Raw genomic sequence first — 57,671 nt, forward strand, 5'->3', positions numbered from 1 at the left:
CGTTGCAAGCGAGTCAGTGCTACGCCACGACCGGAGCACGCATCCACCTCGACGTCGATGTCGATGGGGCGTCTCTCGGTGAACACGTCACCGTCGACGGGACTTCCGAAATCGATGTCTCCGTCGCGGGAACTGGCCCCCTTACGGATGTCGACCTCTTTCGCGACGGCGAGTGCATCGACTCCGTCGACTGTACGACGGGTGCCAGTCGATACGAAATCCGGTGGTTCGGCACGCGACCACGAGTTCGAGATAAAGTCGTCGACTGGAGCGGCGGGCTCACACTCGACGCCGGTTCGTTCACCGATGTCGAACCCTTTGGCTTCCAGCATCCCGAACACGGGCTGACGTCGACAACTACGTCGAGTCTGGAGTGGATCAGCAAAACCGCGGGCAACCATCAGGGAGTTCGTTTCGATGTCGACGCCCCGGCGGACGCAACGGTCTCACTCCACACGCCGATGTACAACGGTTCGTTCCACATCGACACGATTAGCGACGACCGCATCAGCGACTTCGATTCGGTCGACGGAGAAATCGTCTGCCGTGAGATCGGAGCTACGACCACGACTGATACGACTTTGACGTTCACCGACGACCCAGACCCAGGCACTCACATCTACCACGTCAGGGTTCGACAAGCTGACGGTGAGATGGCTTGGGGTTCACCCATCTCCGTTATGACCGAGCACTGACCCACTCAATCGAGTTCCATCCGATAGTTCGCATCAGTCTCGACGTCGTCGTACATCCGGTCGAGCACGTCGAGTGTAGATTCGAAGGTTACGTAGTGTTCGCTGGCGTATTCGACTGTCTCTTCGAGCGGGATGACGGGCCGGCCATCGACCATGTCGGTCGTGATGTCTGGCTGTAGCTCGAGGACGATCTGTATCGCCCCGTCAACCTCCTTTGCCGGAAGGCGTTCCTGTGTTGCTGGGAGTCCGAACTGGGAGAAGAAAGTCGTCCACGCATCGAATTCAGACTCGGTAACCGCGATGAACAGCGGATAATCGTCTGGGGTACGCGCGACCTGGTAGCCGCCGCGAGTCCAGACGTAGCCGCGGGCAGGAGGTATGATGTAGTGGACTGGGACACCCCTCGTCCCGAGTGAAAGCATGCTATGGAAGGGTCCTGTGGTGAGGGGGTGCTTTCGGACAGGGGGGTGACGCCTAAACCAGTTGGATATTCATGGTGAAGAATATTGTCTGGCTTCCGTGTGGGATGATACTGCATGCCAACTGACAGACTACAGGATGTTCCGGGATTCGATATCGACGAGGTCGCCGATGCCGCAGGCGACGATCCCGAGGTGTTGCGACTCGAAAACCTCGACGTGAACCTCATGTCCGAGTTGCTGCCTGAAGAGGTGAAGTCGGCAACTCGTGACGCTGTAGGTACGTTCGACGCGAACAGTTACCTCCCATTCATCGGGAAGAAAGACCTTCGTGAAGCGGTGGCACGCCAGACGAATGACCGCTCGGGTCACGACTACGGTGCTGAAAACGTCGTTATCACCTGTAGCACGGGGGAGAGTGTTCTCGATGCTCTCCTTGCGATGATCGACCCTGGAGACGAGGTCGTCCTGACGGATCCGATTTACGCTGGTATGATAAATCGGACGCGCCTCGCTGGCGGTGAACCATCGTTCGTACCGTACGTGAATGCTGGTGACGAGTGGCGGTTGGACGTCGAGGTACTTCGGGAAACTGTGAGCGACGACACCGAAGTACTCCTGCTGGTCAATCCGTCCATGCCGTCCGGGGCAGTCCTGAGTCGTGAGGAGTGGGAGACGATTCGCGACCTCTGCCAGGAACACGACATCTGGTTGCTCTACAACGCGATTTGGGAGTCAGTGCTATTCGACGATCTGCCACTGATTCATCCTGTCTCCCTGCCTGGAATGGCTGAGCGGACCGTTATCGCTGGCTCAGTGACGAAATCATACGGGATGATTGGCTGGCGCGTGGGCTGGATCGTCGGCCCCGAAGAGTTCATGAACGACGCTGCTCGGACCCACATCTACAACACGACAACGCCTGGTGGCATCGGACAGGCAGGCGCGCTCGCTGCCCTCGAGTCCGACTTCGAACCAAGCGAGTACGTACCCGAACTGCAGCGTCGGCGGGATACAGTCACCGAGCAATTACGCGATATTGGCGTCACCACGATTCCCTCGAAAGGTGGATGGATGCAACTGATGAACGTTGAGGAGCTGGGTTACGATTCTTCGACGGCGTCGGATCTCCTTCTGGAGGAAAGTAAGGTCGCTGCGACACCGATGCGCCACTGGGGTGACGAGAACAGCGATCAGTACGTCCGGATCGTCTTCAGCAACGAGCCTGTCGAGCGACTCGAAGAACTCGGGGATCGAGTCGAATCCGCGCTTCTGTAGTAGCTTCAACCTTTGGACAGTTTGGTGTTATAACCTCTCCACAAACCCTAAAATTATTTTTCAATAGAGGGTCTGATATTCTCGAAGTGCTAATTTAGCTCTCCACTATATTTAATACACCCTCCAATTGCTGGCATTCACCTTAACCAATGATACTGAGTACCTAATGACATGGGAATAGAGAGGAATACAACTAACTCGATGCCTGCGGCGGCGGATGTCATCGAACAAGTTGGGTCGATTAAAGAAACGGGGACTATCCCCTCCCAGATCCACAACGACGACGAGATTCACCAGCTGGAACTTGAGCGAGTTTTCAGTGATACTTGGGTACTCGTTGGTCACGAATCGGAGATTCCGGAGCCGGGTGACTACGCGAAACGCTACATCGGGGACAGTCCTTTCATATTCGTCCGCGACGACACCGGTGAAGTACAGGTCCTCTTCGACTCGTGCCAACACCGGGGCACGACGGTCGTCCGTGCTGAACAGGGCAACACGTCGTACTTCCGGTGTCCGTACCACAACTGGACGTACGATACCACGGGAGAACTTGTCGGTGTCCCACACAAAGAAGAGTTCTTCAAGGAGCTCGATACCTGTGAGTACGCCCTTGACTCTGCGCCACAGGTCGATAGTTACCGCGGTCTCGTGTTCGCGTGTCTCTCTGCCGATGCTCCGTCACTGGAGGAGTATCTCGGCGATTTCACGTGGTATCTCGACCTCCATCTGCAGTTTGCTGATGGCGGGATGGAAGTGGTTGGGGAGCCCATTCGGTGGGAGATCGATACGAACTGGAAGATTGGGGCTGACAATTTCACCGGCGATTCCTATCACACGCTTGCGACACACAAGTCTGCCATGGACTTGGATATCTTCCCGCCGGAACTCTCAGCGGCCGGGGCGGAGCGAACTCCCGCAGACATCACTGAGTGTAGCGGGCACTCCTGCATGCTTGCGTATCTGGAGAACCAGGAGTACGCAGGTGGCTACCCGGAGGACATCTTCACGGATACTCACCTCTCCGATGACCAGCTTCGGCTCGCGAAACGACTGGTCTCGAGTGTCGGTACCGTCTTCCCGAACATGTCGTTCCTCCAGATGAACCTCAACCCTGATCCGGAGAACCGCGAGGTTACGGCGTTTCTGAACGTCCGAAAGTGGCAGCCTGTCGGGCCAAAGAAAACGCAGGTATGGAACTGGATTCTCGTTCCCCGGGGTGCCTCTGAGGAGTTCAAACAGCGCGCATACGATACCGGCATCGGAACGTTCAGCGTGGCTGGAAACTTCGAGGTCGACGACTTCGCAGTCTGGGACGGCATCGCAGAAGCAGCCGGGAGTACGTTCGGGAAGAAGATCGGACGTGAATCGAACTTCCAGATGGGAGTCGGTGATATGAGTGATTCGGACGAGATTTCGGACGAGTTCCCGGGACCTGGGGAAGTGTACGGCACGAACTTTGAGGATGGAACGATGCAGACGTTCTATCAGAGCTGGTACCGTGCGATGACTGGCCAGCACATTGACCCGGAGGATAGCCAATGAGCGACCGATTCGAACTCCGACTGCAGTGTGAGGAATTCCTCTACAGGGAGGCCGAGTTCCTCGACGACGGCAGGCTCCACGATTGGCTCGAACTGCTGACTGACGATGTCGAGTATCGCGTTCCCAGACGAGTCACCCGTGAACGGGGGAGTGAAGAGTCTGAGTTCAGTGACGACGGGTTCCACTACCGAGAGGACCTCGGGACACTTAGGACCCGTGTGAAACGGTTCGACCGCGAGTACGCCTGGGCAGAGAACCCTCCATCACGAACCCGGCGGTTCGTGAGCAACGTTCGGGTGGAGGAGACGTCGGACGATGAGGTTCGGGTGAAGAGCAACCTGTTGCTCTATCGGAATCAGGGCGACACGACGGACTCAGACTTGCTCGTCGGAGAGAGACACGATACACTCCGTCGTGTAGATGGGTCATTCAAGCTCGCTCAGCGGGAGGTACAACTCGACCAGACGATACTCGATACGCGAAACCTCTCGTTCTTCCTGTAGCTATGAGTGATAACTCTCTGACGACGACGGTGACTGTAACGCCGCTCACCCGTGTGGCTACTCAGGGAACAGCAGTCGTTGTACGCCGAGTAACCACTCCGAAAGGAGCCCGGTTAGAACTCGATGCATCGAGGGTCGACGAACGCATCCGTCTCGATGCAGTCACGTTAGAGTGTCTTGCCTGGCAGGATCGCTCGACATTTCTCTCGTTCCTCGACCAACAGGAACAGTCTCGGCCAGCCGACGAGCTTCTCGTCCAGCGAGAGCCTGGTGATAACCTGACTGAAGAACTCACACGAATAACGAACGAGTTCGGGCATGTCGAGATACAGGTGCCTGACACGGACACACCGACGTGGGTTGAACTGGTGGCACCAAAGCTCGGCTACACGACCCGATTGAATGCCGTGGCTCTCGAGAGTATCGCGTCTCAAGACCAGAGTACGTTCACAGAACTGCTCCGGCAACGATTGGAGGACCCAAAGACATGAAACTGGTGTCATATTTAGTTGCAGTAGTGGTAGAAAAGCGGTTGAACGCACCGAATACGGAGGGAAAAGAATGACAATTGAACTGACCGGTGAGGATTTGACGATTGAAAGCGCGGTTGCCTGTGCCCGTGACGGGGAGGACGTTGCGGTGAGCGACGAGGCACTAGAGCGAGTCCGGAAGGCCCGGTCCAATCTGGAATCGAGAATCGGGACGGGAGAGATAATATATGGCGTCAACACTGGTTTCGGTGCAAGCCAGAACGAAGTCATCGATTCCGAGGATGTGACGACGCTGCAAACGAACCTGATTCGAAGTAATGCGGTCTGTGTTGGCGACCCCGTTGAGGAGGACGAAGCTAGGATGATGATGCTGCTTCGTCTCAACTCCCTTCTCTCGGGGAGTTCCGGCGTTCGGGATCATGTCATTCTGAAGCTCCGGGACCTGCTGAATCGTGGATTCTATCCCCACGTCCCACGGAAAGGTTCGGTCAGTGCAAGCGGCGACCTCGCGCCGCTCGCCCACATCGCGCTTGCGATGCTCGGTGAAGGCAAAGCGTGGAACGGAGAGGAATGGGTGCTGTCGAGTGAAGTCCTGGACTCGATTGGAGTGGAACCACTCTCCACTGACGACGGTGAGACCGGTCTCGAGGCCAAGGAGGGGCTCGCACTCATCAACGGGACGAACTACATCACTGCTGTTGCTACGCTGGCTGTTCACGACGCAGAGCGGTTGCTCGATACTGCCGATACTGTTGGAACGATGACTTTAGAGGCGTTCCGTGGGATCAGTGACCCGTTCCGTGCGGAGATCCACGAATTACGGAACCATCCTGGCCAAAAAGAGGTGGCGAGACGTGTCAGGGAGGGTATCGAAGGTAGTGAGTTGGTCACGGCCGCTGCAGAGGCGGATCGGGCACAGGACTCCTACTCGCTGCGGTGCATCCCACAGGTACACGGTGCGAGTCGGGACACGGTCGGCCACGTTCGAGCGGTTGTCGAACGGGAATTGAACGCTGTCACTGACAACCCGCTCGTGTTGAACCAGGGTGAGGGAGACGTGGTTTCCGGAGGGAATTTCCACGGGCAACCAATCGCATTCGCCATTGACCAGCTTTCGATGGCGATTGCAGAGATAGCGAACATCTCCGAGCGTCGGATCTTCAAGTTAACCGGTGGTGAGCCCGAGGGTCGCACTGATGGGACGACGGCGAGTGAGGACTCGGATGAGCTCCCACCGTTCCTCGTCGAAGATCCGGGATTGAACTGTGGGTTCATGATGCCACACGTGACTGCAGCGGCTCTCGTCTCTGAGAACAAGACGCTCGTGCATCCGTCGTCGACGGACTCGATTCCAACATCGGACAATCAGGAAGACCATGTGAGTATGGGCGCAAACGGCGCGAACCATCTCGTTGAGGTTCTCGATAACGTCGAGACAGTGCTAGCTATCGAGCTGTTCGCCTCGTACACTGCACTGGACTATCGGACTGACAGTCCCGGGAAGAAAGCGAGCGAGATCGTCGACACGCTTGAAGAGACTGTTGAGCCACTCACGGAGGACCGACTGATGCAGGAAGACTTTGTGAGCTTAAGATCGCTGGTTCGTACTGGGGAAATCGAGTAGTATTTCCACGAAGTAACAGCCTGTTTTTTGACACCTCTGGCAGAGTAGTGCTCCTCATACATGAATGGGAATTCTAGTATCCTAAGAGAAGGTTGTGTTCCGGAAGTCCAGTTCAGGATGGGGAGCTACTGTGTCATTTTGACCGCGTCGATGATTTCCTGTGCGGTATCCACAATGCGCTGCAATCGCTCCTGGATCGTCTCGGCGGGGTCCCCGTTCCAGGCGGCGACGTAGAACGCGCGGTTCGAGGCGTCGAGGCCGAAGTACTGCGAGACCACGTAAGCAGTGCTCTCGGCTTCGACCTCGCGCTTCTTGCGTTCGTTTGGATCGTCGATGTCGAAGTGCAGCAGGGCGTGAGCGTACTCGTGGGCGAGCACACTGGCCACCTGGGCGTCGTTGTCGACGTCCTTGATTTCGACGAGCAACGAGCAGTCGTACATGCTGGGCTCGGTGCAGACGCCTGCCGCGTCGCCGTGGGTCCATTCCTCGGGGAGATCACACGGACTCCCAGCTCCGGTGCAGCCCCGAGGAGCGCGTCGAGGATGTCGTCTTCACTCCCGTCGCCGTGGGCGGTGGTATCGAGTTCGGGAAGCGGCTCATCCTCGGTCTGGGAGACGTTACCGATAGCTGAAGGACGAACTATGATGTCAATAAATTATAATAGGAGGAAAGACATATGATATTATAAAACTTATGTATCACAGATAACAGTGAAGCCTCAAATTTATAGGTTAGTCGTTGTAGTCACCATTCTGTTATTTTTGACAGGATGTTCAGGGATCAATGGTCAATCAACGCAACGGGACGTTTTTACTCAAACTACAACCCAGGAGGCAGTAACCAAAACCCAGTCCGCCACAGATTCAGAGAAAATCAGCCCAGACTTGATCTTTAGCCGAATGAGTAGCTTGCTATCACTCACCTCACCACCAACGGTAACTACGATTCCTGTCCAAAACGCAAGTCCACCGCAGGGAAGACTACCGGTGTTCGTAAATTTCACCGGCATGGAATCACGGCAACAGGTAGAATCACCGGCATATGTTACTGGAATTGGTAATGTCGTTTACGAGGAGAGTCTCCGGAACTCAGGCGATGAATTTCAATTGATTCTAGCACACGAGTATGTCCATATTGTACAGCGTGGAAATAATCAACTGGAAACGGTTACTCAAATAAACAGACAGGACCCGCTCCTATTTGATTCTCGGATCACTACCACTGCGGTTAGTGAAGGTAGTGCCGTCTTTGTGACAGAGGCCTATCGAGTACAATATGTCAGAGATGCCCAGTCACGACCCGAGATTAGAAGAGGTGATTACCAGAATCGAACAGGGATTGCAAAGCTTAGCGCAGGGGCTTATTATTTCGGTTATGAGTACATAAATAATTCCATCGGCACTCCATCTCAATTGACCTCCATCTATTCCTCACCTCCAGAAACTACCGAAGAGATCATACACCAGCTTCCTCCGGGTTCAGAGCCAGTCCCATCTCTCAACACGACAATTGAGCCTGGATTATGGGACCAAAATCCAACGAATATCCAAGCCGGTGAGATGTACATCCGGTCTATGTTGGGGTCATATCTCAGTGAAGAAGCCGCGGCGCAAGGATCGTCTGGCTGGGGTAATGACAGTGCTTACACATTCACAAACGGTGATCAAACGAGTATCGTGTGGGTCACAAAGTGGGATACAGAATCGGATGCCCGAGAGTTTGAGACCACAGCAAGTGAGTATCTAACAATGCGGGGCGAGCAAATCGATATTGGTTGGAATATTGATTTAGATACTGACAGAACGACGGCCAGTATCTATACTCCAACAAACGACACTGTAATTCTCATATTTGGACCGGAAAATACGAACCGTCAAACTAGAATTTTCACCAACGGATCTGGTATTACAATTGAATATCCAGAATAGTCCGAATGAGACCCTCAAAAATCTCCGTCTTCCAACCGATAGACTTCGAACTGGTTGAAGTTGCTAAGCACACGATGCATCCGGTCCCTCTGTTCGGCTTGCTGATTCATGGTGGCATCTCCCATTCTTCGGTGCGGATAGACATTCCACTGTGACTGTCGTCGGACTTTAGGGACCTACTCTGTTAACCAACAGATTCAATCTATGCCCTGTGCTGTTGGTTAATCCACGACCTTCCTCCTGCACTCTCCTCGTGGACCGCTTTCCGAAATTCCGGGTGGTTTTGGACGACCTCGTAGACATTGTCGTACCGTTCGAATTCTGCTCCTTCCGTTTCTGCTGAGTGATCAGTCCACTGTTGGTTTTGGGATTTCTGATTGAGGTTGTGGCTGCGCGCGCAGCGGAGCGAGCACGGAGCGGAGGGCGGGGCGGTGGGGTTGCGGTGCCAGGCAAGATGTGACCAGACAGAGAGGGCACAGGGACGACTCTCACAGCTCCTCCGTCGAGTCGGCAAAAAAGAGAGCACAGTGGGGCCAAGAGAAGATGCTGCGAGCTCAGTCCCGGAGTACGTCCAAGCGCTGCTCAGTCGACCCCGTGCTGAAGTCCGCATGGGTCACTGTCCCGTTTCGCGGACTCAGCCCATCACCGCGTTTGAGCACGGTTACCTCTGACTCCGACGTCACCGCCAACGTCGGCTGGCCGCCGTACCAGCCCACCTCGCAGTTCAGCAGTCGGACCCGGTCACCCTCGCGGAGCACCGTCCCGACCTGGGAACGCTTCCAGATCGTCAGCTTCGCCGTCCCCGACCCGTCATCGAGCACGCCGACCTGTTGCTGGTTGACCGCCGCCGGCTGGTAGAGCGTCGTCACTTCGGCTTCGACATTCGCCTGGATGGCGTACTTGGGGTGGCCCATCCACTCCTCGATGGTCGCGATGGGCTGGATCGCATCCGTCCCTTTCGCCACGTCTTCGTTCGTCTTCAGAACGGCCGCCGTCAACCCCATGTCCTGGCACGCGACCTTCTCCGCGAGTTGCTTCGCGTAGGCTCCCCGAGACGGCCCACGAAAGCGCTCAGCCAGCTGCATCCCGTATCGGTTCACCCCGCCCAGGGTGTCCGCGTCGAGTTGTTCACGCGGGTCGACGTCGGGGTCGCCACCGCTCCCGAGTACGCCTCGCTCTCTGAAGTCACGAATGCGCTCGCTGGACTCCTGCTCCGTCTGCAGCCTGCACGACGACTCTCGGTCGACGCCTGCCCTGTCCGCCGCCAGCGCTCGCTCTCGATACCGACCCAGTTCCTGTTCTTCGGCCAGCCGCCGTTCCTCCGCCTCGAGCGTCGTCCCGTACGGGTGGTCCAGACCGGATTTCCGGCTCCAGTCGTAGTCGATTCGACCCTGGCGTTCGAGTTTGACGGTGGGTCGCAGCTCAGGTGCGTGTTCCCCACATGCCGCCCCCGCCAGAAGTTCGTCTTCGTCCTCGATCGCGTCCTCGAGGGTCAGTTGTTCAGTCGCCTGTACGTCCGAACCTTCATCACGGATCGTGTTTCTACTAGACATTGGGATCTCATTCCCGAAGGCGCTCACAGAGCGTCCACAACCGCGACCTCACTCGCGGTTTTCTGCATCACCGACTGACCAGACACGTCTGCGCGCTCTCGCTCGCGCCTTCGCGAGCGCCCTTGGGCGCGAGCGAGAGCGCGCCTGCATGAGGTGGCCCCAACCAGCACCGCGCGCCGACCCGCCCGGAGCGAGCGGCCAGCGCATTCCCCGTTCGCCGCGACGCAACCACGTCCGTCGCGGGCGGCGTAGCCGCGGTCCGCAGGACCCGAACGGGTGAAGCGCTGGCGTCGAGGGCACATTCACTTTAGCCCGGCAGCCCGCCCGCTACTGCAGGCAGGCAGCCCGGAATGGTCGGTCGCGAGCGACGCGGAGGGCGGCAGCGGCGAGCGGTGCGAGCCGTATCGTACACATCGGCCAGCCGAGAGAAACTAATGCCGGCTCAAAAAACCACAGCTGAGTCGTTCGTTGAACCACCGAATCCCGGCCAAATAACGCCCAAGAAGAGCGGTACTGAAAGCGCTAGCAGCTGGAAAACGGAGCGACCAGCGGATCGACATTCACTCTGGAGAACCAGAGCGTCCGACCGCTGGTGTCACGGCGACACTGACACGGGGTGTCGCTGCCGCTTACTCAGTCGTCCCCAAGAACAATCCATCGTACCAATTTGCCGTGTCGGTGTAGTTACTCTGCGAGTGGGAGCTGGACAACGAAGACAGCGCCTGACGGCTCATTATCCTCCACCCAGATTTCGCCACCGTATTCGGTGACAAGCGTGTCAACAAGATAGAGACCGATTCCCGTGCCGGGACTTCCGAGGCCCCGTTCCCCTTTGCCGAACACGGTGTCTTTGTGATCGTCGGGGATTCCGGGCCCATTGTCGGCGATTCGAACTTCAACCTCGTCGTCTCGTACCGCAAACGAAACCTCGATATGAGGCGTCTCCGCGTCGTTGTGTTGGACAGCGTTGTTGAGGAGATTCCGGAAGACCGAACTGAGCATACTGTTAGCAGCTACCTCCACATCAGGCGGAGAGTTCTCCAGTACGAACTCTGCCTCTGGGAAGGATTCCTCGCGAAGCGACAGCTCGGTTTCGAGGACCGAACACAGTGGCACAGGTTCCACGGTGAGCGCTTCATCCGAAACGACTGTTTCCACGTACTCACGTGCAACCTCAGTCAGTTCAACGACGTGTTCACCGCTGGCAAGGATCTTCTGCAGGTATTCGCGCCCCTCGTCGTAAACGTGATCGTCGAGCATTTCCGCCCAGCCGAGGACGACCGCCATATCGTTACGGATATCGTGTCGAACAATCCGATTCAACAGTTCAAGCTCTTGCTCGCGTCGTTTTTGATCCGTGATGTCGGTGGAAATGCCGATGATCTCCGAGACATTTCCCGCCTCATCGTGTAGTATAACTTGCCGATTGAGCGTCCACCGGACCGAACCATCCGGGCGAACCACGCGCCCTTCATACTCGGTGTCACGGAGTTCGTGGGTTGACTCCTCGATGTTTGCGCGAACACGCTCTCGGTCGTCGGGATGAATCGTCTCAATCAGTTTCCCGATGTCGTCGTCGATTTCGCCAGGTGGGATACCCCAGATGTCTTCGAAGCCAGCACTGATGTACTCGAATTCCCCCGGTTCGGATGCTGTCCAGAGAGCGACGCCGTCCAGTTCATCAAATAGCGATCGAAAATCACGACGCTTCCCCAGCGGTTCATTGCTCATACGGCTTCCTGAAGACCAAATCGTATAAACTCTGGTTCGTAACTCTCGACTTCCCGAGTTCTCGTCAGCTAGTCGCGGCGAGCGGTGCGTGCCGTCACGGGCACACCTGTTCAGTCGGCTACGTCGCTCGGTGATCCATCCACTATCCTGGCGGACTCAGAAAGGGCGAGGCCGTCTCGGTCGTCCCCCGACCCCGCAAGCACCGCAGGGACGAGGCGCGCAGCGGCGGTCGCGGGACGTCGAGTGGCCGAGGGCTTTCGTATGTCGTGTTGCTTTTGAATGTCGGTGGGTATGCGATGTCGACTCCGTCGCTGGCGGAGAGCCTTAACCAACAGAACTACCGCTAATAATTGTGACCCAGCCTTCGTCGAGCGCGGTTCGAACGCGATCCGTCTTTGGGCCACCAAGTTCACCGATTACGCGTCGGGGGAGTTTGCAGACGACGCCCGCGTTCTGAACTGCAGTTCGGAATCGCCGATACTGCGAGTTCGAGGGGGCGCCGATCGCGTAGAAGATATTCGCGTCGACGAGAACGTCCTGACCGGCAGAGAATGGTGTGTCAGCACTCATCGAAGGAATTCACCATCCCGGACTTGAGGGCGAGATGACCGTCGCCCAACCCAGAGGGGCGTTCGCCCTCCGGTAAAGTTAGCAACTTCAATCCGATGTTCTTCGCCGCATTGTAGTCGCCGTCGATCGAATACCCACACTCGGTACACTGGAACCATCCGTCTGAGTTGCGGTTCGTGCTAGACTGATGTCCACACCGAGAACAGGTCTGCGAGGTAAATGCAGGCGGAATCTGCTCAACACGGATACCGTACTCGCTGGCCTTGTACGCCAGCATCTCTTGGAGTTCGCGGAACGCCCAGTTGTGCAGCTGTCGCTTCACGTGGTCGTTCTGATTGTCCATTTGCTCACGGATGTGAGTCAAGCGTTCGACAGCGATGAACGAACAGTCGTGGGCGTCGGCTTCTTCTACGATACGTCGGGAAATCGTGTGCAGGCGATTCAGCACGAAGCGGGTTTCTCGCCCCGACAATCGCCGGAGAACCTGCTTGGCGGAGCGAGTGCCTTTGTGCTGAAGGCTCCGACGCACGCGGAAGAAGTGATTCTGTCCCCACAGTAGTTCGCCACCGTCGTAGAACGACCCCGTACTGGTCACGGCGACGTTCTTCAGGTTCAAATCCACACCCAGTACCGTGTTACCATCGCGTTCTTCGACCGCTTTTTTGATGACGATGTGGAGGTAGAAGGCGTCCTCGTCTTCGCGGTAGTGGAGCGTCCCCATCCGCTTTTCGTACTCGCCATCATCGAGGTACGATTTCTGGTAGTCACCGAGAACATACTCCACACTGACTCTGCCGTTGATCGTCGAGAGTGTGGCAGACCTGTCTTTGAGTGTCAACGTTCGTTTGTCGTAGACGGCAGACGGTTCTGTGAACCCTGGGAGTGGTCGACTGGTACCCTTCTTCCAGTCTGCGACGGTTGACTTCATCGCCTCAACGGCTTTTGAGTACGCTCGGACACAGAGGTTCGCGGGCAAGTCTGTCTCGTCTCGCAAGTCGTGGTACACTCGGTCGTGTATTTTCGACTTGGTGAGGATGAGGGAGCCGTCGTCGTTTCGCCCATGCTGGACGGTGTAGTTGCAGGCGTGGTTAAACTGGTCGATGGTCTGATGAAGGTCTTCCTGTCGGTCGTCGGGAACCGAGAGTTTGACCGGAACAGTTCGCTTGACCTCCATCTGGTACTTTACTTGTCCCGTAATATTTCATAAACCTGCGGCCGACGTGGGGGAGTCTGAGTGCTATCGCTCGTTGGTTCATTCGAGCCGTGTCGGATTCCTCCCACGGCTAAAGCCGTGAGCTTCCTCCTTGCATCTCTGTGATTGGAGTGTCTGCGAGACGTGCTCGAACTCGTCGACGACCCCAATTCCTAGGTCGATATCTTCGGTCTGGTCTTTCAGCCCATGCACGGTCATCGCAGAGCCGCCGAGGAGGTACGCCTCGATGGGCTCAGAGAGCCAGGTGTCGAGCTCTTCGAAGAACGTTCGAATCGCGTCGCCACCTCTGAAGACAGTCATGGTACCTCGTACTGATCTTTGAGTGCACGATATTCTGCCTCTCTTGGGAGGACGATCGGCGACTCGTCCGGAATATCGAACTCGCCGTGAAGGGCTTGATACATTGCTGTCACAGTCGACTCAAGGCCGTACCAACTGGCGGTGTCAGTGAGGGTTTTTTGCTCGATATCGAGTGCCTCGATCAACAGCATCGAATAGCTGACGCGTCGGGTCCCATTGTCGAGAACCAGCGTGTGGCGGACAACCTCGGCAGGAGTGAGTTCCTGGTCGGGAGCGTACCAGAACGCCGGCTCGCCCGCGAGGAAGAACTGGAGGCCGTATTCTTGGAACTTCCCAAGCCCGGTCAGTTCCCAGTCAGGCGCTGATTGCAGTTCGCTCGTATCTTCGGCGGTCTGCACGCGCACGAGTGCTCGCTTCGGGTCGTACCACTCGAGAGTTGCACTCGGTGCGAGGTCACGAACCCGCGTCCGGTGCTCGTGGCGAACCACGGCTCGAGCGAACGTGAGCAGTGGCGCGAGGTCGTCATTCAACGCGTATTCTGGCCCGGAGGGTGACAGGAATGCCCGATGCTTGAGCGGAGACAACGCCTTGGTGACGCTCTGGCGGGTGATACCGAGTCTGTCCGCAATCTCGCTGGTACGACGGGGTTCGTCGAGATACCAGCACACCCGGAGGGTCGCCGGCGAGAGCAGCTCTGGCCAGTCGACGTGACCGAGTTTCGAACGGAGTGTGCGGTATGCTTCCCCGACAGGGTGGTCTGTTACCCGGACCTGACGCTGGTTGTTGTTTCCCCGAACTTCTGCGAGGATTCCGTCGCTGGTCAATGTATCAAGCACGTCGTAGAGGTGTGACTGGGAGTATCCGGTTGCCGTCGCTAGCTCGTCCGGGGTCGCCTCACGGCCAGTACTGAGCGCGTCCAGCACCGCGATACCAGCCCTCGTAATCATCTGTGTAAACCTATGCGCGGATTCGTATAAATAGGTTTCTGGATTTTAGTTTACGGTATAGGGTTCAGGACGTATTCTAAGATAGGTGAACAGAAGCATATCAGGGGAAACGGTCGAGAGGAGACGAAACGCAGCTTCGTGTTGCGGCGGGATGCCGAGCGGCCGAGGGGTTTCATGAGTCGTCGCGCTGCTTGGTGTTCGGCGTAGTGACTCATGGACGAGGCTACTCAGACGTACTGAAAGCCATCTGCAGGACAGCTACTCTTCGAGCCGCTGGAGCAATTGCGTAACGTAGGGGCTATTCTCCCAACTCCGATGTGGGCTGATCGCTGAGATCAGCGTTCTGGCCTCCTCGGTGGTCATGTGTCCGTTCCGGGCGTAGTCACAGATGAGCCGCGGTGTCGGGACGATCCGCGGCCCCTGCAGGACCGCGTGGATGAGTGGGAAGTTCGTCCCGCCGAACTCGTCGGTGAGAAAGCCGTCGACGTCGAGCGCGTTCGCGAGGACGATGCCATCAGTCTCGCCATCGTCGAGACCAAAGGTTGGGCGCGAGTCCGGGATATCATCCCGTTCGTAGGGATCCTCAACGGTGTAGTACTCGCGGGCCGCGAGGACGTTGTTCGCAGCAGCAGCGTGGATATCCTGATACTGTGTTATGTCGCGGAGCTCCGAGAGTACTTCTGGCGGAACGAACACGTCGCAGGATGTTAGCAGGTACTGGAATGGGTCCGGAACGGTATCGATTGCTGTGTCAGCACGAGGCACGGCCAGACTCACCAGCGCGCTCGTGTCGGCGACGACTGTCCGCAGTCGATTGCCGCTCATCTGTCGTCTTCGGCTGCGGTATCGACTGTCGTCGCGTCGCCGTCGTAGATGTCGACGTCGCCGGGGGCAGCAAGATCGAGTGGTTCGTCCTCGAGGTCCGCTTTGAGGAGACGGAGTCGCTGGGCCGTTTCAGCACCGACCAACTGCTTCACCGTCTCGAACTCGAGCTGGTCGTCGTAGTATTTCGTCGCGACTAGCTCCTGGAATGTCTCACTGTCGGCTGTGTCTTCGATGTACTCCCGGATGGCCTTGACGAGCAGATCCGTCCGATCCTTGTCGAAGAGGTCCGCAATCGCATCGAGCCGGTCGACGAGGTACTCCGGGGACTGGAAGTGTACCCGACGTGGATCGTCGTTCGCGCTCATTCTATGTGCAAGTTTTGCACAAAGGTAGATAGGTGTTTCGCTGAATGTGCAGAGCTTGCACATCAGGGCGCTAGAATAGGAATTTCCTACACCAGTCTCAGTCGTTGTCCTGTGCGTTCAGTTCGTCGAGGAACTGGCCAGCGGTCGTCCCAATCCGAACACCGTCGACGTTGTGTATCTCGAGGTCGTGGGTGGCGCTCCGGAAAGGCATGCCGTCGACGAGCACGCGGTGAATGACGGTGCGGACGGATTCCATTCCGTACCGGTCGACGATAGTCGTCATCAACTCGTCGAGATGCCCATCTTGGTGTTCCAACCGGGGCTGCTCTGCGCGCTCGAGAACGAGTTCGACTACATCCTCGACCGATGCGTGATCGGGATTTCCGGTTCGTTCACGGACATCGTAGACTGCCTCGGAATCGGACATCGTCACCCTCCTGAGGTGGTCTCGTCCCGTTCAGTCGTCGATGACTCCAACCGTCGGTGGCGACGAATCTCGGAAAGCGCCTCTTCGAGCGTCGCCAGATCATCGATTGCGGCGAGTTCGTCGGTGATTTCACCGACGAGCGCGGCACGTTCGACAGCGGTCTCGTCACCCGCAGTCCTCTCGATGGACGCAACGCGAAGCTGGCGCTCTTCGTGCCACCCACAGTTCCAACAATCCTGAATCATCTCGATGCACTCGTTCACATCCGCAGCAAGGATCGCTTCTGTGGGTGACGTCGAAAGAGGACGATCTGTCCCGACTTCGAGTGTGAGCGAAGACCCGCACGCGGAGCAATCCATATCAGTCTGGATGGTGTTGACGGTGGTCAACGTACTGGAGGTGTGTCACTTAGTGGCCTCCGAAAGAGCCGGACTCAGACAACTAGCGGTGTCACGATAGACCACCCCCCAGCAGTCGACGACGAGGTGATCCTCGGGACTGTCGATCAAAGAGTAGTGGGGCAGGCCGGACAACATCAATCGATGAGAAATCGTCGCCAAGGCGATGTCAGAGACGAGTTGGCTGGTATCAAGACCTGACAGTTGTAACTAAGCTACTCTACACCGGACTTTGATGTATGGCTGGTGAGACACCCGACTTTGTCCAAGATGCACTTGACGAGGCCAAGGCGGCGTTTGAGCCGTCCGTGAATCCTGAAGAGCTGGAACCAGACTACCCCGCGGACATGACTCCGAAAGAGCGGGTCGATCACGTCCTCACGAACGAGTATCCACGGTGGCAGGGGGTAGAGTGGATAGCCGCTGCTGCCGACACAGATATCAAGCAGGTCCAAAGTGTTCTCCGAGAGCGTCTCTCTGAGGGAGAAGTTGAGATCTCCAGCCAAGGGGTAAGGCGGAACAGCTACCACGTCTATTTCGAGGAGGTGAGAAAGACGACCGAGCAGCTGGATGAACAGGGACAACTCTGGTAGTAGGGTCGGGAGTCTCCAGTAGCCGTCAGGTAAGGCCAGATTCAGCTCCGGGTCTGACAACGGACGATTATCAGTCTCGACCCATCGTACTATGATGCGAGGTCTCGATATCAACGTCGTATTCGCTGGCGATGATTTCCAGCGCGGGCTCGTACGCTGGCCGGTTCTGCAGCATCTGATCGATTGCGCTCTCTAAGGGGACGACCGGACTTCCGTCCACCCATTCGACGTCGAACCCGTCAGGTTGCGGGAACAACACGTAGTGTACGTTCCCGTCGACGTCGCTGGCATCCGGGCGCTCGTTGATCGTTGCCTCGATTCCATACTGTTCGAAGAACGCGATCCACCGTTCGATGTCTTGGTCGTGGACCTGGATGAACACAGGATAGTCGTCGTGACTGCGGGCGATCTGGTACCCGCCGTGTGTCCAGACGTACGCGGCATCGATCTCTGTGTACGCGAACTCCATGCCGGCGAAGTGCGGAATGATGTAGGCGTCTTCCTGTGAGACTGCGTGCCGACTGTACACCGCAGCCATCATTTCGGCGTACTGCTGTCGCATCGCGTGGTCGATGACCTGGATTCCAGTATCGGTATTGGAGATAATATCTTCGGCTTCTAACCGTTCGACCCAGTCGTACGTCCACGAGTACGATTTCCCGATCTTGTTCGCGATACGGTTGATTGAATCGCCACGCTTCGCTGCTATAACGATTTTCGCAGCTGTCGCATCGATCAAGTCTTCCATCTGTAGTTGCAACCCTTTCCCAGAGCGCTGAACTCGGTCTTGATTATCGCCAACGCGATGATGACTAATAGAAGTTCCGTCGTGGTAAGGTAGCAATTGCGACGCTGGGCTGGTCACACAATCGTACCAACTGACTTGGTTAGTCTCGCTGCGAGGTCCCATCTCGTCAGTCCCCAATTTTCGGGGCCAAACAAACGCTCAGTCGAACCGAACGTACCTGTCGTTCACTCTTTTTCCGGCCGCTCGTCCGGTAGCTCGCTCGATAGGCGGTCGAATCGTGACTGGGCATCGGCACGGCGCTGCTCTGTGTCCTGTTCTCGATACCGAATCGAGACCGTCTCGTCCGAGATCTCGAGCTCGAAGATTGCGTCCTGGTGGCGGCCAGCTTTCGGGAGCATGCCACGCGCCACGCTGATCTCGTCCACCTGCTCACCATCTTGCTCGAGCAGCAGGACGGCGGTCGATTCCTCGAACCGGTCGAGGACGGCGGTGTAGGTTTCAGGCATCAGTAGCTCTCCTCGATGACGACTGTCCCATCATCAGTACGCACAAACACGGTATCGCCGGCGTTGTTCCAGACGGCAGTTTCCTGGCCCCAGTACAGGTCGGTCGCTGAATCGGTCCCACTCCCGCTGTGGATAGTCACGCGCTCGCCGGGCGCCAGCGTGAAGCCGTCAGGGAACTCGAACGTCTTCCCGGCCTCGTCGAGGAGTTCCCAGCCACTCAGGTCCAGTGCCGCATCGCCGCTGTTCTCGAGGACGACGTACTCGTCGTTGAGGTTTTCGTTGTCGTTGCCCTCGGCATCGGCGTTGATGTCCACGAGCGAGATCTCCCCGCCACCGTCGGTGGCCACATCGGTCGCGGGCGCAACAGAGTCAGTCCCCACGATCGTCTCTCGGACGACCGCCTCGCTGTAGGTCCCTGGTTCGACGGGGTCGCCAGACCGGAGCGACGTCGGGTCAGTCGGTGCCTCGTCCTGGGTGGCGATACTGACCGCGCTCCCGTTGCTGTAGACCACGACGTTCCCGTGGGTCGCAGTCCAGTAGGTCGGGATCGAGCGGCTGGCTAATCGCTGCAGGGCTTCCTCGTGGGGGTGGCCGTACTGGGAGTCGTACGCGCTGGTGACCACGACGACCTGTGGCTGGACGGCGTCGAGGAGGCCCGACCGGGAGCTGGAGCGACTGCCGTGGTGGCCGGCTTTGAACACGGTCGAATCGAGCTCGGCACCGTACTCGTCGACGAGTGCTGACTCACCCTCGACTTCGGCATCGCCGGTGAACAGGAAGCTCGTCTCGCCATGGGTCACACGGAGCACGAGGCTGTTCTCGTTGCGCTGTCCGTTCGCGAGGAGGTCCTCTGGTGGACCGAGCACGGAGACGTCGACCCCATCCACAGGCATCTGTGCGCCTTCGCGAGTCTGGTAGAGGGGCACCTCGTACTCCTCAACCGCGTCGAGATACCGGCTGTAGGTGTTCGAACTCGACGCGAGGCCGGGGTCGTAGACGGCGCCGACGCCCTCACCCTCCGTCTCGAAGTACTCGATGACCGCTGCGTGGCCGCCGATATGGTCCGCGTCGGCGTGCGAAGTCACGAGATGGTCGATGCGGTCGACGCCGATCTCCTGCAGGTAGTTGATTACGTACTCTCCTTCTTCCGGCCAGTCCCCGCTATCGATGAGCATCGTCTCGCCAGCCGGTGTTCGTAGCAGGATGCTATCCGACTGCCCGACGTTGATGAAATGGACCTCCAGGGTCCCGTTCGCCGTCACAGCGGTATCCTCATCGACGGGCGTCGCTCCCTCAGTCGGATTGTCGGTCGGTGTCGCCCCCGAGTCGGTGGGGGCGGCACACCCGGCCAGGGCAATCATACAGACGATGACGAGGACGATCACCCGGCGTGAAGCGCGCATGATGACACGCTTCTGCCCGAGTCGCAAAAGCATACCCCTGGCTGCAGACGAGAAGGTGCCTGCGCTGGGTGAGTACTGGGGGTTCGAGGCTGTTAACCAACTCACAACGGCTGTTGGTTAACCAGGTGCGACTGGAAACCGGAACTGCTTCCAGTAAGTAGGACGTTCGAAAAAACACGCAGGGGACAGACCGTGACCGAGAGAGAAACGTTGCTCGCGGAGCTCCACGCGCTCGAAGAAGAGCTCGGTCGAGCGCCCGACATCGCTGACCTGCTTGAGGCGAATGACGTTTCCCCGCTCACAGCGTTTCAGGACGAGTTCGGGTCGTGGTACCGGGCACTATGGGCCGCCGACATCACCCCGACGGAGCCGCCGAGCTACTGGACCAAAGCGGACATCGAAGCCGGACTGTGGGCTCTCGGAGACGGGCCGGATGCGCCGCCGGTGACCGGCGACCTCACACGGGGTCCCATCTATCCATCGCTGACCGTCATCCACAACCGGTTCGAGAGCTGGGAGGCCGCACTCGAAGCTGCGGGCTACGACACGCCCGTGGACCCGAACAAGAAGTGGACCGAGGAGGAGTTGCTGGAGGACCTGCTCACACTGGGCGAGGCACTGGACCGAAAACCGAAGGCGGTCGATGTCGCACACGAGGCGGACATGGCCGCGCCGAGAACGTACGACCACGTCTTCGGGTCCTGGAACGCCGCCCTCGAGGAAGCTGGATTCTCCGCGACGCCAGTCGGTAACCCACGAGAGTATTCGGACGAGGAACTCATCAGCGAACTCCGGTCGATAGCTGCGGAGCTCGATCGACAACCACGGATGGTTGATGTCGGAGAAGATGATGAGTCTCCATCTCCGAGCGTGTTCAGGGATCGGTTCGGGACCTGGCCTGCTGCGCTGGCGGCTGCAGGTATCGAGACAGAATTCGAGCGAGCTCCACAGTATACCGACTCGGATCTTCTCGACGCACTCCGAACGCTCACAGAGAGAGTTGAGCGCACACCGAATATCGACGACCTGAATGAATTCGACGATCTGCCGGCACCAGCGACCTACTATCGCCGATTCGAGTCGTTCACCGAGGCGCTGGAGCGCTCCGGAGTCAGCTCGAAGACGTGACTACCCACGAACGAAATGTTGACTTTCCAATATTATAGTTCGATACGTCTCCCAGAAAGCACTGGAAATGGTGGGGTAGGGTGGCTGGTGGAAAGCATTGGAACCAGTGGGGTGGGTACTCGTAAGTGAGGTATAGCACTGGAACCAGTGGGGTGGAAGCGTGGTCCTCCATCCCACGTCGTATAGGCCACACCCCTCATACCGAGTGAAAGCATGGCATCGAACGGCCTCGGGACGGCACACCACTATGTCCAGTGTCTTTTCCGGTGTTGTCTTGTGGTTTAGACACCACTGTGTCCGGTGTCTTTTATATATCCAAGGTGGACACAGACACACCACCATGTCCAGTGTCTCGGCGTTCTAGCATGGGGACGAGCCCTTGAAGAACTATACACGTAAGAAAAGTTTAAATCATAGTGCTGTGAGCTAGTCCGTAGGATACCAATTTACCGGCTTAGACAGGGTCACGCGACAACCAACAGCAGCGGCCGCTTACACTAACATCCTAAGACACTGGACATGGTGGTGTGTATCTCCCCCAGTCTCGGGACACACAAGACACACCAGACACGGTGGTCCCTAGATTTATATTCTCACCGAAACACCACGAGCAGTATGGGGTTGTTCGAGCCAGACACCGACATCTATCGCGACCGTGACGCCCTCCGCGAAGACTACCAGCCAACAGAAATCATCGGTCGCGACGACGAACTCAACCGGTATATCAGCGCTCTCCAACCCGTAATCAACGGTGACCAACCCAACAACATCTTCCTCTACGGCAAAGCCGGCGTCGGCAAAAGCGCCTGCACGCGCTACCTGCTCGACGAACTCAAACAGGACGCCACCCGGCACGACGTCACCCTGTCGACGATCTTCACGAACTGCGAAGACCTCAACACGAGCTATCAGGTCAGCGTCGAACTCGTGAACGAACTCCGACCGCCGGATGACCAGATCAATACCACCGGCTACCCACAGCACCGCGTCAACGAGATGCTATGGGAGGAACTCGACAGCCTGGGCGGAACGGTCATCATCGTGCTCGACGAAGTCGATCACCTCAGAAACGACAGTATCCTCTACCAGATCCCGCGGGCTCGCGCGAACGGCAATCTCGACGACGCGAAAGTCGGCATTATCGGCATTTCGAACGATTTCAAATTCCGTGACACGCTGTCGTCGAAAGTCCAATCGAGCCTGTGCGAGAAAGAACTGCAGTTCCCAGCGTACGACGCGGAGGAACTTCGCGCGATTCTCCGTCAGCGCGCCGACACGGCGTTCTATGACGACGTGGTTTCGAAGGACGTGCTGGCGCTGTGTGCGGCGTTCGGCGCACAGGACGCCGGGGACGCTAGGCAGAGCCTTGACTTGTTGATGGAGGCGGGCGACCTGGCGGCCGAGGAGAATGTGGAGGAACTCACCGAGTATCACGTCAGGGAGGCACGGTCGCGAATGGAGGAAAGCCGTGTCAAGGACGGCATTATCGGGCTAACTGATCAGGGAAAGCTTGTGCTGTATGCGTTGTTGATGACTGAGCAGGCTGGGAAGACGCCGACAAGGGCGCGTGACCTGCAGGCGCGGTACGAACTCGTCTGTGATCGGTATGGTGTGAGCCCGTTGGTGCCGCGTCGGATGCGTGACCATCTGAACGAACTGGCGATGCTCGGGATTGCGAACTCGACCGAGCGCAACGAGGGCGAGGCGGGCGGCCGGTACTATGAGTACGAGCTCGCGACCGATCGCGAACTGTTGTTGGATGCGCTGTCGGATACGGTAGATAACGTCGGCGACCCAGAACGCTTGAAACAGCAGTTTCAGCGCTCGTAGCCCGAGAAGACACTGGACATGGTGGTGTGTATTACTGGTGTATGATTACCATTGGAAAGACACTGGACACAGTGGTGTGGGGTGCTTCTGGACACGTCGGATTACCCGAGGACGTCCCCTCTCGCACGGTGATTAACCAACACGAACTCGTCTGTTGGTTAACTAATCTCCACGGTGTCGTGGTTACATTGCGTCACGATGGCTCTATTGAACGCCATTAGTTCAACACAACTCTCTGGAACAGGTGTTAGGTAGGTGTGCAGATTGACCGAAGGTTATTCAGGAGACAGCCATTATCAAGGCGTACCCATGGCCCTCCCTTTGCCGGCAGTCATTACTTACAGTTTCGTTGCTGCTGCTGTCGTCGGCCTCACTGCTAGCTTCTTCACCGACCGTATTTCCGTGAAACAGGCACTTCTCTTGGCGATTTGTACTACAATCGGTATGGCAATCGGGACGATGATGTGAGCAGCGTACTCACGTTACAGAGACCACCTATACTTATCGACTGATCCACTTCCCGGAATATCGAACGATGAGAGACTCTCTGACATCACGGGGGATTTGGCCGCTAGCAGATAGCATCACGATTGGAGTCGTGAGAGCTCCGTCTCTAACTCCTGAATCCGTTCCTGTTTCTGTTCAAGTGTCGTCTCAAGTTCTTCCACTCGCTCTCGTAGGAGACGATTTTTCTCCGCGAGGTGGCTCTCGGTCCGAGAAGCAGCGCCCCGTCTTTCAGGCGATCCAGCAGAGTCGGGTGTCACGTCATCCTGTTCGGAGTCGGCAGCATCGGGGTCGTAGAACTCGGAGGTCTGTGCAATCGCCCGTTCGACGGTCTTCTCGCCATACGTCGACCCGTCGGCGTAGTGTACTTCGTCCCATTTCTCACGGAGGAGCCCGGACTGACGGAACAACTCGTCTATTCGATACCGGTCACCGCCTGTCCAGAACGCCAGCAGACAACACAGCGCCATGTCGGCCTCTGACTGGCTCTCGTAGCCTGCCGTGGACCCCCGCCAGAGTCGCTCGAACTTCTCGCCGTTGCTGGCGTTCTGTGCCCGCTCAAGCAATTCTTCATCGGGGAGGTCCATTTCCCCTCCTGTCCTAGTCCGGCTCGTCGGCGACCCACGTGCGCCGCCTCGTACGGTTTCGTGGGTGGACTGCGGGGCCTGAGTGGTGTCCGAATCCGGAGCCAGGTACTCCTCGTATACCTCTGCGAGTGCGGTCTGTCGCTCCTGGACCGTCCCCGGCGTCGCCTCGACACGGTCCCCAGTCATCGTGAAGAACCGCGCCGTCTCGTACATCTCTACCGACCCCTTACGGCTTCTGTCACCGGGGATCTCACCCTCGATGATCACGTGGAAGCCCGTCCCCGACGGCGACACCTCGGTGAAGGATTCCAGTGTTACCACGATCTCTTGCGCGTCCTCGGATGGAACACCCGTCTCCGGGTCGCGACAGTCGTCCAGGTCCACGCCAACGAACGGATCCTCGTCGGTGAACACGAAGCCGATACCGTCGGCCCCAGTGGAACTGTACTCGACAGCTGTCTCGAACGACCGCCAGGTCTCCTCGTCGGTCGCCGACGCAAACCCACCGTCACCTGGAATGACTGGTACCTTCGTATCCTTCCCATCCCGCTCCTTCACCCGCCAGCACACCCACTGGTCTCGCGACCGCAATGCCTCCGGAATCGCTCCCGCATCGACCAGTGTTTCGCAGCCCTCGTTCATGCTCGACCACCCTGTTCGCGAGCCGCCCGAAACGGAGCCTGAATACTACTCATATTTCGAATATTTTGGCCAGTCACCTGATTTCTCGATTTTCTCGGGAAAACGAGTTCTCCCCCCTCTATACTAGTCGTTAATTGAGACCGTTTTACCCTGGACAGTCTCGCAGTCTTGCGGTTATTACCCTGGACACCAATTCCAGAGAAATCCCACTGCTGAAGTTTACCCTGGACAGCAATCTTCGCCTGTCGAAACCCGCACTTTGAGTGAGTCAAAACTGCACTTTTCTCTGTCCAGGGTAACGCGATCAGTCGAGTTCTCATTTTGGCAGTGTCCATAGTATTCATTTTGATATGTTATCGGAAGAACTGGGCGATTTCATCTCCTCGGAGAGGTCGATTCCCTCGTACACGGTGACCCGTTCGCCGTCGACGCGCTGGCGTCCAGGCTCGACCGGAACGTGGTCAGATAACTTCCGGGCGAACCAGACCTTGTTCGTCCCGCTAATCTCGTACTCGTCGATCCACGACGAGTACGCCTCAAAGAGGTTACTCTTTGGAACGCTGGCGTCAGGATCAACAGTGATGTGGCGATTGACGAACACCGCGACACCGTCGTCGTCCGGGTCCAGTTCGAGAGTCGTCTCCGATTCCTCCGTTTTATCCGAACCCCCGGCAGGGGTGGTAGTAGTCATGTCTCCGTCTGGCTCTGCGTGGGAGTCTTGACCCTGCCCACCTGTGCTCCTCTCGTCTAATGCTGAGAGGTCGGCAGCGACCGGGATTGTGTCCCCGTCCTCGTACCACAGTGGCGGTTCATCGCTGGGGAGGACGAGGATGTGATAGTCGTCAGGTTCGAACGCTGGATTCGGAAAGTCGCGAGATGGGAGGAACGGCCGTTTCACAACCACCCAGTCTTCCTCGAATGCCGTTTTCGATTCGTAGGTGTGATTCTGCCCCTGAGAGTATACCGTGTACTGGGCCGTCTCAGGGTCGTAGCTGAAGTGCGCTGGCAGGTCATCTTTCGAAATCGGACCCTCAGCATCAAAACGAGCGAAGACGCGGTCTCCGTTCGTGAGCTCATACTTCGAGTCCGTCCGATTCCAGAAAGTCCGGTCAGAACCGTCGGTTCTGGGCCGGACAGCCGTAACACCTCCTCTGGTATTCGCACCGCCGCCGAAGGTGAGCCGTTCATCCGTCGCGTAGAACCGCTCGGTCCCATCGGCCAATTCGCGCACCGGCGTTTCGAGAATGTCCTCGATTCTAGCAGCCTCTGCCGTCCGCTCGTCCTCGTCAGGTCGCACCACGAACAGCGGGACCTGGTCCATCAACTGCGCACGTCTGAGATTCTGCAGGACCTTCGCAGGCTTCGTCGGTGTCGTCGTCTCGGCTTCGATGGCGAACTCGCTGTCCAGGTCAGGATGCGTCGCGATTCCGTCGGGGCGCTCACTCCCGTCCTGTTCGACTAGCTCGACGGCGAACCCGAGACCTGTCAGGGACTCCTCGATGTCGAACAGCAGCTCGTCGTGCTCGCTCCCGCCAGCGGCAGACACGTTGCCCGTTTCTGGTGCCGAGATATCCTGCCCGTCATCACTCAATCGGACGACTACAGCATCGTTCTCTACGGAAAGGTCGACCTCGACGAGAGGAGACTCCCGTCGGACCTCGGTGAGTTCGTCGATACTCGTCTCCAGGTCGGAGTCGGACGCACTCTCCAGCCGAGAGAGGGCTTCGTCGTCGACGACCTCGACGGGCACCCAGCCGTTTTCTTCGTGTTCACCACGCCGGAGCTGGACCGCACGAATCGACTCGGCCATCACCCGGTCGAGCGCCAGCGATTCCGGGGCGGTATCGCCATCGTAGTCACGATAAATGAGGTTCCGAAGAATCTCCGTATCCGTCGGCGGGTCAGTCCCGTATCGCTGCAGACTTGCCTCGATGATGTCGTCGATCTCGTCACTCGACCGCAGCGGCGGATACGCCGGGAACGTCCGCAGCAGTACGGGCTCGGAGTACCGGCCACCCGCGAGCGGGATCTTCGTCCAGATTTTGAACTGGTCGGTCGTGATGAGGTCCTCGGCGGTGTAGTCACGGAACCGCTTCATCAACAGGTCGGCGTCGTCGCTGTCATTCACCGAGAACGTTAGCAGGTTGTCGCAGTTGTTCTGCATCGCTTTCAGCGTATCCTCGTCGAGCTGCGAGGGATACTGCGACGCCAGGGTCACCGAGAGTCGCATTGAGCGAGCACGGGCGAGCATCGACTCGATATCCAGATTCTCGCTGGCGATCTCGTCGAACTCGTCACAGACCACGAAGTACGGGTCTGGCGTGGTATCCTGCTGGTAGGAGCGACGCTGCACCGCAGACCAGAGATTTCGCATCACACCCAGCGTGACCATCTTCTTGATGTCCGTGTTCTCGACGGGCGTGCGGACGATGACGATGCGGTCGTTCTCGATGATGTCGTCGAAGTCGATGGTGCTTGTCCGGTGGGCGATAATCCGCCGAATCACGCCGTTTTCGACCCAGGATTTGATCCGCTTGAGCAGCGGGCGGACGTCTTCGTCCTCCATCTTCGCGATCTCCTTGCAGAACTCGCTGATGTACGGGTCCTCGACATCTTCTGCGAAATCCTTGCGGCGTTCGGCATTCAGGAGGATGAAGTACATATCGATGATCGAGAACTGCTTTTCGGACTTCATCATCGCGCGAGCCATCGACTCGGTGATGGCCTCCATGTTGATGCCCCAATAGTCGCTCGTGTCGAACACCGCTTTCAGGTTCTCGACCCGGCTTTCGATCTCGTTCTCGCGCTCCTCGAGTGTCTCGCACTCGGGCAGTTCGAGGAAGTTCATCCCGACTGTCTTCTCGTGGGATGTCGACCCAGACTCGATCCAGACCACATCGTCAAGGCGATGCTCGGGGAGCATTCGGAGCAGTTCCCGCGAGTCAACGCCCTTCGGTTCGCAGAACATGAAGCCGTAGCCGGCGTATGCCCACTGCACCATCTGGTTGCGCTCTAATGTCGACTTCCCGTACCCGGTCGTCCCGGCGATCCAGATGTGCCGGAACAGCGAGCTGAACTTGAGTGGTGCTTCACGGAACCCCGTCTGTGGGTCTTCGGTGTAGCCAATCCAGAGCGGGGGTTGGTCCTCGTGAGCGGCCGACTCGAACATTTCTCTGACGAACGGGCCCGCAACTACCTCTCCATCCACTGTCTCCGTCAGGACTTCCTTGCCGCCGACACGGATGGATTGCTGTTCGACGATGTCGTACAACGGACGAGTCTTGGACTCCTCGACGTACTCGGTCTGTTCGCTGTCACGGTCCGCACCGTCGTGCGGCACGGGCAGTGACGAATCCTCTTCGTCGTCATCGTCCCCACCGAAGAAACGGTTAAACACGGTCCTCACCCCCATCTACCCAGCTCCCGGCATCTGGACCGGTAGCCTGGTCATCTCTCGTCGGTGATTGTACTGGGTTGCCTCTCTCGTCGTACTTGACACTGTCAGCGGGAATGCGGTCACCGCGCTGAGTGTAGCGCCAGTCGATCTTCGGGGTCGTGATCTCGTTGTTCGGGATGTGTGCGACGCCGGCGAGCTCGTCGACGGTCATGATCATCTCGCGGTCGACCCACTCACGGGCGGCCATTCGCTCGACGAACTCGGAGAGCTTGCGCTGGCGCTTTGATTTGCGACGATGCGAGACGGGCGTGTCGTCGAGTCCTTGCTCGGTGATGGCGTTGTAGTACTTCCTGAACATCCCCGCGACGCCTCGAGCGCGGGCTTCAGCTTCGGTTTGATCACGAGAGACGGCGAGGACACGGATATTGACGTGGAAGGCCTGCTGGCCGCGCTGTCGTTCGATGGTATCTGCTGCTTGCTTGTCTTTCGCGGTTGCCGGGCGAACTCTCGGGTTCAGCCAGCCGACCGAGGTTCCCTGTCGGAGTCCGTGGGCGAGGTCGTCGACGCTGTTGTGTTTGAACCGGTCGCCGTCGGTCCAGGACTGCTTCGCGGGCCTGAAGACGACCTGTGTGACGACCTTGCTGTCGTCGAGAGACAGCATCTCGCTCGTGATCTCGCCATACGGGTCGACCTCGAACCCCTCGGCGTTGTGGTGTCGGATCGGATAGTATGGCATCTTCTCCATCGACAGCCACGCGCCAGCGACATACTCGTCGGGCTCGATCTGGGGGAACGCATGGCCGCTGTCGACTGGGAATACCTCCGAGTTGGCGTAGTTGTTCCCCACACGACGCCGGAACTTGTCCGCGGCCGCCTCCGTCGCGGCGTGCATGTAAAACGTGATCACTCCCTGGTCGAACCACACCTCGAAGGAGTGGTGGTCACTCGTGTTCTTCCCCCGCCAGTTCGTCGTCACGTCGTGGACCGACTGGAGGACGCCAGCGCCGTCGACGATGCCATCGTTCTCCTTGTACGGGCGGATTCGGAGTAGTGTGCCGCCGGTGTTCTGCTGTGTCCACGTCAGTGGCTCGTCGATATCGAGCTGTGTCGCCTCGTACTTGGGGTCGCCACCGAAGAGTCCGAGCTTACCCATCGGACTCACCTCCACTAGTCCCGCCATCTGTTCGTGGAGCGACCTCGCGCGCCTGCTTCTCTTGGGCGGTTGCAGCGACAGCGTGCAGCAGGTCGTCGGCGGAGAGTCCTTCCTCGAGGAGTTGCTCAGCAGCTTCCGGTGACAGTCCGTAGCGGCTCGTCAGCGCGTTCTGCTTTGCTTGCTCCTCGACGAACGACTCGAAGTCCGCGTACTCGTCGGGAACGTCCGTGATCGCATCCTCGATGAACGCTTTGTCCTCGGGTTCGTAGTCGATGACGCGGCGTTCGAACGCGTCAGCGACGACGTGAACCGGGTAGGTGCCGTGCTCTTCGATCCGGACGAGCGATTCGGAGTAACCGAGTTCGTCTCTTCCGGCGTCGGCACTCCGGATGTACTGACGTTGTTCGCGGGTTAGTCCGATTTTGTCGGCGGTCTCGTCGTCGAGGTCGGGGAGCTTGTGGAAGACCTTGATTGGGCACATCCCGAGAATCTTCTCGGCCTGCTCGCTCTCGTAGAACTCCTGGGCGGTCTGGGAGAGCAGCACCATCCGCAGTCCGGCGTGGCGCTGGTGTCGGAATGCGGTTTCGAGGAAGTCCAGGTTCGCCCTGTCCTCGAAGAGGTAGTGAGCTTCGTCGATTGCGAGCTCGACGTTCCGGTCGGTGCGTTTGGCCTGCTGGTACACTGTCGAGAGCAGCAGCTGCATCAGGAACGTCTGCCGGTCGATCCCCGAGGCACTGCCCTCGATTTGCCCGAGGTCGATGTACACCACCTTGTTGTCACCTTCCAGAATGTCCACCTCGGATTTCTTCGAGAGGTTCTCGTACGCCCCGCCCTCGCTGAACGGCTGGAGTGCAATCGCGAGGTCGTCGGCGTACTGGGTGGCACGTTCACGAGCGGAGTCCGACGCAGCGATGTTGTGGTCCTCAGGATGGTCGGAAATATCGGCGAGGGCGTCGAGGACGTCCTGCATCGTCGGGGAGTTCGCTGGCGTGTGGGTGCTCACGTCGCCGGCGACGACACCGGCCTGCCGGTATGCCTCGTCGATCGCGTATGAGAGCACGCCGGTCTGGGCACCGAGCGTGATGTCCCTGCCTTCGAGGAAGTTCTCCAGTACGGCGAACACCTCGTCTTTCTTCGCCGAGAGGGGAGAGATCCCATCGTCAGCGTCGACGACGTGCTGCGGCGTCTGGCGGATCTCTAGTGGGTTCAGTTTCGTATCCCCACCCACGGTGATAGTCTTCGCATCGAGTGCGTCCGCGATGCCCTGGAACCCACCGACGGGGTCGATGAGGACGAGCATTGTGTCGTTCCGACGTTTCATCATCCGCAGATGCCGCATGATTCCGCCGAACGTCTTCCCCGCGCCGGGCATCCCGACCACGAGTTCGCTGTGACCAGTCTCGAGTGCCCACGGGTTAATTCGGACCGGGGAGCCGTTGTGGCCGTGGTAGCCGTACTCGATGCCGTCCCCCATCATCAGGTAGTCAGAACTGAACGGGAACATCGCGCCGACGGCCTGGTTGGTCATGGTCGACATCCGGTCGCGACCAAGCTCGTTTCGCCCGAGTGGTGAGACCGTCGCGAGACCTTTCTCCTGCCAGCGGCTCGCGACCTTGAGCGTACAGTTCGAGGGAGCGTCCTTCACCAGCGAGCGCAGACGGTTGGTCTGGGAGTCGAGGTCGTCCTTGCTCTCCGCGGTGAGCCGGATGAAGACCCCACCACGGTAGAACGAGGCTTCGTTTGCTCGGACCAGCGCACGCATGTACTTCGCCCGCTGGATATCATCCTCCAGGTCCTCTTCGTGGATTCCAGCGGCATCGTGCTGGTTGACCTTGAGGTCCGAAATCCAGTCGGCCATCATGTCCTGGGCGGACTGGTTGTCGAACGGATCGAGGTGGACGCTGATGTCCGTGTTCAGGTCTGTCTCGAGCAGCACCCGTTCGAACATCCCCTCGACTGGCTCTTCCGGGAACTGGTCGATCCAGAACGTCCGCACGAACGTCTCGTCGTCGATGACGGCGTACGTCGGATTCCAGTCGACCGTTGAGGGAGCAATGATCGACTGGTGGCGGTGGGAGACACTATCGTACAGTTTCGTGGTCGACAGCCCCTCAGACTCACTCTCATCTTTGGTATCGTCTTCAGCCGTCTCTTCGTCGTCAAGCGGGAACTCCCACTCGGCCTCACCATCTGCAGCTGTTGCCTCGACAGATAGCACAGAGTCGTCACTATCTGTGCTCACGACGTCCTCCGGACTGGGCGTCGACGGAACGCCGTCGCTGATGCCGTGAGAAACGATCGGGAACGTACCGATCGCGTTCGAGAGATTGCCGTACCTCTCCCGCTGACAGCTCCAGTACTCCTTGGTGACGCGAGCGAGCTCGTACGAGTCGACCGGCGAAATAGTACACCGGTACAGTGACGTCCCGCCACGCCGAATCTGCGATAGTCTGGATTCCAGCTTCGACTGTTTCAGCTGGTCGCGATCCTCGGGCGAGAGGTCGCTCGTCTGGAACCGACTGAACACAGACCCGACGACCGGCAGCGAGGCGAGGTACGTGACGACGCTGTCATCTGCTCCGCTGTCTGCTTCGATATCGGCGTCGGTGACTGCGGTGATGATGTAGAACTCACGAACCGTCGTGGTTTCTGAGTCGGGTTCGCCATTGTCGTCCGTGCTCTCTTCGATCCTCGTTCGCAGCAATCGCTTGAGGACTGGACGGGACTGGACGTCGCCATCGCGGAGTCGCTCGCGGTACGTGTGGACGAGGTCGTCCCGGTCGACGGTTCGGCTGGTCGTGTAGATCTTCACCGGGAAGTCGATGTTCGCGTTCACGAACTCCGAGAACGACTGCACAGCTTTCGACCAAGCATCGTCATCCTCGAGGGAGAGGTTCGCCGGTGTGACCCGCATTGCGCCGACGAGCGCACCGTCCGTCCGCTCGATGCCGTAGGGATACACGCGCTCCAGCCGCGTCATGTACCGGACCTCGCTGTTATCCTCCCCACCGTGAGTGTAGGACTTGTTCTTCACCGCCCACGAGAGCCGTGCGCCCAGCCACTCGGTGAGCCAGAGGTGTCTCGGTTTTACCTTGTGCAGGAGCAGCAATAGAATCGCCAGCATCAGTCCGAAGCCGAACGTTGGGATCGTGAGCGTCGCTGGAACGAGTGCAGCGGCGACGAAGGTGACGAATCCCACGCCGAGGAATAACACGAGTTCAGCGATGCTGTAGCCTCGCAAGAAGGCGGTCGTCCCCCCGAGGGACTGATGGATTCTTCTGGCACTGTACTCGCCTGTATTGGATTTCGTACTCATGAGTATCTTCGAAAGAACCGCTCGTTCACCTGTCTCTCCACCGCGAGACCTTCCGCTTCGTTCGCTTGAACGCCTCCTTGTTGAGTTTCGACGAGTCCTTCGAGTCTTCGGAAACCCGGCCGGGGAGTGCCGGTATCTCTACGTCCTGTTGCATCGTCCGGCCTGAGCGTGGCGTCGCGTTCGAACTTCCGGGGGTGCTGCCAGATCGTCGTCCAGAGTCTCCGGAACCAGAGTTCGAACGTGAGAACGAAAGCAGGGGTTTCTGTGCAAGGTCACGGTGTACCTGCACCGCACCCTGTGCTCCCCGTTTCGCAGTTTGATGAGCTGTCGATGTCGCCGATGAGGCTGCCCGCGTTGCAGGCCCAGTCCCTTTCCGAGCGACCCGCTGAATCATCGGACTACTCCAGTAGATTGTGAGAACGCTTGCGATACAAGCCCCTGGAATCAGCATCAGTGCCATGAGGGCGTTGAATGCGATTGTCGAGGCGTCGAGACTGAACAGGTTCATTTCCCAGCCCATTCGGAACAAGACTGCTGCTGGAAGTCCTGCCAGTAACAAGCCTGGATAAACCGCTGCTGCTCGCTTCGCGATACGTGAAACCGGACTGAGCGGCCAGATGTCGAACGCCCAGAACGCTCCGAGCAACGGCATCGTTAACGTCAATACGATAATACCGAGCCACCTGAGCGCGTAGACGAGTGCTGCGATGACGACGATTGAATTCTCAACAAAGTAGATGATCAGCATGATGAAAACGCCACCAGTAACCGCTTTTGCACCACCTTCGAACGAGCTGGTCATCTCCTCAACCGGCGCCAACACCATTCCGATATCGTTGATGAAGTGAAGCGGCAGCGAGACGGCCGGAAACCAGACGAATGAGCCCATGAAGACCATGGCGGCACGCCGAAGCAGTTTCTTTCGCCGGTATGGGCTAATCGAGCCACTTCGCACGCCAATGTAGGCAAACCCGATGAACAAAAATGCGAACGTGAGTGGCAGGATGTACGTCAGATATACATCTGAGTAGAGTTCTGACCATGGGCCATTACTGGGCCGGCCTATTACGATATATCGGTCGCCCAGCGGGTGTGGAACACCAACAATCCTCTGAATGAGTGCCTGAATCAGGTTCGTCAGAAAGTTCCCAATCTGTTCAGTTACCGTCCCAATAATCGACTCTATGGCTTGCTTGATTTGTTCTGCGAACCAGCCCATATCTATGCTTCCTCACCCTCGCTTGTTCCGTCGCCACTCCCGGTCGATTCGACTAAAGAAAGTACACAGGAGCCGTTCTCGTCCGTCTCGTACCGAACTCTCTGTGAGTACGAAGGATTCTCTTGACTTACACGGAGGCTAGCAGATATTGTGAACGTGATTTCATCGTGGTCATCACAATCCAGATACTGAGATCCGGAATACGTTTTATAAATCCGGCTAGTCATTTGCCCCACAGTCGCGGCAGGAGGAACCAGTCTCAGTATTTGCTGTGAAACGTCCCGAATGGTAGTCACATCCAATGGCGTATCCTCGAATTGGAGTTCTTCCACGAACGCTGGCCCGGTTCCAGTATTCTCCATGAGTACCTGTGCGAAGTAGGAGGGTGGATCCTCACCTTGGTAGGTCATCTCGGGATGGTTCTTCGCCCACCGAATCTCCGTGATCGACACGTCCGGACGAATCTCGAGTTCGACTTCTTCCACGGAGTTTTCACCATCGACGGCTATCAGGCGATACGTCCCAGGTGTGTAGCCGCCACTCGAGAACCCCCAGTCGTCTGAGAGCCGGAGCGACACCTGTGTCGCGCCTGTACTCACACCTGCTCGACTGTGGAGCTCGCCATCTGGATCGATCAGGTTCACCTGGCTGACAGAGGCGTCCTCTGCCAGCTCGACCTGCACGTGTGTCGTCCCAATCTGGACAGCGGTGAAGACGCTGGTCTCGTCCGTCGGGGTCCGTGACCCCTGCTCAGGTTGGGGCGAGCCCTCTAGTTCCGATGTCGTTGACGGCTGTGTCGAGTTCGAGGAACAGCCAGCTAGCGCTATCGCACCAGCGGGGAGTGACCGTAATAGCGTTCGGCGGGCGATACGACTCGACTGTGCTGTGGATTCAGTGTGGTCAGTCATGGGTGGTGGTTTCGTGAATACCGAGAAGCGCGCCATCTGAGGCGTAGTCCATCCCGAACACCAGCAGCGTGACCGGGATGAACCACAGAATCGTCACGACTGCCAGATTAATCAGCGTCGGTACCGACGGGAATGCCAGCGGGAGCTGGTCGACCTCGCTCGACGGTGCATACGGCTGGGTCGTGTCCCACCAGGCCGCCGGCTCGTACCGGGCTTCGACGATGTCTGGTGGGTTCGAGACAGTGACGACCGCCACGCCACTTGCATTGAGGCTTGCATTTCTCGACCCGATGTGAACGACCCCGGACGTGACGGGAGCACCAGTTGCGTTCTCTCGAACTCGCACCTGGACTGTTGCTTCGGTCGTGTCGGACTCGAGGACAGTCACGGAGACGTTCGTCGCTCGAACGGTCCGAACCGTCTCTGCAGACACGGTCCGCGAGTGCGAGTGAACGATGCCGTGAATGGTGACCTGCTCGAAGTCCTCTGCACCGAGTACGGTCGAACTGACTGCGAGCTGGCTAGTCGTGGGGTATGGCTCTCCACTGCTGACGTGGAAGTTCTCGGGGACTGTCGGGGCAGTCTGCTGCGTAGCTTCCCGGTGGTCGATTGCGAGCAGCGGCCGCGACCAGTTCGGCTGGATGCCCTCAGAGACGCGAGCTCCTGCAGGACGCGGGAACGCATGCACTTGGAGCGGCCGGACCGACGACCGATGGCTTTCGTTCCAGATCGCCGTCGACGTCGTCAGCTCGTGCCAGTTCTCGTTCCCGGCGGTGTAGTACAGGAAGTTGTTCCGAACCCTAGTCTCGTGTTCGTCATCGACGGTCACTCGTCCCCACGTGCTTGCAGGGTTCAGAATCGCTCCGGTTCGATCCGGCGTAGCGTCGAACTCGACCCGCTCGATGGTCGCCTCCGAGAGGTCGTTCACCCGGACGCTCCGGCGACTCGAGACCGTCACGTTGTCTGTGTGCCGTTCGACGGTGATGTTCCACGAGGAGTCACACCTGCGTGTACTCCCGTTGAAGTCGTTGCAGGTCCGGATGATCTCATTGACCTCGACGACAACTTCGGCCTGAATAGTCAGGTTCGGACGCCCACTGAGGTCCGAGTATTGGAGTGTCGTCGTGTGGCCGCCACCCGTGTCCTGTGTCTCGTTGTTCGTCTCCAGGGCGACCTGCTGGATACGCGCCTGGCTGACCTCCCACGTTCGCTGGACCGGACCGATCGGGTCGTCGTCTGGTGTCCGAACCCGGTAGTCAGCGGCCGTGAGTACCTCTCCCTCGGGCGCGATGTAGTGCGTCGTACCATTCGACCGATGGAGGATGGTCGAGGGCTGGACGGCGTAAACGGCGACGTACGCATCACGGATGAACTCGCTATCCCGGAGGTTGACGCCGTCGGGATGAACGGATTGGTTTGTGGTTCCCGCCGTGAAATCCTGCAGATCACCGCTGTTCCAGGCTTCGACCGCTTCAGGTGGCCGGTCGAAGGGCACGTCGGTCGTCATCGCGAGCCGGCGGAAGAACTCTGACTGTGAAATGTTCCAGGAGTCGAACGCACCCCTCGTGAGATTCGGCTCGTCGGTATCTTCGGACCAGAGCCGCTGGAAGGTGCTGTTGTTGACTCCGTACGCGGGGCCGTCCGCCGGCGTTGTCGAGTTGTTCGGTTCAGGATCCGGAACGTGACTGGGTGCTCCTGCTGTCGCGGTGACTGCCAGACTTGCCAGTACGAGCGTGAGCAGTCCGACAGCCAGCGGGGTTCCGAATTGCATTGGGGCGGAGTGAGGGGCTATCAGAACGGCTTGACGCAGTCGGAGAACCCGAATCCCATCTGGGTCCCGATTTTATCGACGAGCTCAGGCGACAGGAGGGCCAGAACGACGATTCCGAACCCGATTGCGGACATGACGAGTCGTTCCTTGGCCTTGTTTTTCTTCTCGGGATTCCCCCCGGCTCGCATGTACGAGAGCCCGCCTTTGCTCATGTAGTAGCCAGTTGCAGGCAGGCCGAGCCCAGCAACGGCACCGAAGACGAGATCAATTCCTGTCTCGACGCCGGTGTCACAGTAGACGTTTCCAACGTCATCCTGTGCTGCGGCGGTCCCGGTTGCAAGGAGGATGAACGCAATCCCGATGAGGCCAGAAAGGGTGTTTGCAGAGACCTGCCGCACGCCGTGGTGGATGGACTCGTGGGTCTGCGTTCGGATTTGTGCTTGGTAGTCAGCGATTCGCTCCTGTATCTTGGTAGCAGATTCGCGCATCATGTACTCTGGTTTGGGTTGTGGCTGTGAACGGGGATGATCGTCGCGCTGGGCTATAACAACCCATCTATCTGACACTAGCTTCTCTATCCTGAGTGGCTGACTGCAGTCCACTATACTTAATTGAATCTACCTAGCATATTAAACTATAGGTTTTTAAGAACAGTACATTACCCGGCGCATTTCTTTGTTTAAGAGCACCCTGCTGTCCGATGATTTTGAAAGATCTCTGTTTTCATGGCGCTGGGGTGTATCTACCGTAAGAGAGACCGGAGATGAATGAAGTCGTAAACGGGCTGTTCGTCGGAACACTCGAGGACGCAGGAAACAGTTCACTCCTCGATGAGCAGGGTATCTCAGCTATTGTTTCCTTGACCTACACTGAACCAGAAGATGGTTTCCCGCAGGATAAGTCGGTTTCCAGGTGGCCGATGATGGACGGACCACAGAATTCACGAGAACAGTTCGAGCAGGCTGTGGCCGTTGTTGAAACCCATTTAGAACAGGATACGGAAGTACTCGTCCACTGTTCTGCTGGTGCATCTCGCAGTCCAGCAGTCGCAGCGACTGCACTTGCAATACACTCAAATTTAGAGCTTGAAGAAGCATTCAAACGAATTTCGAGCCGACGAGATGCAGTTGAGCCGCATAACGCGCTAATCCAGCAAGCTGCGAGAGTGTTTTCTGACACATCAATATAACTCGGATTGCCCTACTCATCAAATCCTTCAGGCGGACAAGATTCAACATCCATCCCTCGCCTACAATGAGCGACGTATCAATGTCAGTAGCGAGCTGCTGGATTACCGACCAGTGAGGCTTCAATCGTTGGTCGAACTTCTGGAGTAGTGTCCTCCAGGAACTCGCCTGCGTGATGTTCAGGAAGCCAAGAAACACTTCCAAGCGACAGACTCTGACCCATGAATTATAAATTCTATATACAATCTCTCTATTTGGTAGATTAGTGTTGGCAGTTGTTACTCAACTATCCATAACTAAGTGCAGAAGCGAGTTTACAGTCCACAGACGGTACAGACCCGAATCACGTCGCGGTCGACGAGACGGCGCTCCAACTCAACGACGAGCGTTATTGACTGTACGCCGCAGTTGGTCCCGCAGCGAACCGCCTGCTGCACGTCCGGATCCATTCGATGAGAAATCACGTACTAACCCAGATTTCCTTGCGGAACTCCGCGAGAACCATCTCGTCGACGACGCGGTCTTTCTCGTCAATGGTGCACCGTGGTTGCAGGCAGCCTGCTATCGTCGAGGACTCCAATTCCAGTAGGAAACTCACTGGAATCAGAACATCGTCAAATATGTATCTGAAGAAGTAATATATAGAACAAACCACTTTTCAAACTATTCTGCCCACGCTGAATCAGAGACTGTCGAAACCCGGCCGCAAGCGTTCGCCTCCGCATGGAACCAGCTACTCTGAACATGGCCTCACTCGCTTGAGCAACGCAAGTTGACGTAGTGTCATATTGGAGCGCCTCGGAAGGGAGTATCAGCTAAATGATTTTGAGATTGCGTCGTCGAGTGCGTGAACCGCAGTCTGGATTTCTTGTTCGGAAGCACAGAACGGAGGGGCGACCATGAGGTTGAACGTTGGCCGTCCAGGACCGAAGAGAACTCCGTGGTCTTTGGCTGCTGTCGCGAGGACTTCGAATGTTGGATCCACTCCAGATTCAACCCGGTGATCGAAATATGGCTCCTCCGTCCCTGGTGTGTCGAATTCGACTGCCCAGAGGAATCCTCGACCGCGAACGTCACCGACAACAGGGTGGGAGTCGGCCAGTTGGGTCAGTGACTGTTCTAACACAGGTTCAAGTTTCCGTACATTTTCGAGGAGTCCATCAGCGTACTCGTCCATTGCAGCGACTCCGGCAGCACAACTGACTGGGTGACCACCCCACGTTTGGCCAATATCAAAACCGTCGTTTCGGATTGTCTCAGCTATTGACTCAGAAACTACAACGCCAGCGAGTGGGGAATATCCGCCTGTAACGCCTTTTGCGAACGTAACCATATCTGGGACGACACCCTCGTGGTGATGTGCGAACCATTCGCCACATCGCCCAAATCCAGTCAGTACCTCGTCAAAGATGAGGAGGCAGTCATACTTGTCGCAGATCTCACGGAGTCGCTCGAAATATCCCGGGGGAGCTGTATACGCACCGCTCGTTCCAGCGACGACCTCCGTGATGATCGCAGCAACTGAGTCCGGTCCTTCGTTCCGGATAGTGAATTCAACATGATCAGCGGCCTGCTGTGCCAACTTTTCCGGTGAATCCGCGTCGAATGGCGAGCGATGGGACAGCGGTGGAAGGAAATGGGACGCACCGGGGACGGCGATATTTTTCTGGAGTGTATTTTTTGTAAGTGGGTCAGTGGTGAGACTCCCAGAACCGTAGGTTGCCCCGTGGTATCCCTGATATCGCGAGAGAATTGTTGGGCTGTCCGTTACTGATCGAGCGATGTGCGTTGCCAGTTCGACTGCTTCGCTCCCGGAGATAGAGAAGAGGACATCGGATAGTTTGTCATCGGTTATGCTGGCGATTCTCTCGGCAAGTTCCGTTCGCGCATCATTATCATGTTTTGGTGCAACGTATGGAATCGTTTCGAGCTGTTCCGTCATCGCCTCAACGACGCTGTCGTTTCCATGTCCAACGTTCACACAGTAAAGTTGGGAGACAAAATCCAGATATTCGTTGCCAGCGTCGTCTATGACTCGTGTATCATCACCCTCCACGAAATTGAAGGAGTCAGACCCAGGCGAATACCAATGTGAAAGTATCCGGTTTTCCGATCGCTCAGTTGATTCACTGTGGGTATCAAAATCCATGGCAGTAACTCACACTCATACTTGATGATTGAATAGCTAATACATTAAACTTTCCAACAGTCAGACTTTCCAGCTTCGATGCTCGACAGCCCTGAGACCGACCCCATGTATATCCTTTGCGTCAAAGCTTCGACCGAATGAAGTTAGCCCACCAAAAGAAGCCATAGAGCAAGCCGAGCACGACAACAGTACCTAATCCAAACAGATGAACGAGAAGCGCCGGGACTCGAACCACGGGAGGACCGAACAACCAGGCTATGAGGCCGATTACCCACCACCCAACGCCTGCCAACGCGATAGGAACGGTCCAACCGTGTTTTATCTGTTCAATCATTTATGTATCATAAACGTGGGCCAACAATTTCGCTCTATCGAATCTCTCTCAAAAGGCCGTACTACAGTTCGATTCAATTCGTCACGTGATCGACGACATCGCCAAGGAACATGGCCGCCATCAGTCCGATAATAGAAACGATGAGGATAATCGTCGATACAACGTTCATTGCGATCGTCCCACCTTGGTTGATGAGTGAGAACATCTCGATGGTCAGCACGTCTATTTGCCCCGAAACGAAGAGGGCGCGGGTGTAATCCTCGAATGAGCGGATAAACGCAAAGAGGAAGCCCGCCGCGATTGCTGGACGGATGATCGGGAACGTGATTTCCCAGAAGGTCTCTGGGACTGACGCACCAAGGTCGCGTGCACTCTCCTCCAGTGATTCGTCGAACGTGTGTAGTCGGGAGAGAACGGCGAGCAGGGCGAAGGGGAATCCGTAGGCACTATGAGCAAGGACCAGTGGGAAAAATCCTGTACTATCACCCAGAAGGGTATTGAAGAAAATGAAGAAGGACGTTCCGAAGATTACACCCGGGATTATCAACGGGAGAAGACTCGAAGTCATGAAGAGACTCTTGAACCGAAAGTCATACCGTACGATGCCGAAACTAGCGAGGATTCCGAGAACAGTCGCGATTGAGGCCGACAGAACTGCGACCTGGATACTCATGAACGCCGCCTCGAGGAGGCTTGCATTCACCGCCGTTGCCGTGAAATGCTCAAGCGTGAATCCCTGGAATGGGAATACATTTGAGGCATTTTCTGCGAACGACAGAAAAATTACAACGCCTAGTGGGAGCCACAAGAAAAGCACGAGTAGGATCGTATATGCATAGAATAAGCCAGTCGTGATATTTCGAGACTGGATAGTCGTGAGCACAGAGTCAACTGCTGATGCGACGCGGCTGCGGATCCGACTCTTCTGAGGTTCGGTAGTGTGTTCTGAGGTCATCGTTGGATGAATTCGTCTAGGCCACTAACACGATACAGGAGCAGCAGCGTGGCTATGACCGCGAGAATAATGAACACCGACATTGCACTCCCGTATCCGATACTATACCCGACGTAGACACGCTGGACGATCATTTGGCCGATCATGAAGAATTGGCCTTTGGCGAGGAATTGCGGGGCGAGATATGCTCCAAGCGCGGGGACGAAGACGAATACGATTCCCGTTACGATACCCGAGCTGATTAACGGGAGGACAATCTCTCTAAACGCCTGGACTCGAGATGCCCCGAGATCGCGAGCAGCCTCGACCAGAGAAAAGTCAACACCGTCTAGGCTGGCATACAGTGTGAGTAGCATGTATGGGATGAAGGCGTGCGTGAGTGCGATGATAGTCGGGACGATTCCGTAGTCGAAGACGGGGTGTGGCTGTTGAAGCAGCCCTGCGGTGAGCAGAACGTTGTTCGCAGCTCCGCCGCTCCCGAAGATCTTCAACCAAGCGTACATCCGGACGATGTACACCGAGAAGAACGGGACGAGCAGGAGGAACATCATCACCTTGACGAAGGTCCCACTCCGCCGGGCAAGGAAATAGGCAACTGGAAACGCGACAATCAGCGTCGTTACCGTGGTCACTCCGGCGATCATATACGAGAGAAGTAACGACCTTGCGAACGGTGTTTCCCAGATGGAGAGTCCGTCTCTGAACAGTAAATCCTCATAATTTACCAGCGTGGGTTCCCAGATGATATTGAACGATGCGTCGGTCGTGGTGAAGCTCACGACCACCAGAAAAATCATTGGGGCGAGAACGAAGAACGCTAACCACGCTCCCGCAGGCCCGATCGTGATTCCTACGTTCGGGGCCCACATGGGCAATGCTCTTCGGAAGCGGCTCCTAATGCGCTCGTCTGAAGATTCTGACATCAGTGGTGAATCCGAAGTGGCTTCCAAGTGCTCACGACGTACGAACTTCCTCCCAGGCTGAGACCCACGCGTCTTCGTTGCTAATCTCCTTGTACGGGATCATGTTTTCGACTCGCGACGGTTCGATATCAATGTATTGTCCCGTGTCACCTTCCAACTCATCGACAAGGTTTGCGTTTGTACTCGCGAATCCAGAACCGGCGAGCCATTCACCGACGACTTCTGGTTCAAGAATTGCATTGACGACTTCCCACGCCTTCTCTTTGTTCTGGGATTCGCTTGAGACGACCGCTGTCTCGAACCAGGTCAATGCACCCTGCTGTGGGACAGCCATCTGCATCCAGTCATTCCCCTCCATTTTCATTTGAGCGGAAACGAACCGGTATGAGTGGCCGACGGAAACAGATCCACCTGAGAACAATTCCTTAATTTGGGACGGTGCAGCATAGTAGGCAGAGACGAGGTCACTCTGTTCTTTGAGAACTGAAGTGACCTCGTCGATCTGCTCTTGAGAGAGGGTAATCTGTCGTCCCTCGAAGGCATCCTGATACCCCAGATACAGGGCAGCGTGCCCCATGGCTTTCGTGAACTGCTGGAACGACCCGATACGTCCTTGGTACTCATCGTTAAACATCATCTCAAGGTCTTCTTCGTGATCAGGAACCTCACGGGTATCATAGGCGTAGGTATCCCAACCAAATCGCTGTGGAACTCCGTAAACAGTCCCGTCCCGTCCTGCCTGGCTCTGAGCGAGTTCCTGATACCGAGGGTAAATGTTATCCCAGTTTGTGACGACGTCCTCGTTGAGGGGCGCAACCAACCCAGCGTCAATGAACTTGGGCATGTAGTTATTGTTCGGCATGGTGACGTCGAACTCATCGTTTTGCCCCGAGTTCCACTGGGTAAACATTGGTTCTGTACTCGTCACCGTTGAGAGTTCGATTTCTGCATCAACGAAATTCGCTATATTGTCCCTCACGTTTTCGAATGACGCCCACGCGAGCACGTTGATGGTCGTACCCCCACCGCCAGTGAGCGAGGTCAGACAGCCGGCGAGCGCCGTTGCGCTGCCTGCTCCCCCTGCTGCTTTGATGAAACTACGCCTAGAGCTGCCGTTCTCTCTTCGATCGGGCATGATATCATGAACCATACTGAGGGCAAACATAATAGTTCTTGAAAATATATGACACTCTATTGCTGTATGTTAGATGTTCGCCCCCTCCAGAGCGCGAGACACGTGTCGGTGCAATTGCCCACAAGGAGTTCATCAGTAGTCATGAGCCAAAGACATCTCACGTGATGCGTGATAATACCGTCCGTGTACGGGGCCCACCACTGCTCGGCTGTCTCAATCGAAGACAACCCCCCCATTTTCATCGAATGAAACCGAGACGGCCTCCCCCTCGGTGAAGGTATGGTCGGTTTTGTAATCAGTCACATCGATTTCTGATACTGAATCAACTTCCGGTGATACGATGTACTCCACGTGGTCACCTTGGAAGAACCGGTCCACGACTTCCGCGGTGAGGACACCTCGGTCATCATCGTGCAAACGCACGCTTTCTGGACGAACCGATAACCTCACTTCCCCGGTGGTCGTGTTTCGTTTCGACTCCCAGATTGGATCGGCGATTCCATCGACAAATACGCTCACAGTGTCTTCTGTGGTTTCTGCTCTCCCCTCAATGAGGTTCGTGTCACCGATGAAGTCCGCGACGAACGCATTTGCAGGATTGTTATAAACCTCCTCTGGGGTTCCAACCTGTTGGATAACGCCGTTGTTCATGATTGCCAATCGGTCAGAGAGTGTCATTGCAACCTCTTGATCGTGTGTGACGTAGAAGAAGGCGCCTTCTACCTCGCGCTGGATTTTCGCGAGTTCGACCTGCATATGCTGGCGGAGCTTCCGGTCGAGTCCGGAAAGTGGCTCGTCTAACAGGAGGACATCCGGATTGTTTACTAGTGCACGCGCGAGTGCAACACGCTGCTGTTGTCCGCCGGACAGTTCGTTTGGATTCCTGTCCTGGTAGCCCGAAAGGTCCACTAGTTCAAGGATTCTAGAAACACGCGCTTCTCGCTCATCCGCTCCGACACCAGATTTCTTCAATCCGTACTGGATGTTCTCTCCGACCGTGAGGTGTGGAAAGAGCGAGAGATGCTGGAACACCATGTTGGTGTTCCGTTTGTTCGGTGGCGTTCCAGTGACATCAGTCCCCTCGATGAAGACACTGCCGTCAGTCGGAGTTTCGAAACCGCTAATCATTCGCAGGCAAGTCGTTTTCCCACATCCGGAGGGCCCTAGTAGAGAGAAGAACTCGCCTGCTTCGATGCGCAGCGTTACGCCGTCCACTGCGACTAATGAACCGTACTCCTTCCTAACGTTATCTACCCGAACCAGGGCATCTGCCATACTGACGCGATTGGAACCCATCATGATAAAGTTATGCCAGCAGGCTCTCCGGAACTACTTGACTCTCGATGCTGCTTGGTCCGATACATCGATCGAAGACGTTCACCAGTTCATCAGAATTTTTGAGATTGCCGCTATCTCACCCACAGATATATACCGGTAGTGGAAGGACAAACGTTACGATGGCCCAAGAAGACGGAACTAGCGGCGCGAATCGATTCGTCGAGGCATTGGAATCGTACGATGTCCCGTACGTCTTCGGGAACCCTGGAACGACGGAGCTACCGCTAATCGAAGCAGTGTCAGCTAGCAATTCTTGCGAGTACGTGATGACACTCCAAGAAGACATTGCGGTCGGCATGGCTGCGGGGTTCGCGAAAACGAGGACGTACCACTCACATACGGACGAGTCGGTCAATCCACTAGGAGTCGTCAATCTGCACGCTGCCCCAGGACTCGCACACGGCTTAGGGAATCTGCACGGAGCCAGTTACGCTGGGGCGCCAATTCTCGTCACAGCAGGAATCCAAAGCAGAGGATTCCAGCACGAGGAGCCGATTTTAAGCGGAGACATGGTCGAGATGACTCGGCAATTCACAAAGTGGAGCGCGATGGTAAACGACGTCGACGCGCTCCCGGCGATGACCCGTCGTGCAGTCCGAACAGCGCTCACTCCCCCGACGGGCCCAGTGTTCTTGGGATTTCCACTCGACGTCCTCAATGAAGAGACGGATGCACCCATCGAACCGCTCGGCACGATCCCAGAAGCAGGTCGAGGAAACCGAGCTCAGATTCAGGACGCAGCGTCGTTGCTAGCTGATGCAACTGAGCCAGTAATGATCACTGGCGATGGAATTGCTAGATCCGGTAGGGAAGCAGTCGACGCAGCTGTGGAATTAGCTGAAGCCAGTGGGACTCGAGTCCATGGAGAGATTCTTGCAGCGGAGGTCTCGTTCCCCGGTACCCATGAACTGTGGCACTCTTTCATCCCGCCAAGTGAATCCACCGCAAGGAATCACATGGACACTGATACTTTACTGCTCGTCGGCTGTTCGACGAATACCACTATCACAGCCTATGAATCGCCATTGATTTCGGATGACACCACCGTCATTCATGTCTCCGCAGATCCCTCGGAGGTTGGGAAGACCACTCGAGCTGATGCAGCAGTGGTCGGTGACCCAGGTGATGTACTCACAGAGATGGCGCAGTTGGTTCGAGATGAGGTTGGCGATGAGGAACGTATTAGGCGGAAGGAACGCGTACAAGAGTATATCGAACGGACGAATGGTGCCACCGAGAGCACGACGGGTGATGAAGACTTCGCAACGAGGGCGACGTTCGTCGATAATCTGCGGGAAGCGGCTCCGGATGCAAACCTAGTAGACGAGAGTATCACGACGAAATACGTACTCATCGAGCGCTGGCCACTTGAGCCAGAGCAGTTCCTGTCGACGAAAGGAGGCGGTCTGGGATACGGACTACCCTCTGCAGTAGGAGCAGCGTTTGCTGAAGATCTTCGTTCAGAGCCCGAGGATGTCGTGGGAGTCATCGGTGATGGTTCATTCCTTTACTATCCGAACTCTCTGTATACAGCAGCCAGATACGGTGTCGACTTGACTATCGTTATCCCCGACAACCGTAGCTACGCTGTCCTGAAGCAGAATACAGTTGACGTCGTCGGCGGAGATTCCGCCGACCACGACTTCAAAGGCATGGGAATCGAGATGGAGCCAGCTGTTGACATTGGACAGATGGCGGAGAGTCAAGGGGTCTCCCAGTGGTTCGTCGAGGACCCAGATCACATCACCCCGTCGGTAAGGGAGGCCGTTGAGACACCTGGCCCTTCCCTCGTTGACGTGCTTATACAGGACTGAGAGTCCACCTCCTATCGCTCTTATGGCGAATTATTTATCTGGGGAGAAGATACACACCAATGCGATGGATTACGAGGAACATCTAGCGACTCGAGCCCGTGAACTCGAACCCGTCGAAATTCGGAAGGTAGTCGACTTGATTGACGGAGAAGACGTGATTCCGCTGGCCGCTGGCTGGCCGAACGCCGAAACATTTCCTTCGAAAAAACTCGCTGAACTCGCTCAGGAATCGTTGCAGGATGAGAAAACATCCATGCTACAATATGGAGTTACCCAGGGGGAAGACAGACTGAGAAAGAAGATTGCTGAGAGATTGCGAACTCATTGGAACATGTCTGTCTCTTCGGATGAGGTGATGATAACGAGCGGGTCCCAGCAAGCACTGTATCTGATCGGCAGAGCACTACTTAGTGACGATGATACTGCAGTCGTCGGTGCACCAACGTACGTGGCGGCACTCACTGCTTTCGAGAACCTCACTGACGTCAGATACGTCACAGTGCCGCTTGACGAGGATGGCCTTGATATTGAGTATCTTGACCGGCAATTAGAGGAGAAATCCCCATCCCTCGCGTATGTCGTGCCCTCGTTCCAAAACCCAACCGGCCTTACGATGAGTAAGTCTCGTCGGCACCGTCTCGTGGAACTTGCCAAGGAACATGACTTCCTTATCGTCGAAGATTCCCCGTATGCCGAACTGAGCTTCGAATCAGCACCTCCACAGCCAATTGCGAGTATCAACCGCAGCAGGACTATCTATCTCGGCTCTTTTTCGAAAGTATTGGCTCCAGGGCTCCGTGTTGGGTGGCTAGTTGCCCCGGAGGAACTGATTCAGACGTTCAAGCTCCTGAAGCAGCCGATTGATCTTCATACGAGTACGGTCTCCCAGTCGCTCGTATCTGCTTATCTGGAATCTGGAGATATTGACGAGCAGATCGAACGGATCAGTGATTTCTATTCCCAGAAACGGGATTTAGCACTCGATACCATGGAAAAATCGATGCCAGAGTACGTAGAATGGACTCGTCCAAGAGGTGGGATGTTTCTCTGGCTCACTCTGCCAGAACGGTATGATACTGAGGAGCTCTTACGGAGCGCAATCGACGAAGGTGTGGCGTTTATTCCAGGCCACGCGTTCTATGCGAGCGATCCTCAGCACAACACTCTCCGCGTAAATTACACCTTCGTCGAAGATGAGGCACTTACGACTGGCATTGAATTGCTCGCTAAGACGATTCGTAACTTCTAGGCTTGTTCTTCACAGTCTTGAGAGTCTCGAAGCGAGGTCACCTCAGCAGTGCGAAAGATACTCCAAGTCGCTGATTCAGTCTACGAGGAAGATTTATTGACAGTGATTGTGTCTACTCACAGAATGGCAGCGAAGTACAGAGCGTTTCCCATCCCAGTGCACGAGGTAATAGTCCAATGAGACAGGTGTCAGGACACTATATCAACGGACAGTTCGTCGAACCAAATTCCGGAGCATATTTCGAAAGTACTGATCCATACGATGGAGATGAGTGGATTGAGATCCCGAGAGGGAATGCCGAGGATGTTCGTGAGGCTGTCGAATCAGCCCGGTATGCTGTCTTCGAAGGCGAATGGAGCAATGCAACCGCGAGCCAGCGAGGCAATTACCTCAGTCAGATCGCTGATCGTGTTGAAGCCAAGGCTGATGAGTTGATTGATTGTGAAATTCGTGACACTGGTCGCCCGAAAAACGAAATCAGTGGCGCAATCAGGGCACTGCCCGCCTGGTACCGCTACTACGCTGGACTTGCGAACAAAATACAGGGTGAGACCATTCCAAACGATGGTACTGCGGAGGTATACACTCGCAAGGAGCCAGTGGGTGTCGTTGGAGCGATTACACCATGGAATGCTTCCACAATGTTAGCCACGTGGAAGCTCGCCCCGGCAATTGCAGCCGGTGCGTCGGTCGTGTTGAAACCGGATGAACGGGCATCTGCTGCAGTACTCACGCTCGCAAGCGCAATTGACGAAACTGGCCTCCCAAATGGAGCTGTAAACGTCGTTACCGGCTTTGGAGAGGAAATCGGTTCCCCCCTCGTCACACATGATTCGGTTGACAAGGTTAGTTTCACCGGGGGCCCAAAAACGGGCGCCACGATTGCAGAACAAGCTGGAAGGAATCTCAAACCCACTGTCATGGAACTCGGTGGAAAGAGCCCGAATATCGTTTTCGGTGATGCAAACCTGAATAACGCAGCAGAAGGTGTGATTGATGGTATCTTCAATGCGGCTGGACAGTTCTGCGCAGCTGGTTCGCGAGTTCTCGTACAGGATGAAATCCACGATGAGTTCGTTGACGAACTCGTGAACAAAGCTGACGGCCTGGTCTTGGGTAATCCACGAGATGAGGTGACAGACATGGGGCCGTTGGCTTCCCAAGCACAGTTCACACAAATTGACCAGTACGTAACCAAAGCACAGGAAGCAGGAGCAAGACTCGAATATGGTGGCGGCCCCCCCGAAACTACTCTTGCAAGTGATCTGTTCTACGAACCTACGATTCTCTCTGATGTTGACCCAGACTCGACGCTTGCCCAAGAAGAGGTCTTCGGGCCTGTTTTGGCCGTTATCAAGTTTTCAACCGAATCTGAAGCAGTGCGTATCGCGAACCAAACGGACTTTGGGCTCGTTGCGGGGATCTGGACTGGCGACGCTCAGCGCGGCCCTAGGTTGAGTACCAAAATCAGAGCTGGAACTGTCTGGATTAACACGTACCGGATGATTGGGCCCCAGTATCCGTGGGGAGGAGTGAAACACAGTGGATGGGGCAGAGAAAACGGCAAGAGCGCCGTAGATGAATTTTTAGAGACGAAGACAGTGTTCATGGAGTACGGAGAGACAGGAGCAGAATAGCGATCTCTCATCCAGGTATTTCGGAAGGTAGTTCTATGGGACCGGCACGTTCCTACTGACATCACGTTCTGGGACTGTTCTGCCCCTATAAATCACTCGCATCTCCTCCCCATTCCTTTAATTGCACATATCTTGGATTAATTTCTATGAATGTGGAAATGATACTTTCCAAAAGTATTAGTAACGGCGACATAGGTTCTGAACCATGGTCCAAGCCATAGACGTGCATAACCACTACTATCCAGAGAATTATTTGGATGCACTTGACGACTCAGAGGGTTCTTATTCCCTCTCGTCAGACGAAGCCGGGCGGGATGTAATCGTGTCGAACGGTTCACGGGTAGTTACGCTGACCCCGCCAATGACCGACCTTGCCGTTCGAAAGCGGCACATGGCGGATGCAGGAATTGACCAGCAGCTCCTCAGCGTCAGTATCCCGAACATCGATTTCCTCGAAGGAGAAGCCGCGCTCGAACTAGCACAAGTCTCCAACGACGCCTACGCTGAAATTCAAAAAAATCATGACGAGTTCTACGGGCTTGCTTGCGTCCCACTTCGAACTCCGGAGCTAGCTGTCGAAGAAGCACGCCGTGCCATCGAAGACCTCGGTCTCAAGGGAATCAACATCGGGTCGAATATCAATAACCAACCGCTGACTGCGAATCGTTTCAGGCAATTTTTCGAGGCGGTCGACGAACTCGATGTACCACTATACATCCATCCGATGCCCCCAGCGAACGTGGATACGATGCAAGAACATCGACTTGCACCGTTGGTCGGCTTTGAAAATGACCTGACGTTGGCGATTACACGACTCATCTTCGATGGCGTCTTAGAGGAGTTCGACCTCGACATCCACGTTTCACACCTCGGTGGAACGATTCCATTCCTCGTTGAGCGACTCAATAACGGATACCAAGCGTATCCGGAGTGCCGTGAAAACATCTCGAAGAAACCCGAGCAGTATCTCCGCGAAATTTATTATGATACTGTCTCGTTCCATGAACCCGCGTTGGTCTGTACGATGGAATCCGTTGGCGCGGACCAGCTGCTCCTTGGGTCGGATTATCCCCATGTGATCGGCGATATCAACAGAGCGAAGGCGGATATCGAGAACCTGGAGATATCACATTCAGACCGAATGAAAATCGCTCATTCGAATGCAAAAGATCTCTACGACCTGTAGAAGCTATCAATTCAGTATCCGGTGGAATAGTAGAATCATTCGAACAAACATGCGAACCCGTTCGAATGATTCGAATGCTTTATGATGGCGTGTCCCATGGTTTTGGCCATGAGTCAGGAAGACCCGTCCCGCCCCGTCACAACCACGCAGAAATCATTTGAAATCATTGAGGAGCTCAAGGCTGAGGACGAGCACACACTTATTCAGCTTAGCAAGAGACTCCCATATTCGAAGAGTACCATTCATAGACATCTCGAGACCTTAGTGAGTACCGGCTACGTGCTCAAAGATGGGAATTCCTACCGACTTAGTCTGAGATTCCTGAATCTCGGTATTCAGGCACGACGTGCGAGGGATCTCTTTCTGGTGTCAAAGTCTCACGTCGATAAACTGGCTGAAAAGACCGGGGAGCGGGTCTGGTATATCGTTGAGGAAGACGGCCATGCAGTACACGTCTATGGGAACGTTGGACAGAATTCGGTTAAATCGAATATTTCGATTGGTGACTACTCGCCGCTTCATTCACTCGCCGCAGGGAAGGCGATTCTGGCGTATTACCCAGAAGAGAACGTTGATAAAATAATCACAAAGCATGGACTGCCGAAACAGACGGAAAATACGAAGACGACTCGTGATGAGTTGTTTACCGAACTGGAAGAAGTCCGCGAGCGGCAGGTCGCATTCAATCGCGAAGAATCCAGTCGACATCTGTTCGCGGTTGGGGCTCCAATCCGTGACGAGGATGGTGTTTCGTTAGGGGCGATCAGTGTCTCGGGGCCTGCGAGGCGACTCAAAGGAAAGAAGTTCGAAGAGGAAATTCCCGAGTCACTCCTTGAGGTCACGAACGAAATCGAGATCGATCTTCTCTACGACTAACTGTTCGAAAAAGTCGAATACTGGTTTGGTTTGTGTTACATATATATTGGTGTAACATTTTGACTTTCTGCTCACGAATAGCCGTATAGAGATCAAATGGGCTTCGGGTCATTCGAAATAGTCGAACTGTATCTCCTAACTTTACCTCTTGTTGGAATGGTTCATCTCCTCAGGAAGTCTACGGAATACGTGCTGTCGATGCGCCAGTCCTCGATTCAGAACAAAATCTTCTGGGATCTATTTGTCTTGCTGGGCCATGTGGTCGCATCGACGACGAGCGCTTCTCTGACGAGTTTCCATCGCTGATCAGTGAGCGCGGAACCCCATCGAAATCAACGCTGAGACCAACGCGTCCGAAACGCACAGCATCTAAGAGGAACGTCGTGGACCGAAACGCCAGCAAAGCCCGGCATCGACATGTCTGGAAACTAAGTATCTTATATATCTGTAATAATCTGTTTCCCAGCGTCGACTGCACTCGCGTCTTCGGGAAGAAGTGCGATAATTAGGTAATCAGGATAGTCTGCGAAATATTCGATGATCTTCGCGATCCGGTTCGAATCGATTGCTTCCAAAGAGTCCAGTAACATCACTGGCACTGTCTCATGGAGATCGTGTACAAGGTAGCCAGCAAGGGCGACGACAAGCCCGACGACCTCGCGTTCGCTCTCACTGAGCGTGTCGACCGTCCCCTCGTAAGCTTCACCGGAATCTGCCTCACGGACCACGTGAAGGTCGAAAACCGTCTCCTGAACTTTCTGCCGCCCCTGCCGTGTCTCTTGTTCTTGCCGTTCTATCCAGATACGGGCGATGTTCTCGTACTCAAGTATCTCCAGAACCTCCGCCATATGACTGTTGAACTCTTCAACTGCATTTTCTTCAAGCCGGTCGATCCGAGTCCGTAGCTCATCAAGTTCATCGACAACCTGGTTCCGGCGATCCTTGTACTCTTCCTTGTCGTCAACCATGGACTCTATCTCATTGATCTCAGATTCTACCGAGTCGAGCTCTGTTTCTTTTTGTTCGAGTTCCAACTCAACACGATTTGCCTGCTTGTGGAGTTCGAGTACTTGATCGTAGTCCGAAGACTGCTCTTGCTCAACGGCCGCCTCGAGTTCCTCGACTTCTTCGTGGAGGGTCTCGCGCCGTTCCTCCAGTTTTTCGACCCGTTCTCGCTTCGAATCGAGTTGGGTATCAATCTCGGCAAGCCTGTCATCGAGTTTGTCGAGCTCATCTTCGACTGTCTCAATCTCTGTCACACGCTTTTTCTTCTCGTCAATTTGGTCCTGAATGGTCTGACGCTCATTCAGCTTCTCTTGCCGGAGCGAACGGAGTCGGTTGAGCGTTTCATCGATGTCGCTACGGGAAACCTGTGAGCCACACGTCCAGCACGTCACAGCGTCATCGCTTTCGAGTAACTGGTCCGTGAGAGCACCATCATTTTCTTGATCGCTCTTCTCTTGAAGGACAGATGCGATTTCACTATCCGTTCCGTCCAGCATTCCCTCATTAAACTGGATGATGCTCTGAAGCTCGTTCATTTGAGCGTTCACCCGACGTTGGCGCTCACGGAGCTCATCAAGGTCGTCATGAAGGGCGTCGATATCGACGCTGGTTCGACCAGTCAGCTCCTCTCGCCGGCCGCTCTTCTCCTTCCGCTCGGACTCCAGTGAGTCGATCGTCTCTTGCACCGTCTCGAGTTCGAATCGGATATCCTCCAGCTGTGACCGATGATCTTTCAACTTATCGAGCTGCTCTTCGATGGCCTCCTTTGATTCCTGTTCTGAGACGATGTCACCGTCAGCTTGCTCGATTTCATGTTCCAGCTCTTCGAGACGCTCTTCACGCTTGGAGATAGCGGACTGAAGCTCCTGTTTCCGCCGTTCAAGACCAGTGAGATCCCGTTCTCTTTCTTCTATTTTGGAGACTTTTTCATCGAGGTCTCGTTTTTCAGCCTGAAGGAGTTCGATCTCGGCTTCTATCTCGGCAGTATCGATTGGCCGGGTAAGGAGTTCGTGGAGGTTCTCTCCACGAGCTGCCACCTGCCGTGCTTCGTTATCTTCGAGGAGGAATGCGAATAGTTCTGCAGTTTCCGGGTCATCGAGATAGCCAGGTTCTTTAGCGTTGACCGTACCGTGCTGGCGTTCGAAGCGTCGTTCGACTATCGTCTCTCCAATATCAAGTTCAACACGCCCTTTCTCTGCATTACCTTTGAGCGTGTATTGGTCGCTACCCATTACTGCCATCAATGCTTGAAGGAACGAGGTTCGATTAGTCGCGTTTCGACCTTCAAGGATAGTGACGCCCTCGGAGAGGTCGACGGTAGTCTCTGAAATCCCACCAACGTTCTCTACGTGGAGGGAGAATTCTCCTTGCGCAGATTCTGAATGAGACATAGCTGTATGTTTCAGTGATAGCTATTAGGCCTTTTGTTTACTGACTCATTCTCGCGTTAATCTGTTGGGCTGTGATAATCTTCACATAGCACCTGCTCGAAATCCATCGACCGCCACATTCTTGCCAGACGAAACGAATATGGACCAGAACTTTCGGAACGCCAAAATTTTTAACATCTGTTTTCTGTAGGGACTTGAGTGTCGACTCTGTGGCCAAAGCAGCTCTATACTGGAGTGAATAGGTGGTGCCATGAGCATTCTCCCGACGTCCCCTATTGACTTTTCTTCTGGGCCAGGTACAGGCAGACCGTTTTTGCGATGTTGATATACTGTATAGTGGGAGATAAAGTCGGCAGAGAGCGACTCGGCATCGACACCTGCACTTTCTATCTCGGTCGCTTTCGGGTCGTCCTGACGGTGAGTTTGCTGGTGTGAAGTGCCTCATAGACAGGAGTGTTACTCCACTCAAGGCGACTGGCGTTCACGGTAGTTCATTCGGATACGATCCACTTTTTGTTCAACATCTATGTGAGGTTTCGCACACTCGTTCCGTCCCCCCACTCTCTGGCTAACCAATGATCGACATCGGAGAGTCAACTCTATGTCGTAACACGCCCAAGCTTGCAACAGATGTCTTCGTGTTTACTCATCTACCTGTGTTAGTGTGGTACAACCATGAAGTTGTATCGTATGTTTTCACCCGCTTAATATCCCTAGCAAAAAGGAGTTCGCACTCGCCTCATTTTTTATACTGGGCCAATTATTTTCCGAGAATTATACACAGTACAATCAAAATTTCTCGTCTGAAGGTTTTACAGTACTATGTTTGTAACACACGTTTCTTGGTGTGCTGTTTTTACAGTACTATGTTTGTAACACACGTTTCGTAGTACTACTACACTTGCGGGAGAAGCGGCACCATGGTCTATTATAAGGGAGTACGAGATCGGGCCTCCAAAGTGGGTAAAGAACACACTAGCACCCCCGTTTTCTAATATTAAACATATCTATAAGGCCATTTTGCCATATTGGACAAAGGCTGTCACCGAAAAACGTATCTCTAGCCAGCGGTCTACCGGCGGGGACCGTTCGCTGCGTACAAATCTGATTGAAATTTCAGGGAGAACGCCAGAAGAAAAGTAGGTTCATATCTACCGTATCTGGATTGGTATTCCTTGAGCGATAGCCGGTCATGGTTTCTCGTTTGCCCACTTGGCTGCTACCATCATCTGTGCACCCGACTGGACCGTCCACGGGAACTTCTGTGGACCCGTAGCTGGCGAGGAAGGATCTGCTTTCCGAGAGACTGTGTGAGACTTTCGGGTGTCAACCGCCATGGTCCGTGTTTTCAATTCGAAAATTGCTATCTGGTCTCAATTCCTCTGTATGAATCATAAAACGGGCGCATACACCGCACGTCGAAGCCGACGTTCAGCATATAGGAAGTGACCGTGGTTTTAAGTCCTCCCGCAATATCCTGTAGACATGCCAGTCTCAGAGGAAGAGAAAGAAAACATAGCCATATCACTCTACGAGGCATTCGACAGTAGTGTACCGATAGACCGGCCAACCGGGGAATATAATCTCTCCATTGCCGACGCGTACGATATTCAGTCGCGGTTCGTTGACCACCGCATCAGCGATGGCGCGACTGTAGTAGGGCACAAAATTGGATTAACGAGCGAGGGAATTCAGAATCAACTGGATGTCGACGAACCGGACTACGGCCGGCTGCTGGATACAATGTACATTGTTGACGGAACGATTCCGATGGAGGACCTAATCCAGCCCCGCATTGAACCGGAAATCGGGTTTCTCATGGAGAGGGATTTGACGCCGCCGGTGACGCAGACTGACGTTCTCGCTGCCACGCGGAGTGTCATTCCAGTCCTCGAAATCATCGACAGCAGGATTCGAGAGTGGGACATAAACATTCAGGACACTATAGCCGATAACGCCTCGTCGGCACTCTACGTGACTGGCGATGCGACAACTTCGGTCGATGGCATAGATCTCTCTCTAGAGGGGCTGAAAATCCACCGGAATGGCGAACTCGCCGGTTCGGGAGCCGGGGCAGCCGTGCTGAATCACCCGGCCCGCGCCGTCGCGTGGCTAGCGAATAAACTCGAAGGATACGACCAACGCATCAAGGCTGGCCAGTTGGTTCTGAGTGGGTCCATTACACCGGCGGTAGGCCTCCACCCTGGTGCGACTATCACAGCTGAGTTCGCATCGCTCGGAACAATAACCATTGAGGCCAGTGACAAGTGATGAATTAGTGGTGTCGTTGTAGCAGAAAGAAACCGACCATTGACATGGGGGATGTATAGTAAGAAATCGTCTCAAGCCTAGCTTTGTTCCTCTTCGACTGTATCTCGGCGCTTCAACTCGCAGTTAGGAGACGTTGACCGCCGGTACCATTCGGTTTTGATATAGAAAACAGCGGTGGGGGGATATTTAGTCCCGTAGGGGTCCTCCACCTGAAGTCACCATAACCAAGTTCAGGGGAACGTGGCTCTCGGTACCCACGCGTGCCGCGAGCTCGCTTCTGCCAACCTCAGCGAGACATACCCCTGAGCGTTCTCTCTACAGTTTAGCGGTATGGATGAGACGGTTGGTGTATGGATTTCCTGCAGCGACGAGTGCAACAACCCGGGCAGCAATATCCCACTAGACCGGATATCGAAACAGGTGCAGGTAGAAGGATCGAACTGTGTCCGCGCCACTTGCTTCGTGCTATCCTGCTGGTAGCACCTGAAGCATCTCAAAACCGGGAGTTTTCATAATCAAAACGATTATGATGTGGGGTATCATAGCGGATGTCATGGATGACAAAGCAAACCACCCTGTGAAGACCACGCAGAAGTCCTTGGTAATACTCGAGGAGTTGTTGGGACGAGACGGCGCCCGAATCAGTGAACTCGCTTCGGAACTGGACATGACGAAGGGAAGTATCCATAACCACGTGAGCACACTCCGCGAAAAAAGGTACGTCGTCAAGGACGAGGATACAGATATCTACCGGGTAGGTCTTAAGTTCCTCACTATGGGCGGAAAGGTCAGAGGGCAGTACGACATTTACAAATTCGGACGACCAAAGATCGACCGCGTAGCTAACGAGACAGGGCATCTGGCGAACCTGATGGTCGAGGAAAACGGCCTCGGAGTGTATCTATATCAATCGCGGGGCGATCATGCCGTGAATCTAGATACCTACACGGGCCATCGCATTCGGATGCACAATATCGCCATTGGGAAGGCTATCTTAGCTCACCTTCCCCAAGACCGCGTCGAAGCGATTCTAGACCGGTGGGGGATGCCGAAGGATACGGACAGGACCATCACCACGCCTGCCCGCCTTTTCGGCGAACTCGAAACTTTTCGCGAGCAGGGGTATGCGACGGAATATCAGGAGCGGACAGAGCGACTCGCCTGTATCGGTGCACCGGTCACCATCGACGAGACCCTCCACGGGGCGCTCAGCGTCTCTGTCCCGGCGAAAAACGTCGACTCCACCCAGTTCGACGACGATCTGATAGACACGGTCCTACAAACGGCGAATCAGCTCTCTTTGGATATCAAGTACGCCTGAGTGCGGGCCAGCAACCGGCTGCCGTGCACTCGCCGTGACTATCGGGGCATCATGTCTGCTCAGAATGTGCTTCGACAACCGCAAGATGAGAATTCCCACTGGGATTTTAGCCTACAAACGGAACAAACCGGCGTTATCAACACTCAGAGTGCCGGGATTCGGAGAACATTTTCCTGACCCCAATTGTTTTATCCGTGCATAGAGATTTCTGGCTATATGCCGACGAAAGCAGCCATTGTAGGACCAGGTAATATCGGAACCGACCTGATGTATAAAATTGTTGACCGTTCTGATTCGATAGAAATTGAGAGGATGATTGGAATCCTTCCGACGGAGGAGTCGGACGGTCTCCAAGCCGCGGTCGAAGAAGGAATAGGGGTAGG

Annotated in this window: 46 protein-coding genes and 4 pseudogenes (1 of these 50 running past the window's edge); 20 read left to right on the forward strand and 30 right to left on the reverse strand. The window is 55.9% G+C overall.

Translation table 11 applies throughout. From position 1 onward, the window contains the following. A partial coding sequence (locus NO345_RS17815; protein WP_256301529.1) for a hypothetical protein occupies window positions 1–695 on the forward strand: 695 nt, incomplete at its 5' end. A 5-nt stretch (window positions 696–700) separates the two neighbouring features. On the opposite strand, the pseudogene NO345_RS17820 reads toward NO345_RS17815, so the two are convergent. After that, window positions 701–1,057 (reverse strand): annotated as a pseudogene (locus NO345_RS17820) (RNA polymerase subunit sigma-70); the annotation flags it as partial. Window positions 1,058–1,231: 174 nt separating this feature from the next. Between NO345_RS17820 and NO345_RS17825 the strand changes: the two are divergent. From NO345_RS17825 to hutH, 5 genes are all read left to right on the forward strand, one after another. Beyond that, window positions 1,232–2,392, forward strand: a complete 1,161-nt coding sequence (locus NO345_RS17825) for a pyridoxal phosphate-dependent aminotransferase (RefSeq protein ID WP_256301531.1) — start codon at window positions 1,232–1,234, stop codon at window positions 2,390–2,392. 171 nt (window positions 2,393–2,563) lie between these two features. Continuing rightward, a complete protein-coding gene (locus tag NO345_RS17830; protein WP_256301533.1) occupies window positions 2,564–3,937 on the forward strand; it encodes an aromatic ring-hydroxylating oxygenase subunit alpha in 1,374 nt (457 codons plus the stop codon). Continuing rightward, the gene (locus NO345_RS17835) at window positions 3,934–4,440 is read left to right on the forward strand and encodes an aromatic-ring-hydroxylating dioxygenase subunit beta (protein WP_256301535.1); all 507 of its coding nucleotides are present in this window, start codon (window positions 3,934–3,936) and stop codon (window positions 4,438–4,440) included. Before NO345_RS17830 ends, NO345_RS17835 begins: the two co-directional genes overlap by 4 nt. 2 nt (window positions 4,441–4,442) lie before the next feature. Then, window positions 4,443–4,931: a hypothetical protein gene (locus NO345_RS17840; RefSeq protein WP_256301537.1), complete on the forward strand. Its 489-nt coding sequence runs from the start codon at window positions 4,443–4,445 to the stop codon at window positions 4,929–4,931. 70 nt (window positions 4,932–5,001) lie between these two features. After that, a complete protein-coding gene (gene hutH / locus NO345_RS17845; RefSeq protein WP_256301539.1) occupies window positions 5,002–6,555 on the forward strand; it encodes a histidine ammonia-lyase in 1,554 nt (517 codons plus the stop codon). Window positions 6,556–6,680: 125 nt separating this feature from the next. On the opposite strand, the gene NO345_RS17850 is transcribed toward hutH, so the two are convergent. Next, the gene (locus tag NO345_RS17850; RefSeq protein WP_256301541.1) at window positions 6,681–6,995 is read right to left on the reverse strand and encodes an ImmA/IrrE family metallo-endopeptidase; all 315 of its coding nucleotides are present in this window, start codon (window positions 6,993–6,995) and stop codon (window positions 6,681–6,683) included. A 270-nt stretch (window positions 6,996–7,265) separates the two neighbouring features. On the opposite strand from NO345_RS17850, the gene NO345_RS17855 reads away from it, so the two are divergent. After that, window positions 7,266–8,483 carry a hypothetical protein gene (locus NO345_RS17855; protein WP_256301543.1) on the forward strand — a complete coding sequence of 406 codons (1,218 nt, stop codon included), beginning with the start codon at window positions 7,266–7,268 and terminating at the stop codon, window positions 8,481–8,483. 14 nt (window positions 8,484–8,497) lie between these two features. On the opposite strand, the gene NO345_RS20050 is transcribed toward NO345_RS17855, so the two are convergent. The 11 genes and pseudogenes from NO345_RS20050 to NO345_RS17900 form a co-directional block, all read right to left on the reverse strand. Then, window positions 8,498–8,608 carry a DUF8012 family protein gene (locus NO345_RS20050; RefSeq protein ID WP_497007333.1) on the reverse strand — a complete coding sequence of 37 codons (111 nt, stop codon included), beginning with the start codon at window positions 8,606–8,608 and terminating at the stop codon, window positions 8,498–8,500. Between the two features lie 429 nt (window positions 8,609–9,037). Next, window positions 9,038–10,063 (reverse strand): single stranded DNA-binding domain-containing protein, encoded by a 1,026-nt coding sequence (locus NO345_RS17860; protein ID WP_256301545.1) that lies wholly within the window; start codon window positions 10,061–10,063, stop codon window positions 9,038–9,040. 657 nt (window positions 10,064–10,720) lie between these two features. Then, entirely contained in the window at window positions 10,721–11,767 is a 1,047-nt protein-coding gene (locus NO345_RS17865; RefSeq protein ID WP_256301547.1) for a PAS domain-containing sensor histidine kinase, read from the reverse strand. A gap of 333 nt (window positions 11,768–12,100) precedes the next feature. Further along, window positions 12,101–12,337, reverse strand: a pseudogene (locus tag NO345_RS19895) (PIN domain-containing protein); the annotation flags it as partial. Next, window positions 12,327–13,511, reverse strand: coding sequence for an RNA-guided endonuclease InsQ/TnpB family protein (locus NO345_RS17870; RefSeq protein WP_256301550.1), 1,185 nt, complete (start codon window positions 13,509–13,511; stop codon window positions 12,327–12,329). The pseudogene NO345_RS19895 and the gene NO345_RS17870, both read right to left, overlap by 11 nt. Window positions 13,512–13,589: 78 nt before the next feature. Next, entirely contained in the window at window positions 13,590–13,850 is a 261-nt protein-coding gene (locus NO345_RS17875) for a hypothetical protein (protein ID WP_256301552.1), read from the reverse strand. Beyond that, the gene (locus NO345_RS17880; protein ID WP_256301554.1) at window positions 13,847–14,797 is read right to left on the reverse strand and encodes a helix-turn-helix domain-containing protein; all 951 of its coding nucleotides are present in this window, start codon (window positions 14,795–14,797) and stop codon (window positions 13,847–13,849) included. The genes NO345_RS17875 and NO345_RS17880 overlap by 4 nt, the downstream gene beginning before the upstream one ends. Before the next feature lie 258 nt (window positions 14,798–15,055). Then, entirely contained in the window at window positions 15,056–15,622 is a 567-nt protein-coding gene (locus NO345_RS17885; RefSeq protein WP_256301556.1) for a hypothetical protein, read from the reverse strand. Then, on the reverse strand, window positions 15,619–15,987 hold the full coding sequence (locus tag NO345_RS17890; RefSeq protein ID WP_368407896.1) for a hypothetical protein: 369 nt from the start codon (window positions 15,985–15,987) through the stop codon (window positions 15,619–15,621). The genes NO345_RS17885 and NO345_RS17890 overlap by 4 nt, the downstream gene beginning before the upstream one ends. A 97-nt stretch (window positions 15,988–16,084) precedes the next feature. Then, the gene (locus tag NO345_RS17895; protein ID WP_256301560.1) at window positions 16,085–16,414 is read right to left on the reverse strand and encodes a DUF8158 family protein; all 330 of its coding nucleotides are present in this window, start codon (window positions 16,412–16,414) and stop codon (window positions 16,085–16,087) included. A gap of 2 nt (window positions 16,415–16,416) precedes the next feature. Continuing rightward, entirely contained in the window at window positions 16,417–16,773 is a 357-nt protein-coding gene (locus NO345_RS17900) for a DUF8105 family protein (RefSeq protein ID WP_256301562.1), read from the reverse strand. 278 nt (window positions 16,774–17,051) lie between these two features. On the opposite strand from NO345_RS17900, the gene NO345_RS17905 reads away from it, so the two are divergent. After that, entirely contained in the window at window positions 17,052–17,405 is a 354-nt protein-coding gene (locus NO345_RS17905; protein WP_256301564.1) for a hypothetical protein, read from the forward strand. Window positions 17,406–17,475: 70 nt separating this feature from the next. Here NO345_RS17905 and NO345_RS17910 read toward each other — a convergent pair whose 3' ends face one another. The 3 genes from NO345_RS17910 to NO345_RS17920 form a co-directional block, all read right to left on the reverse strand. Then, complete coding sequence (locus tag NO345_RS17910; RefSeq protein WP_256301565.1) at window positions 17,476–18,153, reverse strand: helix-turn-helix domain-containing protein; 678 nt, start codon at window positions 18,151–18,153, stop codon at window positions 17,476–17,478. 224 nt (window positions 18,154–18,377) lie between these two features. Beyond that, complete coding sequence (locus tag NO345_RS17915; protein WP_256301566.1) at window positions 18,378–18,659, reverse strand: DUF3006 domain-containing protein; 282 nt, start codon at window positions 18,657–18,659, stop codon at window positions 18,378–18,380. Further along, a complete protein-coding gene (locus tag NO345_RS17920) occupies window positions 18,659–20,062 on the reverse strand; it encodes a lamin tail domain-containing protein (protein WP_256301567.1) in 1,404 nt (467 codons plus the stop codon). Before NO345_RS17920 ends, NO345_RS17915 begins: the two co-directional genes overlap by 1 nt. 192 nt (window positions 20,063–20,254) lie before the next feature. Here NO345_RS17920 and NO345_RS17925 point away from each other — a divergent pair, with 192 nt between their 5' ends. Both NO345_RS17925 and NO345_RS17930 read left to right on the forward strand, forming a co-directional pair. Continuing rightward, a complete protein-coding gene (locus NO345_RS17925; protein WP_256301569.1) occupies window positions 20,255–21,190 on the forward strand; it encodes a homing endonuclease associated repeat-containing protein in 936 nt (311 codons plus the stop codon). Window positions 21,191–21,805: 615 nt separating this feature from the next. Further along, window positions 21,806–23,020 carry an orc1/cdc6 family replication initiation protein gene (locus NO345_RS17930; RefSeq protein ID WP_256301571.1) on the forward strand — a complete coding sequence of 405 codons (1,215 nt, stop codon included), beginning with the start codon at window positions 21,806–21,808 and terminating at the stop codon, window positions 23,018–23,020. A 593-nt stretch (window positions 23,021–23,613) separates the two neighbouring features. On the opposite strand, the pseudogene NO345_RS17935 reads toward NO345_RS17930, so the two are convergent. The 8 genes and pseudogenes from NO345_RS17935 to NO345_RS17975 form a co-directional block, all read right to left on the reverse strand. Next, a pseudogene (locus tag NO345_RS17935) lies at window positions 23,614–24,753 on the reverse strand (phage NrS-1 polymerase family protein); the annotation flags it as partial. Between the two features lie 340 nt (window positions 24,754–25,093). After that, window positions 25,094–28,165 (reverse strand): TraM recognition domain-containing protein, encoded by a 3,072-nt coding sequence (locus NO345_RS17940; protein ID WP_256301574.1) that lies wholly within the window; start codon window positions 28,163–28,165, stop codon window positions 25,094–25,096. Next, a complete protein-coding gene (locus NO345_RS17945) occupies window positions 28,143–29,303 on the reverse strand; it encodes a DUF8128 domain-containing protein (protein ID WP_368407897.1) in 1,161 nt (386 codons plus the stop codon). The genes NO345_RS17940 and NO345_RS17945 overlap by 23 nt, the downstream gene beginning before the upstream one ends. Continuing rightward, window positions 29,296–32,619: a VirB4 family type IV secretion system protein gene (locus NO345_RS17950; protein WP_256301577.1), complete on the reverse strand. Its 3,324-nt coding sequence runs from the start codon at window positions 32,617–32,619 to the stop codon at window positions 29,296–29,298. The genes NO345_RS17945 and NO345_RS17950 overlap by 8 nt, the downstream gene beginning before the upstream one ends. Window positions 32,620–32,644: 25 nt before the next feature. Then, the gene (locus tag NO345_RS17955; protein ID WP_256301579.1) at window positions 32,645–33,838 is read right to left on the reverse strand and encodes a TrbL/VirB6 family protein; all 1,194 of its coding nucleotides are present in this window, start codon (window positions 33,836–33,838) and stop codon (window positions 32,645–32,647) included. Between the two features lie 2 nt (window positions 33,839–33,840). Continuing rightward, the gene (locus NO345_RS17960) at window positions 33,841–34,521 is read right to left on the reverse strand and encodes a hypothetical protein (protein ID WP_256301581.1); all 681 of its coding nucleotides are present in this window, start codon (window positions 34,519–34,521) and stop codon (window positions 33,841–33,843) included. A 217-nt stretch (window positions 34,522–34,738) separates the two neighbouring features. Continuing rightward, on the reverse strand, window positions 34,739–36,517 hold the full coding sequence (locus tag NO345_RS20055; RefSeq protein WP_497007334.1) for a DUF8186 domain-containing protein: 1,779 nt from the start codon (window positions 36,515–36,517) through the stop codon (window positions 34,739–34,741). A gap of 20 nt (window positions 36,518–36,537) precedes the next feature. Continuing rightward, window positions 36,538–36,915, reverse strand: a complete 378-nt coding sequence (locus NO345_RS17975) for a pilin (protein WP_368407898.1) — start codon at window positions 36,913–36,915, stop codon at window positions 36,538–36,540. Window positions 36,916–37,280: 365 nt separating this feature from the next. Between NO345_RS17975 and NO345_RS17980 the strand changes: the two genes are divergently transcribed. Together NO345_RS17980 and NO345_RS17985 are read left to right on the forward strand one after the other, a co-directional pair. Next, window positions 37,281–37,706: a dual specificity protein phosphatase family protein gene (locus tag NO345_RS17980; RefSeq protein WP_256301588.1), complete on the forward strand. Its 426-nt coding sequence runs from the start codon at window positions 37,281–37,283 to the stop codon at window positions 37,704–37,706. Between the two features lie 303 nt (window positions 37,707–38,009). Further along, window positions 38,010–38,446 (forward strand): annotated as a pseudogene (locus tag NO345_RS17985) (transposase domain-containing protein); the annotation flags it as partial. A 69-nt stretch (window positions 38,447–38,515) separates the two neighbouring features. On the opposite strand, the gene NO345_RS17990 reads toward NO345_RS17985, so the two are convergent. The 5 genes from NO345_RS17990 to NO345_RS18010 form a co-directional block, all read right to left on the reverse strand. Beyond that, window positions 38,516–39,760: an aminotransferase family protein gene (locus tag NO345_RS17990; RefSeq protein WP_256301590.1), complete on the reverse strand. Its 1,245-nt coding sequence runs from the start codon at window positions 39,758–39,760 to the stop codon at window positions 38,516–38,518. A gap of 500 nt (window positions 39,761–40,260) precedes the next feature. Next, window positions 40,261–41,142 carry an ABC transporter permease gene (locus tag NO345_RS17995; protein WP_256301592.1) on the reverse strand — a complete coding sequence of 294 codons (882 nt, stop codon included), beginning with the start codon at window positions 41,140–41,142 and terminating at the stop codon, window positions 40,261–40,263. Next, window positions 41,139–41,927, reverse strand: a complete 789-nt coding sequence (locus NO345_RS18000) for an ABC transporter permease (RefSeq protein WP_256301594.1) — start codon at window positions 41,925–41,927, stop codon at window positions 41,139–41,141. The genes NO345_RS17995 and NO345_RS18000 overlap by 4 nt, the downstream gene beginning before the upstream one ends. A 169-nt stretch (window positions 41,928–42,096) precedes the next feature. Continuing rightward, window positions 42,097–43,215, reverse strand: a complete 1,119-nt coding sequence (locus NO345_RS18005; RefSeq protein ID WP_256301596.1) for an ABC transporter substrate-binding protein — start codon at window positions 43,213–43,215, stop codon at window positions 42,097–42,099. Window positions 43,216–43,413: 198 nt separating this feature from the next. Then, window positions 43,414–44,475 carry an ABC transporter ATP-binding protein gene (locus tag NO345_RS18010; RefSeq protein WP_256301598.1) on the reverse strand — a complete coding sequence of 354 codons (1,062 nt, stop codon included), beginning with the start codon at window positions 44,473–44,475 and terminating at the stop codon, window positions 43,414–43,416. 182 nt (window positions 44,476–44,657) lie between these two features. Between NO345_RS18010 and NO345_RS18015 the strand changes: the two genes are divergently transcribed. From NO345_RS18015 to NO345_RS18035, 5 genes are all read left to right on the forward strand, one after another. Next, window positions 44,658–46,352: a thiamine pyrophosphate-binding protein gene (locus NO345_RS18015; protein WP_256301599.1), complete on the forward strand. Its 1,695-nt coding sequence runs from the start codon at window positions 44,658–44,660 to the stop codon at window positions 46,350–46,352. A gap of 64 nt (window positions 46,353–46,416) precedes the next feature. Beyond that, window positions 46,417–47,601: an aminotransferase-like domain-containing protein gene (locus NO345_RS18020; protein ID WP_256301601.1), complete on the forward strand. Its 1,185-nt coding sequence runs from the start codon at window positions 46,417–46,419 to the stop codon at window positions 47,599–47,601. 176 nt (window positions 47,602–47,777) lie between these two features. Beyond that, the gene (locus tag NO345_RS18025) at window positions 47,778–49,238 is read left to right on the forward strand and encodes an aldehyde dehydrogenase (protein WP_256301603.1); all 1,461 of its coding nucleotides are present in this window, start codon (window positions 47,778–47,780) and stop codon (window positions 49,236–49,238) included. Between the two features lie 205 nt (window positions 49,239–49,443). After that, on the forward strand, window positions 49,444–50,424 hold the full coding sequence (locus NO345_RS18030; RefSeq protein WP_256301605.1) for an amidohydrolase family protein: 981 nt from the start codon (window positions 49,444–49,446) through the stop codon (window positions 50,422–50,424). A 108-nt stretch (window positions 50,425–50,532) separates the two neighbouring features. Beyond that, window positions 50,533–51,300 (forward strand): IclR family transcriptional regulator, encoded by a 768-nt coding sequence (locus tag NO345_RS18035; protein WP_256301607.1) that lies wholly within the window; start codon window positions 50,533–50,535, stop codon window positions 51,298–51,300. 437 nt (window positions 51,301–51,737) lie between these two features. Here the strand turns inward: NO345_RS18035 and NO345_RS18040 are convergent, their stop codons facing one another. Then, a complete protein-coding gene (locus NO345_RS18040) occupies window positions 51,738–53,696 on the reverse strand; it encodes an archaea-specific SMC-related protein (RefSeq protein WP_256301609.1) in 1,959 nt (652 codons plus the stop codon). Between the two features lie 1,485 nt (window positions 53,697–55,181). On the opposite strand from NO345_RS18040, the gene NO345_RS18045 reads away from it, so the two are divergent. The 3 genes from NO345_RS18045 to NO345_RS18055 form a co-directional block, all read left to right on the forward strand. Continuing rightward, the gene (locus tag NO345_RS18045) at window positions 55,182–55,967 is read left to right on the forward strand and encodes a 2-keto-4-pentenoate hydratase (protein WP_256301611.1); all 786 of its coding nucleotides are present in this window, start codon (window positions 55,182–55,184) and stop codon (window positions 55,965–55,967) included. A 553-nt stretch (window positions 55,968–56,520) separates the two neighbouring features. Next, window positions 56,521–57,288 carry an IclR family transcriptional regulator gene (locus NO345_RS18050; protein ID WP_256301612.1) on the forward strand — a complete coding sequence of 256 codons (768 nt, stop codon included), beginning with the start codon at window positions 56,521–56,523 and terminating at the stop codon, window positions 57,286–57,288. Between the two features lie 216 nt (window positions 57,289–57,504). Further along, a protein-coding gene (locus NO345_RS18055) for an acetaldehyde dehydrogenase (acetylating) (RefSeq protein ID WP_256301614.1) crosses the window boundary here: on the forward strand, window positions 57,505–57,671 show its 5' end (the start). 775 nt of this gene lie beyond the right edge of the window; only the first 167 of its 942 coding nucleotides appear in the window; the start codon lies at window positions 57,505–57,507; the stop codon falls past the right edge of the window.

It is taken from the genome of Haloarchaeobius salinus, from assembly GCF_024464185.1.
Classification (GTDB): Archaea; Halobacteriota; Halobacteria; order Halobacteriales; family Natrialbaceae; genus Haloarchaeobius; species Haloarchaeobius salinus.

Coding starts and splice junctions, on each gene's coding strand:
- NO345_RS17880 (WP_256301554.1), bottom strand. CDS start 14,797: ATGATTACGAGGGCTGGTATCGCGGTGCTGGACGCGCTCAGTACTGGC.
- NO345_RS17980 (WP_256301588.1), top strand. CDS start 37,281: ATGAATGAAGTCGTAAACGGGCTGTTCGTCGGAACACTCGAGGACGCA.
- NO345_RS18035 (WP_256301607.1), top strand. CDS start 50,533: ATGAGTCAGGAAGACCCGTCCCGCCCCGTCACAACCACGCAGAAATCA.
- NO345_RS17875 (WP_256301552.1), bottom strand. CDS start 13,850: ATGACTGTCTTCAGAGGTGGCGACGCGATTCGAACGTTCTTCGAAGAG.
- NO345_RS17895 (WP_256301560.1), bottom strand. CDS start 16,414: ATGTCCGATTCCGAGGCAGTCTACGATGTCCGTGAACGAACCGGAAAT.
- hutH (WP_256301539.1), top strand. CDS start 5,002: ATGACAATTGAACTGACCGGTGAGGATTTGACGATTGAAAGCGCGGTT.
- NO345_RS17905 (WP_256301564.1), top strand. CDS start 17,052: ATGGCTGGTGAGACACCCGACTTTGTCCAAGATGCACTTGACGAGGCC.
- NO345_RS17835 (WP_256301535.1), top strand. CDS start 3,934: ATGAGCGACCGATTCGAACTCCGACTGCAGTGTGAGGAATTCCTCTAC.
- NO345_RS17885 (WP_256301556.1), bottom strand. CDS start 15,622: ATGAGCGGCAATCGACTGCGGACAGTCGTCGCCGACACGAGCGCGCTG.
- NO345_RS20055 (WP_497007334.1), bottom strand. CDS start 36,517: ATGCAATTCGGAACCCCGCTGGCTGTCGGACTGCTCACGCTCGTACTG.
- NO345_RS17920 (WP_256301567.1), bottom strand. CDS start 20,062: ATGCGCGCTTCACGCCGGGTGATCGTCCTCGTCATCGTCTGTATGATT.
- NO345_RS18010 (WP_256301598.1), bottom strand. CDS start 44,475: ATGGCAGATGCCCTGGTTCGGGTAGATAACGTTAGGAAGGAGTACGGT.
- NO345_RS17900 (WP_256301562.1), bottom strand. CDS start 16,773: ATGGATTGCTCCGCGTGCGGGTCTTCGCTCACACTCGAAGTCGGGACA.
- NO345_RS17850 (WP_256301541.1), bottom strand. CDS start 6,995: ATGTACGACTGCTCGTTGCTCGTCGAAATCAAGGACGTCGACAACGAC.
- NO345_RS17930 (WP_256301571.1), top strand. CDS start 21,806: ATGGGGTTGTTCGAGCCAGACACCGACATCTATCGCGACCGTGACGCC.
- NO345_RS18030 (WP_256301605.1), top strand. CDS start 49,444: ATGGTCCAAGCCATAGACGTGCATAACCACTACTATCCAGAGAATTAT.
- NO345_RS17995 (WP_256301592.1), bottom strand. CDS start 41,142: ATGACCTCAGAACACACTACCGAACCTCAGAAGAGTCGGATCCGCAGC.
- NO345_RS17870 (WP_256301550.1), bottom strand. CDS start 13,511: ATGGAGGTCAAGCGAACTGTTCCGGTCAAACTCTCGGTTCCCGACGAC.
- NO345_RS20050 (WP_497007333.1), bottom strand. CDS start 8,608: ATGGGAGATGCCACCATGAATCAGCAAGCCGAACAGAGGGACCGGATG.
- NO345_RS18015 (WP_256301599.1), top strand. CDS start 44,658: ATGGCCCAAGAAGACGGAACTAGCGGCGCGAATCGATTCGTCGAGGCA.
- NO345_RS18005 (WP_256301596.1), bottom strand. CDS start 43,215: ATGGTTCATGATATCATGCCCGATCGAAGAGAGAACGGCAGCTCTAGG.
- NO345_RS17955 (WP_256301579.1), bottom strand. CDS start 33,838: ATGGGCTGGTTCGCAGAACAAATCAAGCAAGCCATAGAGTCGATTATT.
- NO345_RS17825 (WP_256301531.1), top strand. CDS start 1,232: ATGCCAACTGACAGACTACAGGATGTTCCGGGATTCGATATCGACGAG.
- NO345_RS17830 (WP_256301533.1), top strand. CDS start 2,564: ATGGGAATAGAGAGGAATACAACTAACTCGATGCCTGCGGCGGCGGAT.
- NO345_RS17865 (WP_256301547.1), bottom strand. CDS start 11,767: ATGAGCAATGAACCGCTGGGGAAGCGTCGTGATTTTCGATCGCTATTT.
- NO345_RS17890 (WP_368407896.1), bottom strand. CDS start 15,987: ATGAGCGCGAACGACGATCCACGTCGGGTACACTTCCAGTCCCCGGAG.
- NO345_RS18025 (WP_256301603.1), top strand. CDS start 47,778: ATGAGACAGGTGTCAGGACACTATATCAACGGACAGTTCGTCGAACCA.
- NO345_RS17945 (WP_368407897.1), bottom strand. CDS start 29,303: ATGGGTAAGCTCGGACTCTTCGGTGGCGACCCCAAGTACGAGGCGACA.
- NO345_RS18020 (WP_256301601.1), top strand. CDS start 46,417: ATGGATTACGAGGAACATCTAGCGACTCGAGCCCGTGAACTCGAACCC.
- NO345_RS17940 (WP_256301574.1), bottom strand. CDS start 28,165: ATGGGGGTGAGGACCGTGTTTAACCGTTTCTTCGGTGGGGACGATGAC.
- NO345_RS17840 (WP_256301537.1), top strand. CDS start 4,443: ATGAGTGATAACTCTCTGACGACGACGGTGACTGTAACGCCGCTCACC.
- NO345_RS17915 (WP_256301566.1), bottom strand. CDS start 18,659: ATGCCTGAAACCTACACCGCCGTCCTCGACCGGTTCGAGGAATCGACC.
- NO345_RS17950 (WP_256301577.1), bottom strand. CDS start 32,619: ATGAGTACGAAATCCAATACAGGCGAGTACAGTGCCAGAAGAATCCAT.
- NO345_RS17910 (WP_256301565.1), bottom strand. CDS start 18,153: ATGGAAGACTTGATCGATGCGACAGCTGCGAAAATCGTTATAGCAGCG.
- NO345_RS18050 (WP_256301612.1), top strand. CDS start 56,521: ATGGATGACAAAGCAAACCACCCTGTGAAGACCACGCAGAAGTCCTTG.
- NO345_RS18045 (WP_256301611.1), top strand. CDS start 55,182: ATGCCAGTCTCAGAGGAAGAGAAAGAAAACATAGCCATATCACTCTAC.
- NO345_RS18040 (WP_256301609.1), bottom strand. CDS start 53,696: ATGTCTCATTCAGAATCTGCGCAAGGAGAATTCTCCCTCCACGTAGAG.